Origin of the sequence: Glaesserella parasuis (assembly GCF_017352235.1) — a bacterium.
Classification (GTDB): Bacteria; Pseudomonadota; Gammaproteobacteria; order Enterobacterales; family Pasteurellaceae; genus Glaesserella; species Glaesserella parasuis.
Genome location: NZ_CP071487.1, coordinates 1,822,501 through 1,880,171 on the forward strand (window position 1 = coordinate 1,822,501; position 57,671 = coordinate 1,880,171).

The 57,671-nt window shown below is 39.7% G+C and carries 49 protein-coding genes, 1 rRNA gene and 3 pseudogenes (2 of these 53 only partly in view); 21 read left to right on the forward strand and 32 right to left on the reverse strand.

What is annotated here, in order from left to right; translation table 11 throughout:
- The 3 genes and pseudogenes from J1G47_RS09295 to yhbY form a co-directional block, all read right to left on the reverse strand.
- Window positions 1-758, reverse strand: a 16S ribosomal RNA gene (locus J1G47_RS09295) (it extends 785 nt beyond the left edge of the window).
- A 348-nt stretch (window positions 759-1,106) separates the two neighbouring features.
- Window positions 1,107-2,661, reverse strand: a pseudogene (locus J1G47_RS09300) (SulP family inorganic anion transporter).
- An 82-nt stretch (window positions 2,662-2,743) separates the two neighbouring features.
- The gene (yhbY, locus tag J1G47_RS09305; RefSeq protein WP_010786380.1) at window positions 2,744-3,058 is read right to left on the reverse strand and encodes a ribosome assembly RNA-binding protein YhbY; all 315 of its coding nucleotides are present in this window, start codon (window positions 3,056-3,058) and stop codon (window positions 2,744-2,746) included.
- A gap of 119 nt (window positions 3,059-3,177) precedes the next feature.
- Between yhbY and J1G47_RS09310 the strand changes: the two genes are divergently transcribed.
- Window positions 3,178-3,936: a glycosyltransferase family 2 protein gene (locus J1G47_RS09310; protein WP_010786379.1), complete on the forward strand. Its 759-nt coding sequence runs from the start codon at window positions 3,178-3,180 to the stop codon at window positions 3,934-3,936.
- Between the two features lie 211 nt (window positions 3,937-4,147).
- Here J1G47_RS09310 and trxB read toward each other — a convergent pair whose 3' ends face one another.
- From trxB to mdh, 3 genes are all read right to left on the reverse strand, one after another.
- Complete coding sequence (gene trxB, locus J1G47_RS09315; protein ID WP_010786378.1) at window positions 4,148-5,098, reverse strand: thioredoxin-disulfide reductase; 951 nt, start codon at window positions 5,096-5,098, stop codon at window positions 4,148-4,150.
- A 38-nt stretch (window positions 5,099-5,136) separates the two neighbouring features.
- Window positions 5,137-5,985 carry a co-chaperone YbbN gene (locus J1G47_RS09320; protein ID WP_010786377.1) on the reverse strand — a complete coding sequence of 283 codons (849 nt, stop codon included), beginning with the start codon at window positions 5,983-5,985 and terminating at the stop codon, window positions 5,137-5,139.
- A gap of 88 nt (window positions 5,986-6,073) precedes the next feature.
- Window positions 6,074-7,018, reverse strand: a complete 945-nt coding sequence (gene mdh, locus J1G47_RS09325) for a malate dehydrogenase (RefSeq protein ID WP_075592505.1) — start codon at window positions 7,016-7,018, stop codon at window positions 6,074-6,076.
- A 201-nt stretch (window positions 7,019-7,219) separates the two neighbouring features.
- Between mdh and argR the strand changes: the two genes are divergently transcribed.
- Both argR and J1G47_RS09335 read left to right on the forward strand, forming a co-directional pair.
- Complete coding sequence (gene argR, locus J1G47_RS09330) at window positions 7,220-7,681, forward strand: transcriptional regulator ArgR (RefSeq protein ID WP_005713376.1); 462 nt, start codon at window positions 7,220-7,222, stop codon at window positions 7,679-7,681.
- Window positions 7,681-8,559 carry a TIGR01777 family oxidoreductase gene (locus J1G47_RS09335; RefSeq protein ID WP_075605715.1) on the forward strand — a complete coding sequence of 293 codons (879 nt, stop codon included), beginning with the start codon at window positions 7,681-7,683 and terminating at the stop codon, window positions 8,557-8,559. The genes argR and J1G47_RS09335 overlap by 1 nt, the downstream gene beginning before the upstream one ends.
- Window positions 8,560-8,702: 143 nt before the next feature.
- On the opposite strand, the gene rfbB is transcribed toward J1G47_RS09335, so the two are convergent.
- From rfbB to tkt, 4 genes are all read right to left on the reverse strand, one after another.
- On the reverse strand, window positions 8,703-9,758 hold the full coding sequence (gene rfbB / locus J1G47_RS09340; RefSeq protein ID WP_005713372.1) for a dTDP-glucose 4,6-dehydratase: 1,056 nt from the start codon (window positions 9,756-9,758) through the stop codon (window positions 8,703-8,705).
- Window positions 9,759-9,824: 66 nt separating this feature from the next.
- Window positions 9,825-10,253 carry a pyridoxamine 5'-phosphate oxidase family protein gene (locus tag J1G47_RS09345; RefSeq protein ID WP_010786375.1) on the reverse strand — a complete coding sequence of 143 codons (429 nt, stop codon included), beginning with the start codon at window positions 10,251-10,253 and terminating at the stop codon, window positions 9,825-9,827.
- Window positions 10,254-10,357: 104 nt separating this feature from the next.
- Window positions 10,358-11,398 (reverse strand): glycosyltransferase family 9 protein, encoded by a 1,041-nt coding sequence (locus J1G47_RS09350; protein WP_207326596.1) that lies wholly within the window; start codon window positions 11,396-11,398, stop codon window positions 10,358-10,360.
- Between the two features lie 73 nt (window positions 11,399-11,471).
- The gene (gene tkt / locus J1G47_RS09355; protein WP_207326597.1) at window positions 11,472-13,478 is read right to left on the reverse strand and encodes a transketolase; all 2,007 of its coding nucleotides are present in this window, start codon (window positions 13,476-13,478) and stop codon (window positions 11,472-11,474) included.
- A 396-nt stretch (window positions 13,479-13,874) separates the two neighbouring features.
- On the opposite strand from tkt, the gene J1G47_RS09360 reads away from it, so the two are divergent.
- From J1G47_RS09360 to argG, 5 genes are all read left to right on the forward strand, one after another.
- A complete protein-coding gene (locus J1G47_RS09360) occupies window positions 13,875-14,438 on the forward strand; it encodes a nitroreductase family protein (protein ID WP_207326598.1) in 564 nt (187 codons plus the stop codon).
- 8 nt (window positions 14,439-14,446) lie between these two features.
- Window positions 14,447-15,013 carry an elongation factor P hydroxylase gene (locus tag J1G47_RS09365; protein ID WP_010786371.1) on the forward strand — a complete coding sequence of 189 codons (567 nt, stop codon included), beginning with the start codon at window positions 14,447-14,449 and terminating at the stop codon, window positions 15,011-15,013.
- A gap of 8 nt (window positions 15,014-15,021) precedes the next feature.
- On the forward strand, window positions 15,022-15,789 hold the full coding sequence (gene kdsB, locus J1G47_RS09370; RefSeq protein ID WP_035519795.1) for a 3-deoxy-manno-octulosonate cytidylyltransferase: 768 nt from the start codon (window positions 15,022-15,024) through the stop codon (window positions 15,787-15,789).
- A 160-nt stretch (window positions 15,790-15,949) separates the two neighbouring features.
- On the forward strand, window positions 15,950-16,633 hold the full coding sequence (locus J1G47_RS09375) for a 2,3-diphosphoglycerate-dependent phosphoglycerate mutase (protein WP_005713360.1): 684 nt from the start codon (window positions 15,950-15,952) through the stop codon (window positions 16,631-16,633).
- A gap of 189 nt (window positions 16,634-16,822) precedes the next feature.
- A complete protein-coding gene (argG, locus tag J1G47_RS09380; RefSeq protein ID WP_005713358.1) occupies window positions 16,823-18,154 on the forward strand; it encodes an argininosuccinate synthase in 1,332 nt (443 codons plus the stop codon).
- A gap of 87 nt (window positions 18,155-18,241) precedes the next feature.
- On the opposite strand, the gene J1G47_RS09385 is transcribed toward argG, so the two are convergent.
- The gene (locus J1G47_RS09385; protein ID WP_207326599.1) at window positions 18,242-18,802 is read right to left on the reverse strand and encodes a YtfJ family protein; all 561 of its coding nucleotides are present in this window, start codon (window positions 18,800-18,802) and stop codon (window positions 18,242-18,244) included.
- 205 nt (window positions 18,803-19,007) lie between these two features.
- Between J1G47_RS09385 and yajC the strand changes: the two genes are divergently transcribed.
- From yajC to secF, 3 genes are read left to right on the forward strand one after another with little or no spacing between them, the layout of a single operon-like run.
- Window positions 19,008-19,301, forward strand: a complete 294-nt coding sequence (gene yajC / locus J1G47_RS09390; protein ID WP_005713354.1) for a preprotein translocase subunit YajC — start codon at window positions 19,008-19,010, stop codon at window positions 19,299-19,301.
- A gap of 28 nt (window positions 19,302-19,329) precedes the next feature.
- Entirely contained in the window at window positions 19,330-21,174 is a 1,845-nt protein-coding gene (secD, locus tag J1G47_RS09395; protein WP_075592501.1) for a protein translocase subunit SecD, read from the forward strand.
- A gap of 10 nt (window positions 21,175-21,184) precedes the next feature.
- Window positions 21,185-22,156, forward strand: a complete 972-nt coding sequence (gene secF / locus J1G47_RS09400; RefSeq protein WP_005713350.1) for a protein translocase subunit SecF — start codon at window positions 21,185-21,187, stop codon at window positions 22,154-22,156.
- 32 nt (window positions 22,157-22,188) lie between these two features.
- Here secF and lpxB read toward each other — a convergent pair whose 3' ends face one another.
- The 5 genes and pseudogenes from lpxB to asd form a co-directional block, all read right to left on the reverse strand.
- Entirely contained in the window at window positions 22,189-23,352 is a 1,164-nt protein-coding gene (lpxB, locus tag J1G47_RS09405; RefSeq protein ID WP_005713348.1) for a lipid-A-disaccharide synthase, read from the reverse strand.
- Window positions 23,353-23,431: 79 nt separating this feature from the next.
- A pseudogene (locus J1G47_RS09410) lies at window positions 23,432-23,840 on the reverse strand (transposase); the annotation flags it as partial.
- Window positions 23,841-23,880: 40 nt separating this feature from the next.
- Entirely contained in the window at window positions 23,881-24,258 is a 378-nt protein-coding gene (locus tag J1G47_RS09415; protein WP_010786367.1) for a hypothetical protein, read from the reverse strand.
- On the reverse strand, window positions 24,203-25,483 hold the full coding sequence (locus J1G47_RS09420; protein WP_160415996.1) for an Eco57I restriction-modification methylase domain-containing protein: 1,281 nt from the start codon (window positions 25,481-25,483) through the stop codon (window positions 24,203-24,205). The genes J1G47_RS09415 and J1G47_RS09420 overlap by 56 nt, the downstream gene beginning before the upstream one ends.
- 12 nt (window positions 25,484-25,495) lie before the next feature.
- Window positions 25,496-26,611 carry an aspartate-semialdehyde dehydrogenase gene (gene asd, locus J1G47_RS09425; RefSeq protein ID WP_005714309.1) on the reverse strand — a complete coding sequence of 372 codons (1,116 nt, stop codon included), beginning with the start codon at window positions 26,609-26,611 and terminating at the stop codon, window positions 25,496-25,498.
- A gap of 304 nt (window positions 26,612-26,915) precedes the next feature.
- On the opposite strand from asd, the gene ptsH reads away from it, so the two are divergent.
- From ptsH to miaB, 4 genes are all read left to right on the forward strand, one after another.
- Window positions 26,916-27,173 carry a phosphocarrier protein Hpr gene (gene ptsH / locus J1G47_RS09430; RefSeq protein ID WP_005714308.1) on the forward strand — a complete coding sequence of 86 codons (258 nt, stop codon included), beginning with the start codon at window positions 26,916-26,918 and terminating at the stop codon, window positions 27,171-27,173.
- Between the two features lie 95 nt (window positions 27,174-27,268).
- Window positions 27,269-28,990 (forward strand): phosphoenolpyruvate-protein phosphotransferase PtsI, encoded by a 1,722-nt coding sequence (gene ptsI, locus J1G47_RS09435; protein ID WP_207326600.1) that lies wholly within the window; start codon window positions 27,269-27,271, stop codon window positions 28,988-28,990.
- Between the two features lie 73 nt (window positions 28,991-29,063).
- Complete coding sequence (gene crr, locus J1G47_RS09440) at window positions 29,064-29,567, forward strand: PTS glucose transporter subunit IIA (protein ID WP_005714305.1); 504 nt, start codon at window positions 29,064-29,066, stop codon at window positions 29,565-29,567.
- Window positions 29,568-29,721: 154 nt separating this feature from the next.
- Window positions 29,722-31,149 carry a tRNA (N6-isopentenyl adenosine(37)-C2)-methylthiotransferase MiaB gene (gene miaB / locus J1G47_RS09445; protein WP_021116070.1) on the forward strand — a complete coding sequence of 476 codons (1,428 nt, stop codon included), beginning with the start codon at window positions 29,722-29,724 and terminating at the stop codon, window positions 31,147-31,149.
- Between the two features lie 151 nt (window positions 31,150-31,300).
- Here miaB and J1G47_RS09450 read toward each other — a convergent pair whose 3' ends face one another.
- The 10 genes from J1G47_RS09450 to dapF form a co-directional block, all read right to left on the reverse strand.
- Entirely contained in the window at window positions 31,301-34,426 is a 3,126-nt protein-coding gene (locus J1G47_RS09450; protein WP_207326601.1) for an ESPR-type extended signal peptide-containing protein, read from the reverse strand.
- 843 nt (window positions 34,427-35,269) lie between these two features.
- Complete coding sequence (gene erpA / locus J1G47_RS09455) at window positions 35,270-35,611, reverse strand: iron-sulfur cluster insertion protein ErpA (RefSeq protein ID WP_005711417.1); 342 nt, start codon at window positions 35,609-35,611, stop codon at window positions 35,270-35,272.
- 110 nt (window positions 35,612-35,721) lie between these two features.
- Window positions 35,722-36,897 (reverse strand): Obg family GTPase CgtA, encoded by a 1,176-nt coding sequence (cgtA, locus tag J1G47_RS09460; RefSeq protein ID WP_005711418.1) that lies wholly within the window; start codon window positions 36,895-36,897, stop codon window positions 35,722-35,724.
- A 24-nt stretch (window positions 36,898-36,921) separates the two neighbouring features.
- Window positions 36,922-37,854 carry a DMT family transporter gene (locus J1G47_RS09465; protein WP_207326602.1) on the reverse strand — a complete coding sequence of 311 codons (933 nt, stop codon included), beginning with the start codon at window positions 37,852-37,854 and terminating at the stop codon, window positions 36,922-36,924.
- 1 nt (window position 37,855) lies between these two features.
- Window positions 37,856-38,785: a DMT family transporter gene (locus tag J1G47_RS09470; protein ID WP_207326603.1), complete on the reverse strand. Its 930-nt coding sequence runs from the start codon at window positions 38,783-38,785 to the stop codon at window positions 37,856-37,858.
- Window positions 38,786-38,862: 77 nt separating this feature from the next.
- The gene (rpmA, locus tag J1G47_RS09475) at window positions 38,863-39,120 is read right to left on the reverse strand and encodes a 50S ribosomal protein L27 (protein ID WP_005711421.1); all 258 of its coding nucleotides are present in this window, start codon (window positions 39,118-39,120) and stop codon (window positions 38,863-38,865) included.
- Between the two features lie 20 nt (window positions 39,121-39,140).
- A complete protein-coding gene (gene rplU / locus J1G47_RS09480) occupies window positions 39,141-39,452 on the reverse strand; it encodes a 50S ribosomal protein L21 (RefSeq protein WP_005711422.1) in 312 nt (103 codons plus the stop codon).
- Between the two features lie 197 nt (window positions 39,453-39,649).
- Window positions 39,650-40,801 (reverse strand): N-acetylglucosamine-6-phosphate deacetylase, encoded by a 1,152-nt coding sequence (gene nagA, locus J1G47_RS09485; RefSeq protein ID WP_021109957.1) that lies wholly within the window; start codon window positions 40,799-40,801, stop codon window positions 39,650-39,652.
- 9 nt (window positions 40,802-40,810) lie between these two features.
- Window positions 40,811-41,605 (reverse strand): glucosamine-6-phosphate deaminase, encoded by a 795-nt coding sequence (gene nagB / locus J1G47_RS09490; protein WP_010787210.1) that lies wholly within the window; start codon window positions 41,603-41,605, stop codon window positions 40,811-40,813.
- A gap of 398 nt (window positions 41,606-42,003) precedes the next feature.
- Window positions 42,004-42,828 carry a diaminopimelate epimerase gene (gene dapF, locus J1G47_RS09495; RefSeq protein ID WP_005711427.1) on the reverse strand — a complete coding sequence of 275 codons (825 nt, stop codon included), beginning with the start codon at window positions 42,826-42,828 and terminating at the stop codon, window positions 42,004-42,006.
- 152 nt (window positions 42,829-42,980) lie between these two features.
- Here dapF and J1G47_RS09500 point away from each other — a divergent pair, with 152 nt between their 5' ends.
- Window positions 42,981-44,303, forward strand: a complete 1,323-nt coding sequence (locus J1G47_RS09500; RefSeq protein WP_160405322.1) for an anaerobic C4-dicarboxylate transporter — start codon at window positions 42,981-42,983, stop codon at window positions 44,301-44,303.
- A gap of 261 nt (window positions 44,304-44,564) precedes the next feature.
- Here the strand turns inward: J1G47_RS09500 and panF are convergent, their stop codons facing one another.
- Genes panF through metJ form a run of 3 tightly spaced genes read right to left on the reverse strand, consistent with a single transcriptional unit; the run spans window position 44,565 to window position 46,598 of the window.
- Window positions 44,565-45,995 (reverse strand): sodium/pantothenate symporter, encoded by a 1,431-nt coding sequence (gene panF / locus J1G47_RS09505; protein ID WP_015940056.1) that lies wholly within the window; start codon window positions 45,993-45,995, stop codon window positions 44,565-44,567.
- The gene (locus J1G47_RS09510; RefSeq protein ID WP_021111478.1) at window positions 45,985-46,224 is read right to left on the reverse strand and encodes a YhdT family protein; all 240 of its coding nucleotides are present in this window, start codon (window positions 46,222-46,224) and stop codon (window positions 45,985-45,987) included. The genes panF and J1G47_RS09510 overlap by 11 nt, the downstream gene beginning before the upstream one ends.
- Before the next feature lie 56 nt (window positions 46,225-46,280).
- Window positions 46,281-46,598: a met regulon transcriptional regulator MetJ gene (gene metJ / locus J1G47_RS09515; protein WP_005711435.1), complete on the reverse strand. Its 318-nt coding sequence runs from the start codon at window positions 46,596-46,598 to the stop codon at window positions 46,281-46,283.
- Between the two features lie 334 nt (window positions 46,599-46,932).
- On the opposite strand from metJ, the gene corA reads away from it, so the two are divergent.
- Window positions 46,933-47,898 carry a magnesium/cobalt transporter CorA gene (corA, locus tag J1G47_RS09520; RefSeq protein ID WP_207326604.1) on the forward strand — a complete coding sequence of 322 codons (966 nt, stop codon included), beginning with the start codon at window positions 46,933-46,935 and terminating at the stop codon, window positions 47,896-47,898.
- Window positions 47,899-48,014: 116 nt separating this feature from the next.
- Here the strand turns inward: corA and mfd are convergent, their stop codons facing one another.
- Window positions 48,015-51,464, reverse strand: a complete 3,450-nt coding sequence (gene mfd / locus J1G47_RS09525) for a transcription-repair coupling factor (RefSeq protein WP_207326605.1) — start codon at window positions 51,462-51,464, stop codon at window positions 48,015-48,017.
- Window positions 51,465-51,731: 267 nt separating this feature from the next.
- Here mfd and J1G47_RS09530 point away from each other — a divergent pair, with 267 nt between their 5' ends.
- Window positions 51,732-52,796 carry an MFS transporter gene (locus J1G47_RS09530; RefSeq protein ID WP_160403458.1) on the forward strand — a complete coding sequence of 355 codons (1,065 nt, stop codon included), beginning with the start codon at window positions 51,732-51,734 and terminating at the stop codon, window positions 52,794-52,796.
- Between the two features lie 54 nt (window positions 52,797-52,850).
- Here the strand turns inward: J1G47_RS09530 and thrC are convergent, their stop codons facing one another.
- Window positions 52,851-54,125, reverse strand: coding sequence for a threonine synthase (gene thrC / locus J1G47_RS09535; RefSeq protein WP_005711444.1), 1,275 nt, complete (start codon window positions 54,123-54,125; stop codon window positions 52,851-52,853).
- Between the two features lie 310 nt (window positions 54,126-54,435).
- On the opposite strand from thrC, the pseudogene pgtP reads away from it, so the two are divergent.
- A pseudogene (gene pgtP, locus J1G47_RS09540) lies at window positions 54,436-55,682 on the forward strand (phosphoglycerate transporter protein PgtP); the annotation flags it as partial.
- A 153-nt stretch (window positions 55,683-55,835) separates the two neighbouring features.
- Window positions 55,836-56,465, forward strand: coding sequence for an FKBP-type peptidyl-prolyl cis-trans isomerase (locus tag J1G47_RS09545; protein WP_015940060.1), 630 nt, complete (start codon window positions 55,836-55,838; stop codon window positions 56,463-56,465).
- A gap of 48 nt (window positions 56,466-56,513) precedes the next feature.
- Here J1G47_RS09545 and tpx read toward each other — a convergent pair whose 3' ends face one another.
- The gene (tpx, locus tag J1G47_RS09550; RefSeq protein WP_075605919.1) at window positions 56,514-57,014 is read right to left on the reverse strand and encodes a thiol peroxidase; all 501 of its coding nucleotides are present in this window, start codon (window positions 57,012-57,014) and stop codon (window positions 56,514-56,516) included.
- A 154-nt stretch (window positions 57,015-57,168) separates the two neighbouring features.
- On the opposite strand from tpx, the gene J1G47_RS09555 reads away from it, so the two are divergent.
- Window positions 57,169-57,671: the 5' portion of a 1-acylglycerol-3-phosphate O-acyltransferase gene (locus J1G47_RS09555; RefSeq protein ID WP_021115562.1), read on the forward strand. The gene runs 220 nt beyond the window's last position; the window shows 503 of its 723 coding nt (coding positions 1-503); the start codon lies at window positions 57,169-57,171; the stop codon falls past the right edge of the window.

The window sequence follows — 57,671 nt, forward strand, 5'->3', positions numbered from 1 at the left end:
GCGTCAGTATTTTCCCAAGGGGCTGCCTTCGCCTTCGGTATTCCTCCACATCTCTACGCATTTCACCGCTACACGTGGAATTCTACCCCTCCCTAAAATACTCTAGCCACCCAGTATGAAATGCAATTCCCAAGTTAAGCTCGGGGCTTTCACATCTCACTTAAGTCACCGCCTGCGTGCCCTTTACGCCCAGTCATTCCGATTAACGCTCGCACCCTCCGTATTACCGCGGCTGCTGGCACGGAGTTAGCCGGTGCTTCTTCTGTGACTAACGTCAATGTAATGCTCTATTAAAACATCACCCTTCCTCATCACCGAAAGAACTTTACAACCCGAAGGCCTTCTTCATTCACGCGGCATGGCTGCATCAGGGTTCCCCCCATTGTGCAATATTCCCCACTGCTGCCTCCCGTAGGAGTCTGGACCGTGTCTCAGTTCCAGTGTGGCTGGTCATCCTCTCAGACCAGCTAGAGATCGTCGGCTTGGTAGGCCTTTACCCCACCAACTACCTAATCCCACTTGGGCTCATCTTATGGCAGGTGGCCCGAAAGTCCCACCCTCTAGTCCTTAGACATTACGCGGTATTAGCGACAGTTTCCCGTCGTTATCCCCCTCCATAAGCCAGATCCCCAAGCATTACTCACCCGTCCGCCACTCGTCAGCAAAGAAAGCAAGCTTCCTCCCTGCTACCGTTCGACTTGCATGTGTTAAGCCTGCCGCCAGCGTTCAATCTGAGCCATGATCAAACTCTTCAATTTAAAAAGTTCAATCGCTCAATAAACTGCTTAGCTAAAGTTTACATATTACTTTTAAGTAAAAATGAATTTCTAGTTTAAGCACCTATTAAGACTTCAAAATTAAAAAAATATATTTAAACAAAGTCAATCAACAAGTGCCCACACAGATTGTCTGATAAGTTGTTAAAGAGCAAAAAAGAACGACGCACTGTTAAATTTAACTACTTCACAACAGTGCGTCGTTGTGTGGTGTGCATTATAGAGAAATTCAAATCCAACGCAAGTACTTTTTATAATTTTTACAGAAAAAAACATTAATTGCTCAAAATAAGAACTAAGGTCTATATTTCCTCTATCACTCCTTTATGGCTAAATCCAGCTTCGATGCTCAACTCGAATATGTGTATGCTCTCTCCCTTCCTGATGTTCATAGTCATATTTAAAACCACGCAATTTAACCTGAATATTATTTTCTTGAGCATATACATTGGTAAAGTCCTCAAGTAATTCCAATACATCACTTGCAATATATAAAGCCCGCTTGGCATTAATTGTAACTTTTGAATTAGGTTGAATATTTTTTAAAGTTTTCTTAATCGCTGCCTTATTCAAAAAAGAGACTTTTCCACCTAGCTCAAGTATAATCTTATCCGCATCAGCTAATTCTTCACGGCTCAAGTAATAAGCTCTTTTCATATTTCCATACAGAATGAATAGAATACTAATCACTAAGCCAATCCCTACCCCTTTCAGCAAATCAAGGAAAACAACAGAAACCATTGTTGCAACGAAAGGAATAAATTGATAACTCCCCTTACACCAAAAAGGTTTATAATGCTTAGGATGTGTCAATTTATATCCAATCAATATTAATACTGCCGCTAGCGTTGCAAGGGGAATCTGGTTGAGCACACTTGGAATAGTTAATACACATAAGCAACAAAACACCATGAAATACCGCAGATGTTTTATGAGTCGCTCCTGCATTTGCATTAGCAGAAGAACGCACAATGACCGATGTCATAGGTAAACCTCCTATCGAAGAGGTTAATATATTAGCAAAACCTTGTACTCGTAACTCATGATTATTATCCGTAATTCGACGGCGAACATCTAAACGATCTGCAGCCTCAATTGAAAGTAATGTTTCCACAGAGGCAACTACTGCAATAGTTCCCCCTGTAATCCAGACTATGCTATTATTGAAACCCTCTAAGCTAGGAAAGCGAATTAAGGAACTTACTTCATCTAAAGAGCTTAATACTGGTAGTTGAACTAATTGATTTGTTGGAATTGCAAGCGGGCTGTTGAACCATATGAAAAGCTGGTTAAGTAAAATCCCCACAATAACGGCAACTAAAGCAGAAGGGAGTAATTTGAGTTGACGTAATCGAGGTTGCTGTTCCCAACCAATCATAATAATAAGCGCAACTACTGCAACAACCAAAGACCCTAAATGAACCCGTCCAGTAGAATGAACAATTTCAATTAATGTATCATCACTACCAAGAGCATAAGGTAACTGTTTAAGGATAATAATCACACCGATCCCTGCCAGCATTCCTTCAATCACAGAAATAGGTATATAGTTTGAGATACTCCCAGCTCGAAGAAAACCCAGAAGCAATTGCAGTGCACCAGCAATTACACCAGAACATAAAAATAACTCGAAAGCCCCCAATTCTGTCATCGCTGCTAATACAATCGCTGCTAACCCCGCTGCAGGTCCAGAAACACTAATATGAGAAGAACTTAATGCGCCAACGATGACACTTCCAATAACCCCAGATAAAATCCCCGCTAAAGGTGGCGCTCCTGATGCAAGGGCAATACCTAAGCACAAAGGCAATGCGACAAGAAAAACGACTAATCCTGATGCAAAATTTTGTTTGAGTAACAGGCTTATATTTTGTTCATTATTCATACAACATTCTAAGTATTAACTAATTTCTCTGTCCCTATGAATATATCACTGTGCTTACAAACATCTATTCCTGAAGATTTGATTAAATGCTCCTAGCTATCTTTGGCAAGCTGATTTTCTTCTCTTCACTTTGACGATAAAGCACTAAAATATGCCCAATGGTCTGCACTTGCACCGCTTTGGTTTCACGTACAATCGCATCAATAATCAACTGCTTCATCTCACGATCAGCCCCTGCGATCTTCACTTTAATTAACTCGTGGTGATCTAACGCATTTTCGATCTCGGCTAACACCCCTTCGGTTAAACCATTACCACCAAGCATCACGACTGGACTTAAATGATGGGCAAGCCCCTTTAAAAATTGTTTCTGTTTTGTTGTTAAATTTACTGACATTAAAATTGCCTTTCTATGCTAAAAAAATCGGCGTAGAAAATAGCATATTCAGAATAAATTTTAAAGCTAAAGATATGCTAAAATAGGCGAAACTGACTTAATTTCAAAAAGGATAACCTATGCCAACGATTAGCGTCGCAATGATCGTCAAAAACGAATCGCAAGATCTTGCCCAATGTTTAGAAACTATCAAAGGTTGGGTGGATGAAATCATCATTCTAGACTCTGGAAGTAGCGACAATACCAAAGAAATCGCCTTACAATACGGAGCAAAATTCTATGAAAACACCAATTGGCAAGGCTTCGGTAAACAACGCCAACTCGCTCAACAATATGTCACCAGCGATTACGTCCTCTGGCTGGATGCCGACGAACGTGTCACCCCAGAATTAAAACAGAGCATACAACAAGCGGTAAGTAGTAATGAACCAAACACGGTTTATCAAATCCCCCGTTTAAGTGAAGTTTTTGGCAGGCAAATTCGCCATTCAGGGTGGTATCCTGATTATGTAGTGAGACTTTACCGTACGGATTTTGCTCAATACGGCGATGAACTTGTTCACGAAAAAGTCCATTATCCAAAAGAAGCCAAAGTCGCTAAACTTAAAGGCGATTTATTGCATTTTACTTATAAAGATATTCACCATTATCTAGTAAAATCAGCAAGTTACGCTAAGGCTTGGTCAGAGCAAAGAGCCAAAGCTGGCAAAAAAGCAACTTTATTCCAAGGTGTTACCCACGCTGTCGGCTGTTTTGTAAAAATGTATATTTTAAAAGCAGGTTTTCTTGATGGTAAGCAAGGTTTTTTACTTGCCGTTCTGTCGGCACATTCTACTTTTGTGAAGTATGCTGATTTGTGGAATAAATATCAGAAATAATCAACTGAAGGATTCTACCCACTTTACTTTTCTGCCTCTTAACACATATTCTTATCTTAATAAAATTGAGCACAACAAATAATTGTGACTGAAATATTGCTCCCTACAATGAGGAAAATACTGGGAACAAACGATCTAGATGTAATAGACAAGGTTGCTAATATTTAAAGAAAACAAACATTAGCAACTATTTTGTCTACTATATCAAAAGTTATGAGCAATATTCCAAAAAATGCTCCGCATCAAGCGCTGCCATACAGCCTGTTCCAGCTGAAGTAATCGCTTGGCGGTAGTTATGATCCATCACATCACCAGCGGCGAATACACCTGCAACGCTTGTTGCGGTTGCATTGCCATCTAAACCTGACTTAACCACAATATAACCATTGTTAAGCTCTAGTTGATCTTTAAAAATTTCCGTATTTGGTGAATGCCCGATCGCGACAAATACGCCGTCAAGCGTAATCTGTTCTTCATTACCTGTTTGAGTACATTTTAAACGCACTCCAGTTACGCCCATATTATCGCCTAACACTTCATCTAAAACACTGTGGGTGTGCAAAATCACCTTGCCTTCTTCGACTTTTTTCATCAAGCGGTCAATTAAAATCTTTTCACTGCGAAAAGTATCTCGGCGATGGACTAGATGTACCACAGAGGCTACATTTGAAAGATATAACGCTTCTTCCACAGCCGTATTTCCGCCGCCAATTACTGCTACTGGCTTATTACGATAAAAGAAACCATCACAGGTTGCACAAGCCGAAACGCCTCGACCTTTATAAGCCTCTTCAGAAGGCAAGCCTAAGTATTTCGCTGATGCACCTGTAGCGATAATTAACGCATCACAGGTAAAGGTATTAAAGTCGCCTTTTAAGGTGAATGGGCGTTGTGAAAGATCGACGCTGTTGATATGGTCAAAAATAATTTCAGTGTTGAACTTCTCAGCGTGCTTTTGCATTTTGTTCATCAACTCTGAACCTGTAATATCGCCAAATTCCCCAGGCCAGTTTTCAATCTCTGTAGTTGTAGTGAGCTGTCCGCCCTGTTGCATTCCCGTTACTAATACTGGGTTTAAATTTGCACGAGCCGCATAAACTGCCGCTGTGTAACCAGCAGGGCCAGAACCTAAAATCAATAATTTTGCGTGTTTTGTTGCCATTTTGTTCTCCTAAATATATGAAAAATCACTTACTAAAACTAATACAATAAAGAGTAAAGTTGTCTGCGATATTTAGGAACAAGAGGAGCGACATTCCCCATTGCAGATAAAATAGCGAGAAATTGCTTTTTAATTTCTCCATTACCTGCTGAAAGGTCATGTTTCAACCAATCATATAATAATTCTAGAGCTTCTTCATTCCTACCAACTTGATGTAACTGATTTGCCAATTTTACGGCAATCTCAGGACTTTTAGTCTTAGTATAATCAGCTTGGAGTTGTTGAATTTCTGGGGAATTAGCCGCTTGTTCTAGTAATAGAATTTGATCTTGCAAACCTTGCCAACGGCTATCTCTATCTTGAATTGGAATTTGCATCAAGATTGCTTTAGCTGGTTCAACTTGCTTCATTGTAATATAGGTTTCCGCATAGAGTAACGCAAAATCACTGTTTTTCTTATGCGTCAGTTCCCAAGCATTTTTTAATAACGGTAACGCAAGTTCATACTGTTCTGCTTCTAGAAATTCAAGTGCCTGAGCGAATTGAAGTTCTTCCTCTTTGGGTAAAATGTTGCTTAGACGAACTCGCAATTCTTGTTCATTTATCTCACCCTCAATCACATCAACAGGTTGCCCATTTGCAAAGAAATAACTTGTAGGCACCGCTTGTATGCGAAATTGTGCGGCAATCATTGGGTATTCATCACAGTTGACGATGGCAAGGAGAAATTGTTTTGAATATTCATCGTTTAAACGACGAAAACAAGCCTCCACCTCAAGTGAACGAGGCTCACGGGGAGAAATAAAATGAAAAACGACAGGGACTTCTGCTGCAGCTTTAATAACTTCACTAAAATTAGTGTTATTGACGTTAATAAGATAATCCATATTAGTACACCATAGTAGTATATAAAAAGGCTGAAAACTGAAGTTTCCAGCCCTTGTATCATGGCGTGATTTTACGATAAATTCAAGACTAACCGTTTACAAATTTTTCGCCTAACTCAATATCTGCTTTTAAGGTTGGGATCATCGCTTGAACAGCTGCTTCCTCATAAGCACTTAAAGTACCGATAGGTAACAACTCTTCTACACCATTTAAGCCTAAACAAACTGGTTGTGCGAAGAAACGAGCATACTCACCATTGCCTTCGACATAAGCGTATTCAACAACCTGCTCACCCGTTAAGCCTTTTAACACAGAACGAGCAAAGCGAGCAGCCGCTTGAGCCATAGATAAAGTCGCTGATCCGCCACCTGCTTTAGCTTCCACCACTTCCGTACCAGCATTTTGAATACGTTTGGTTAATGCTGCAACTTCTTCTGCAGTAAAGTCAATTTTATCTTCTTCAAATGCTTGAGAAAGTAGTGGTAGGATGGTTACGCCTGAGTGACCACCAATAACAGGTACTTTTACATCATTGACATCTTTGCCTTTTAATTCAGCCACAAAGGTTTCTGAACGTAATACATCGAGTGATGTCACACCGAATAATTTACGTTTATCGTAAACGCCAGCTTTTTTCAAGACTTCTGCAGCAATAGCTACTGTGGTATTTACTGGGTTAGTAATAATTCCCACACAAGCCGTCGGACAAACCGTTGCGACTTTTTCAATTAAGTTACGCACAATACCTGCATTGATATTGAACAGATCAGAACGATCCATACCTGGTTTACGAGCCACACCTGCAGAAATTAAAACTAAATTTGCACCTTCTAAAGCTGGTGTTGGATCTTCGCCTGCATAGCCAACTACTTTTACAGCCGTTGGAATATGGCTCACATCAACTGCAACACCTGGGGTAACAGGGGCAATATCATAAAGTGCGAGGTTTGTGCCAGCTGGAAGTTGTAACTTTAATAATAAAGCTAATGCTTGACCGATACCGCCTGCTGCGCCTAATACTGCAACTTTCATAAGTTTCTCCTCATAGGTTATGTAAATTTAATAGCGAAAGTGTATGTAAATTCATAGTAACTTTCAAATACCAAAATACAATTTTGAGACTTACCGCAAATTTTCGAGAAAAAAAGTGAGTTTAGATTGATTTCCGTGAATAAATAGGCAACAATTCTGCATATTTACGACTGTAATTGCATAAAAATAAAAGGATAACAAGTGGAAAAACTCGACTCTCTCAACGAAGCTTTTAAATCATTATTACGAGAAGAAAAATTTGGTTCACAAAGCGAAATTGTCACTGCTCTGCAAGAAATGGGATTTGAGCATATCAATCAATCAAAAGTATCCCGAATGTTGAGTAAATTTGGGGCAGTCCGTACCCGAAATACAAAAATGGAAATGGTTTATCACTTACCAGCAGAACTCGGTATTCCAACCACGTCAAGCCCACTAAGAAATTTAGTGATCGATATCGACCATAATGAAAGTTTGATTGTTGTTCGTACAAGTCCTGGTGCCGCACAGTTGATCGCTCGATTACTGGACTCAATGGGAAAAGCAGAAGGCATACTTGGAACTATCGCCGGCGATGATACGATTTTCATTACCCCAACTCGTGATACCTCTATTTCAACATTAATTGCAACCATTACTGAACTTTTTGATAGCTCACTCTAATGAACATACTGATTACCGGCGGAACAGGCTTTATAGGCAAGGCACTTTGTCAGGCTTTAATTAAGCAAGGACATCAGCTAACCGTACTGACTCGCCAAAGGTTACCTAATCAACAAGCGGTAAGTTTTTGCCAAGATCTTACCGCTTTCCAGCATTTAAATACATTCGATGCGGTGATCAATCTTGCTGGCGAGTCGATTTTTGACAAAGCTTGGACTACAGCACAGAAACAAAAATTAATACAAAGTCGTCTTAGTATAACACAACGTTTAGTCGAGCTAATTCAAGCGAGCGATACGCCTCCTCACACCTTTATTTCGGGATCGGCAACGGGTTTTTATGGCAATTTGGCGGAAGGAAAACATTACGATGAACAAACCGCTTGTGGTACAGCTTTTCCTGCTCAGCTCTGTTTTCAATGGGAAAAGACCGCCTTACAAGCTCAGAGTAATAAGACAAGAGTTTGTCTTATCCGCACGGGCATTGTATTAGACAAAACAGGCGGTGCATTACAAAAAATGTTACCGCTTTATCGTTTCGGTTTAGGGGGAAAGCTAGGATCCGGTAAACAGCACTGGGCTTGGATTTCGCTAAATGATGAAATTCGGGCAATTTTATTTCTACTCAATCATTTCGAATGTAGTGGTGCTTTTAATTTGGTGTCGCCGGAGCTACTGACTAATTCTGCGTTCAATCAAAAACTTGCTCGACATTTTAAACGCCCAGCCTTTTTTGCTGTGCCTGAATGGATCTTAAAATGGTTATTAGGTGAACGTTCGCAATTGTTGTTAGATAATCAACCGCTTGTGCCTCACAAATTACAATCTGCAGGGTTTATATTTAAAGATCCACTAATAGATAGGCTTACTTATTTATAACATAAGTATTTGAAAGAAGATAAAATTCAATAACTTTTGTTAAAATAGTAATTAGCAAATTCACTCTACAGCGATAAAATAACCAAAGGTATTCTTAAGTTTAATCATTCAGAATGTTGCTAAGGAATGAATATCTATTTTGTTTAACAAGAATACGAAAAATTATTTTTTCTTATGCTTTTCCACCATTTTTGATTATTTAAATACCACTCTACTGTCTTACGAATTCCACTTTCAAAAGTTTCTTGAGGTTTCCAATCTAATTCTTCGCGAATTTTAGTTGAATCAATAGCATAACGAGTATCATGCCCTAGACGATCCGGTACATAAGAAATTAGATCTTTATATTTCTGTACCCCTTTTGGCTTATGTGGAAGTAGTTCTTCTAATATTTCACAAATAGCATAAACCACCTCCAGATTACTTTTTGTACTATCACCACCAATATTATAACTTTCTCCCACTCTACCTTCTTTAATTACCTTATATAAAGCTCTCACATGATCTTCAACAAATAACCAATCACGAACTTGTAACCCATTACCATAGATTGGTAATTTCTTTCCTTCTATTGCATTCAAGATGATCAATGGAATCAATTTTTCAGGAAAATGAAAGGGACCATAATTATTTGAGCAATTTGTTACGATAGTTGGTACCCCATAAGTACGCCTCCAAGCATGCACTAAATGATCGCTTGCGGCTTTTGATGCCGAATAGGGGTTAGAAGGAGCATAAGGCATGATTTCTGTAAACTGCCTCTCACTTGTTCCTAAATCACCATAAACCTCGTCAGTAGAAATATGATGGAAACGAAATATAGATTTTTTTTCCTCTGGCAAATCATTCCAATATTTACGAGCTACTTCTAATAAAGTATAAGTTCCCCAAATATTAGTCTTAATAAATACTTCCGAATTCTTAATAGAACGATCTACATGGCTTTCTGCAGCTAAATGCATTACTATGTCTGGCTGATATTCATTAAATATCTGCTCTAAGGCTATTTTATCGCAAATATCTATTTGTTTAAATGCATAACGAGAACTATTAGAAATCTCCTCTAATGAGCTTAAATTACCTGCATAAGTTAATTTATCTATATTAATTACTAAGTCTTGAGTATTATTAATAATATACCTAATCATTGCAGATCCAATAAAACCTGCACCACCAGTAATAAGAATTTTTATATTCATACTGTTATGTTCTAATAAATTTATTTCTCAAAAGAATCTATGATGTTGAAAGTATAAAACTATATATTAGAAATATTCTTCCCCATTCCATTCTATTACACTAAATAATCCTAATGAATTATCAATTAATCTAGCATACTCTAATTTTGCTTCCCAAATAGACAATTTATCAATAAGTTCATGTGAATATTCTTTTTTATATAATTCTCTAGCAATATTTTTTTCATCCCCCTCTAATTTTCTTGCTTTACCTGTAAATTGAACACCTTGTAAAGAGGGATGAAAACGCGTTGGTACAAAGATTGTACCAGAAATATTAGGATTCTCTAACATCACTTGACTATGATAAGTCGTTAAACTCGTCACAAAAATTAAACGCAGATTATCTTCATCAAATACATAATAAAATGCATTAGACCAAGGAATATTATTCTTTGCACAACTTATAGTACATAAATATTTTTTCTGGATAAAATTAAAAATTCTTTTTTGCATGTAGCCTCTCTAATTCAAAAGTAGATAGATTGTAACAATAAAAAATACTATATTAATAACATTTAATTACTAGTAATAACTAAAACATATTACTACTTACTATCCTATAATTTTTTATTATCCATGATTTGTCTCATAAACGGCAGAATCTCCGTTAATGCTTTATCCATCGGAATTAAGGTTAAATTTTTTTGCGAAGCCTTATCAGATGGCGGACAAAATGCGATATGTTTATCGGCATCATTTAACGGCTTCCAACGGCGTGGAATGGCAGATAAACGACTTGGGTAAAAACCTACCGTTGTAATATTTAATGCCCCACAAATGTGTAAAGGCCCTGTCGAACCTGCAATAAAGAGATCAGCACAGGCTAACGATTTGGCAAAATCGACTAATCCATCATTTTTATCATAAATCACCACATTCTTATGATTTACTAACTGTTGCAATGCTTTAGCAGTTTCGCTTTCATTAGGCCCTGCGGTTAAAATCACTTGGCAATCAAATTTCGCTAAAATCCCTAAAATTAACTCCGCATATTGATTCAAAGATAAATTCGTCGCAGATCCTCCTGTACTACTATGTACAAAAAGCCATTTTTTATTGCCATCTAACTTTAATAGTTCCATTAATTTGCTTTTTTGCGTACTCAGACAAGCATTATCAAAAGATAAGTAAGGTGTCGTCGGCTCTACCGCTGTAATTTGATTATCTTTCAAAAAATAACGCACTAAGTCTACATTATATTCATACTCTGCTTTTTCAGAACGAGAGCGACGCTGGGTTAAACGGTGATTATATAAAAATTGAAAGAGTTTCGTTGCGGGTGCTAAACGGTAGACAATACGGCTTTTCCAAACCAATTTGGCGTTATACCAATCCGACACAAAACTAATCACTGCATCAAATTGCTCAGATCTTACCGCTTGTAATACACGATCATTTTCAGCTTTATTTTGTTTATCTGAACTATCCAAAATAATACCATCTAAATAAGGGCAGATTTCCGCTAATGGCGCTGTATATTTAGGAACAAGGGCAATAATTTGGCAATTCGGCATTGATTTTTTTAACATCGCAAATGCCGCCCAAGCCAACATAAAATCGCCAATTTTATCGTTACGAATAACAAGAATTTTATTCATTTTCTGATTTCCCAAATAGAAACTAAAAAATAAGGGGATATAAAATCCCCTTATTTTGCCACATTCTATGTAATTACAAAATCTCTTTCGCCTTCGCTACCACGTTATCTACGGTAAAGCCGAAGAGTTTGAATAATTCACTTGCTGGTGCCGACTCTCCGAAGCTATTCATACCAACAATGCGGCCGCCAAAGCCAACATATTTATACCAGAAATCTGAAATACCTGCTTCAATCGCCACACGTTTGGTCACTGAGCTTGGTAATACCGATTCACGATAAGCTTCATCTTGTGCGTCAAACACGTTAGTGCTTGGCATTGAAACCACACGAACTTTATGCCCTTCTGCACTTAATACCTCAGCTGCTTTCATCGCTAATTCAACTTCTGAACCTGTTGCAATTAAGATTAAATCTGGGCAATCGCCTTTTTCACAGCATTGACGTAGGATATAACCACCGCGAGCCACGTTGGCAAGTTGTTCTGGAGTACGTTCCATTTGAGCTAGGTTTTGACGAGTGAAAATTAATGCACTTGGGCCATCTTTACGTTCAACAGCCGCTTTCCACGCTACCGCAGATTCCACTTGGTCACACGGTCGCCACGTTTGAAGATTTGGAATTAAACGTAATGCCGCAGTTTGTTCAACTGGTTGGTGAGTTGGGCCATCTTCACCTAAGCCGATAGAGTCGTGGGTGTAAACAAATAATGAACGTTGTTTCATTAATGCCGCCATACGCACCGCATTGTGTGCATATTCCATAAACATTAAGAAGGTTGCACCGTATGGAATAAAGCCACCGTGTAAAGCAATACCGTTCATAATCGCTGACATGCCAAACTCACGCACACCGTAGTTGATATAGTTGCCATCAACATTGTAATCTGCACGGATTGGTTTTGAGCCAGACCATAAAGTTAAGTTTGAACTTGCTAAGTCTGCCGAGCCGCCTAAAAATTCAGGAAGAATGTGTGCATAGGCTTCAATCGCATTTTGCGACGCTTTACGGCTTGCAATATTTGCTGGGTTTGCTTGTAATTTTTCAATGAATGCTTGTGATTCTGCCGCCCAATTTGCTGGTAATTCACCTGCAACACGGCGTTTAAATTCAGTGGCAAGCTCTGGGTAAGCGGTTGCATAAGCTGCAAATTTTGCATTCCACTCTTTCTCTGCGAGCAAGCCTTTTGCTTTTGCGTCCCATTCTGCATAGATTTCAGCTGGAATAACAAAAGGTGCGTGTTCCCATTTTAAGTATTCACGCGCAGCCGCAATTTCTGCATCACCTAATGGCGCACCGTGACAATCGTGCGAGTTACATTTGTTTGGTGAGCCATAACCGATAATGGTTTTACAGATAATTAAGGTTGGGCGATCTTTTTCTGCTTTCGCATTTTCAATTGCAAATTTAATTTGTTCCGCATTGTGTCCATCAACATTGCGGATAACTTGCCAACCGTAAGACTCAAAACGCATTGCAGTATCGTCAGAGAACCAGCCATCAACGTGACCATCAATCGAAATATTGTTGTCATCGTAGAAAGCAATTAATTTTCCTAAGCCTAAAGTTCCTGCTAATGAGCAAGCCTCGTGTGAGATCCCCTCCATTAAACAGCCGTCACCTAAGAACGCATAGGTGTAGTGGTTTACAATCTCGTGACCTTCACGGTTAAACTGTGCCGCTAAGGTTTTTTCCGCAATCGCCATACCTACTGCATTAGTAATCCCTTGACCTAACGGACCTGTTGTGGTTTCAACGCCTGGTGCATAGCCATATTCTGGGTGGCCTGGTGTTTTAGAGTGTAATTGACGAAACTGTTTTAAATCTTCAATTGAAAGATCGTAGCCTGTTAAATGTAAAAGGCTATAAATCAACATTGAGCCGTGTCCGTTAGAAAGTATGAAGCGGTCACGGTTTGCCCAAGCTGGATTGGTTGGGTTGTGTGATAAAAAATCACGCCATAACACTTCCGCAACATCCGCCATACCCATTGGCGCACCAGGGTGACCTGAATTTGCTTTTTGCACTGCGTCCATACTTAAAAAACGGATAGCATTTGCAAGTTCTCTACGTTCTGCCATTTTCGACTCCTAAAATTAATCAATATAAAAATGAATAGTGTTTAGACGACTAATCGATGATTAAAATCACCCTATATCATCACCTGAAAAACTTGATAAGTTTACACTATTTTTAGAATAACTTGCGGAAAATCTCACATAAAAAATGTGATCAAGATCAAATAATGAAAATTGGATCTTAAGCAAACGTTTACGATATTTGAAGCTCAATATGAAGCTATACAATAATGTGCTCAAACTGCTAGTGTACAGCAAACAATTTTAGGATCGCTAAATCTAAAAAATTATTTTTAAATAAATAGCCAATCCTCCTTTTTCCCTGCAATCAACAAAACAAAGCGAAACTTAACAAAATATGCTACCCTTTAACCCATTTTTTATCACGAGAAATACTCAATGGAAACGTTAGATTTACTACAACGTCGCCGTTCAAGTAAAAAATTTGGTCAAGATGTACCAAATGCAGAACAACTAGAAAATATGTTTAAAGCGGCAGTTAGAGCACCAGATCACGGGCGTTTAAAGCCCTATCATTTCGTAGTGATTGAGCCAACGGCAATGGAAATTTTCCGTCGTTGCCTGTTAGAAACCGCTCAAGAACTTGAAATGGGTGATGAAGGTGTTACAAAAGCAGAAAAATTAGCTAAACGCGCACCAATGGTTATCGGGATTATCGCTAAAATAGCAAAAGATTTACCCAAAGTACCCGCTTGGGAACAAATGGTTACAGCAGGCTGTGCAACCTATGCAATGCAACTTGCAGCCAACGTTCAAGGCTTTGAAACTTGCTGGATTACCAATAAGTGGATTAAAGGACAGGCTTTACGCCAGGCCTTTGGTTGTCAAGCTGACGATGAAATTGTCGCATTACTGCTGGTTGGCTCGCCACTTGAGGGGGATAGCATTACCACCGCTAGCCAAACAGAAGAAATTACTGATTTTGTAAGTTACATCAAATAGGATTTACAATGAACCAAAACGATCACGATTATGAAGATCTTATTCGTATCTTTGACGCTTGCTTTGCAGAAAGTTACAACACTCGTTTAGAGCGGGGCGGAGATTATCCGATTTATCTCCCCGCTTTTATTGATGAAGGTAACGTAGCGAGTGAACGCCCTTATAATGTTATTTTATTTGCTCACGGCTACTACAGCAGTGCATTACACGAAATTGCTCACTGGTTAGTTGCAGGAACAGAACGCCGTAAATTAGAAGATTTTGGTTACTGGTATGAACCCGATGGACGCTCTGCTGAACGCCAAAGAGAATTTGAACAAGTCGAAGTAAAACCGCAAGCGATTGAATGGGTGTTAGCTACGGCAGCAAATTTCCGTTATTTTGCCAGTGTTGATAACTTAACGGGCGATGCTGGCGATAATTCTGCTTTCAAACAAGCCGTTTATGAACAAGTTAAAATCTATGCAGAAAAAGGCTTACCAAAACGTGCAGAACAACTTCGCCAAGCCTTGTGTGAATTTTATGGCACGCCAAATCATATTGATTTAGCGAAATTTGATCTTAGTCGCATTTAGGAGATTTTATGAGTTTTACCGTCATTATCCCCGCTCGTTATTCCTCTACACGTTTACCGCGTAAGCCCCTGTTAGATATTGCAGGTAAACCGATGATCCAACACGTTTGGGAAAAGGCACAACAATCTGGAGCCACTCGTGTAATCGTCGCGACCGATCACCCCGAAATCGAACAGGTTGTTACAAGGTTTGGAGGAGAAGTATGCTTGACGTCAGATAAACATAATTCTGGCACAGAACGTTTAGCCGAAGTGATTGAAAAAATGGCGATTGCAGATGATGAAATTATCGTGAATATTCAAGGCGATGAACCACTTATTCCGCCTTTGATTGTGGCACAAGTGGCTGAAAATTTAGATAAACATCAAGTCAATATGGCAACCCTTGCGGTTAAATTGACAACACGAGAAGAGCTATTTAATCCCAATGTGGTTAAAACATTAACGGATAAAAACGGAATGGCACTCTATTTCTCTCGTGCAACAATCCCTTTTGGACGTGATTATTTCCCTCAATGTGATGATGCTTTTGTTCAACAACAAAACTATCTTCGTCATATCGGGATCTATGCCTACCATGCAGGTTTTGTTAAGCAATATGTTGCGTGGCAACCAACGGCATTAGAACAGCTAGAGTCGCTAGAGCAACTTAGAGCATTATGGTATGGCGAGAAAATTCATCTCGACTTAGCGAAAGAAGCCCCTCAAGTTGGGGTAGATACGGCGGAGGATTTGGAGCGGGTGAGACAGATTTTAAATACCCTATGCTCGCAATAAGCAAATAGTAGCATTCTTACCAACATAGGAATAAATTATTACATCTTATTTTTTGTCATAGATCATTTTTATCTTCAAATTAATTGTGTTTAACTTTAAAAAAAAAGTATTTTTTGTTATAAATAGACATTAAATCAATTTATTTTATATAGGAGAACTTATGGAATTAGTATTTATTCGTCACGGTTTCAGTGAGTGGAACGCTAAAAACTTATTTACAGGTTGGCGTGATGTAAACTTAACAGAGCGTGGTATTGAAGAAGCAAAAGCGGCAGGTAAAAAATTACTTGATGCAGGTTATGAATTTGATATCGCATTCACTTCTGTTTTAACCCGTGCGATCAAAACCTGTAACATCGTGTTAGAAGAATCTAACCAACTTTGGATTCCACAAGTGAAAAACTGGCGTTTAAACGAGCGTCACTATGGCGCATTACAAGGCTTAGACAAAAAAGCAACCGCAGAACAGTATGGTGACGAGCAAGTTCATATTTGGCGTCGTTCTTATGATATTTCTCCGCCAGATTTAGATCCACAAGATCCAAATTCAGCACATAACGACCGTCGTTATGCACATCTTCCAAAAGATGTTGTGCCAAATGCAGAGAACCTAAAAATCACCCTAGAGCGTGTTTTACCATTCTGGGAAGACCAAATCGCACCGGCATTGTTATCTGGTAAACGTGTTCTTGTGACTGCTCACGGTAACTCTCTCCGTGCGTTGGCAAAACATATCATCGGTATTTCTGATGAAGAAATTATGGATTTTGAAATCCCAACAGGTCAGCCGTTAGTGTTGAAACTTGATGACAAATTAAACTTTGTTGAGAAATTCTATTTATAATTTAAATAGTTAATATAATGCATTTTACAGGCGGTAAGATAATACATCTTACCGTTTTTTTGTGACCTATAAATTCTTTTTCTTTGAATAGATTGTGTTTCATTTTTGCGTTAGAATATCGAACTTTGAACGCAAGCGGTAAGATTGCGAGAATTTTTTAATTTCATTCAAAAAATATTAGGAAGTTTTATGTCAGCAACAATTTTAGAAACGCTTCCACTTGGTCAAAAAGTGGGAATTGCATTTTCGGGCGGATTAGATACCAGTGCCGCATTACTTTGGATGCGTCAAAAAGGTGCCGTGCCTTATGCTTATACCGCAAATTTAGGGCAACCAGATGAAGATGATTACAATGCTATCCCTAGAAAAGCAATGGAATACGGTGCGGAGAATGCTCGTTTAATTGATTGTCGCCAGCAATTAGCTCACGAAGGTATTGCAGCAATTCAATGTGGTGCATTCCATATTTCGACAGGTGGCGTGCCTTATTTTAATACCACTCCGCTTGGTCGTGCTGTAACAGGGACAATGCTTGTTGCTGCAATGAAAGAAGATGATGTTAATATTTGGGGAGATGGCTCGACCTTTAAAGGCAATGATATTGAACGTTTTTACCGTTATGGTTTATTAACTAATCCCAAACTCAAAATCTATAAGCCGTGGTTAGATCAGACTTTTATTGACGAACTTGGTGGCCGTTTAGAAATGTCACAATTCTTAATTACAAATGGCTTTGACTATAAAATGTCCGTTGAAAAAGCATATTCAACTGACTCTAATATGCTAGGGGCAACTCACGAAGCTAAAGACCTTGAGTTACTTAGCACAGGCATTAAAATCGTTAAACCTATTATGGGCGTAGCATTTTGGGACGAAACGGTTGAAATCAAGCCTGAAGTCGTTTCTGTGACCTTTGAAGAAGGTGTGCCTGTTGCATTAAATGGTAAACGTATCGAAGATGCAGTAGAGCTTATTCTTGAAGCAAACCGCATTGGTGGTCGTCACGGTTTAGGAATGTCAGACCAAATCGAAAACCGTATTATCGAAGCAAAATCTCGTGGTATCTATGAAGCACCAGGAATGGCGTTATTACATATTGCCTATGAGCGTTTAGTAACAGGTATTCACAACGAAGATACGATTGAACAGTACCGTATCAATGGGTTACGTTTAGGTCGCTTGCTCTATCAAGGTCGCTGGTTCGATCCGCAAGCCTTAATGTTGCGTGAAACAGCACAACGTTGGGTGGCGAAAGCGATTACGGGCACAGTGACTTTAGAATTACGTCGTGGCAATGATTACTCAATTCTGAATACCGAATCACCAAACTTAACCTATGAACCAGAACGTTTAAGTATGGAAAAAGTAGAAGATGCACCGTTTACCCCAGCAGATCGTATCGGTCAATTAACAATGCGTAATTTAGACATTGTGGATACGCGTGGTAAATTAGGTATTTATACACAGGCAGGTTTGCTTTCTGTTCAGAATAATGTGATCCCACAATTGGATACAAAATAAATCGTAAAATAATTGAAATAACAAATCGCTTGTAGTGTAACACTAGAAGCGATTTGCACCATTTTTCTCCATTTGTGGAATTATCTATCACTGGGAAATTAATCTGTTCACTAATTCAATAATTTGTTGGTTTTGAGTATCAGATAATTTCCCCTCAGCAACAAACTGAACTTTACCGTTTTTATCCAATACCGCAATAAAGCTCTCTTTCTCTTTCAGTTTCCACGCATTTTTTACACTACTTGTTTGATCAAGAATGATTTGAGAGTGAGGGTTTTCCAATTTACCGTTTTCTGCACTATTTTTGACAAATGCTCCCGTTGCAACAATCGCATCGTCTGCATTAATAATGGTTGTGGTTTGGTATTTACTGCGATCAAACCCTGCATTTTTAATTGCGTCCATTAATGGTTGATTTTTCTCTTTTACACTACTTCTGCCAGCAAGGTGGTGAACTACTCTCACCTTTCCAGCTAGGCTTGAAGATTGCCATTGGCGATAATCGACTTTTTTACCATTGGCAATTAATTCGCCATCTTGTTGCACGGTAACACTTGGTAACGTTTGGTTTAATTGTACATTATGGGCGAAAGCAACATTTGTAAGAAATAGGCAAGATACTGCCGCTTGTAATACGATTTTTTTCATCTTTTTTCCTTGTTAAGATTGAATTTCAATGATTTGGCACAATACTTTGTGAGATTATCCTAAAACTTAACAGAAACAAAGCCGATCAGCAGATTTGTCTGAATTTCCACTCGTTAAACGGTAGATTTTATGTTATTTTAGTGAGTGATTATCTCAATGTTGAGATGAAGTCTAAATTTAGTTAATAATTTTAAAGGAGCTTTATATGCAACAAGGCGGCGGAATGGAAATGATCTTTATTTTGGTTGTTTTCGGTCTTATCTTCTATTTTATGATTTATCGTCCACAAGCAAAACGTCAAAAACAACAACGTGAATTATTAGCAGGTTTATCAAAAGGTGATGAAGTGCTAACAAGCGGTGGGTTAATCGGTAAAATTACTAAAGTAACTGCAGATAATGATAATGTTGTGATCGCATTGAACGATACTACCGAAGTAACTATCAAACGTGATTTCGTAGTTGCAGTGTTACCAAAAGGTTCACTCAAATCTCTTTAATTTTTTCCTTTAAGAAAGGGGACTTATCGTGTTAAACCGTTTCCCTCTTTGGAAGAACCTAATGGTGATCCTTGTGGTCGCCATTGGCATTTTATACGCCCTTCCAAATTTATATGGTGAAGACCCTTCGGTACAGGTTTCCGGTACTAGAGGGCAACAAGCTTCAGATGAAACGCTGACGCAAGTTCAATCAGCACTCGCTTCATTAAATATTACGCCTAAGGCGATGAACCTTGAAAATGGTTCGATTTTAGTGCGTTTAAATAAGGACGAGGAACAGCTTCCAGCTAAGGAAAAAATCGCTGAAGTCTTAGGCAATAATTATTCTGTCGCTTTAAACCTTGCGCCTGCAACGCCAGAATGGCTAACTTCAATCGGTGGTGAGCCGATGAAGCGTGGTTTGGATTTGCGTGGCGGTGTTCGCTTCTTAATGGAAGTGGATATGAATACGGCATTGGCGAAACAGCAAGATCAGCTACAAGATACCTTGCGTAACGATTTTCGTAAGGAAAAATGGCAATACAAAGCGGTTAAAAAAGCAGAAAATTTTGCAACAGATGTAGAATTTAATGATACCGATACTGCAGATAAAGCAGTTCGTTATATTCGCCGTACTAATCCTAATTTAGAAGCAACTTATATTTCTCCAACCGTTGTGCGTTTTGCTCAATCTGCTCAGGGGTTAGCAACTTCTCGTGATTTAGCTATCGAACAAAACTTGTCGATTTTGCGTAAGCGTGTGGAAGAACTTGGTGTGTCTGAGCCGACTATTCAACGTCAAGGGGCAGATCGTATTGTTGTTGAACTTCCAGGGGTGCAAGATACCGCTCGTGCGAAAGAGATTTTAGGGGCAACTGCAACTCTTGAATTTCGTTTAGTCAATGGTAATGCTAACTTAGAGTCTGCGGCTCGTGGTATTGTTCCTGCGGATTCGGAGATTAAATATAGTCGTGATGGTATGCCGACGGTGCTATATCACAAAACCATTTTAGGTGGTGAGCATATTATTAATGCAACTTCGGGCAAAGATGAACGTGGTTTGCCTAATGTTAGTATTAATCTTGATGCACAAGGCGGGGATTTGATGTCAAATGCGACAAAATCTGCTGTAGGTAAGCCGATGGCAACCCTTTATAGTGAGTTTAAAGATTCAGGTCGCCGTGATGCAAACGGGAAAGTGATTCTTGAAAAACACGAAGAAGTGATTAACGTTGCAACCATTAACTCTCGTTTAGGTAGCTCATTCCAAATTACAGGTATTAACAGTGCGGCTGAAGCACAAAACCTTGCTGTATTACTACGTTCTGGAGCTTTGATCGCACCGATTGTGATTGTTGAAGAACGAACTATCGGGGCTTCATTAGGTGCAGATAACGTTGCTCAAGGTATGGACGCAAGCATGTTAGGTTTAGGTCTAACGATCTTATTCTGCGTGGTGTACTACAAAGTCTTCGGCCTATTTGCGACAGCTGCTTTATTAGCTAACTTAGTTTTAACCATCGGGTTGATGTCATTAATCGGAGCTACATTAACAATGCCTGGTATTGCAGGGATTGTGTTAGCTGTAGGTATGTCAATTGATGCTAACGTATTGATTTATGAACGGATTAAAGAAGAAATTCGTAATGGTCGTTCTATTCAGCAGGCAATTCACGAAGGCTATAATGGTGCATTCACCAGTATCTTCGACTCTAACTTAACCACAATATTAGTCGCGATTATTCTTTATTCAGTAGGAACAGGTCCAGTCAAAGGCTTCGCTGTGACTCTTGCATTAGGGGTAATGATCTCAATGTTCACCGCAATTACAGGGACGCGTATGTTAGTGAACCTTGTTTACGGTGGTAAACGTGTGAAAAAACTTTGGATCTAAGGGGAATTAAATGACTGTTCAAACAACAGAAAAAGAAGTAGAAATTAAACTACCTTATAAATTAGTTCCCTTTATGAAATACCGCTACATTGCGTATGTATTTTCATTGATCATTACGGCACTTTGTGTGTTTACCATTGTGACTAAAGGGTTTAACTGGGGATTGGATTTTACTGGCGGTACAGTAATTGAAACCAACTTTTCACAGCCTGCAGATTTGGCAAAGGTTCGTGAAGTATTAACAGAAAATGGTTATACCAGTGCTTTAGTTCAAACCTTTGGTGGACAAAAAGATGTAATGATCCGCCTACCTGCTTCGGCTGGCGATATATCTTTGGGGAATACGGTAATGGATTTAATTCACCAAAAATTAGATCCAGAAGCTAAAATTCAAAGTATTGAGTTCGTTGGTCCAAATGTCGGTGAAGAATTAACCCAAGGGGCGATTTACGGCACATTAGCAACCCTTGCAATGTTGCTGATTTACGTTGGCCTTCGCTTTGAATGGCGTTTAGCAACAGGGGGGATTTTAGCCTTGTTCCACGACGTAATGGTGACTATTGGTCTTTTCTCATTCTTACAGATTGAAATTGATCTTACTTTCGTGGCTGCGATTTTATCCGTTGTTGGTTATTCTTTAAACGACAGTATCGTGGTATTTGACCGTGTTCGTGAAAATTTCCCTAAAATTCGCCGAGCAAATTCAGTCGAAATTGTGGATATTTCACTTAGCCAAACATTATCAAGAACATTGATGACCTCTGTTACAACGCTATTTGTGGTATTTTCACTTTATCTATTAGGTGGACCAACATTACATAGCTTCTCACTGGCATTATTGATCGGTATTGCTTTCGGTACTTACTCGTCCATTTATGTGGCAGTAGGTGTTGCTCTTGAATTGGGCTTGAAACGTGAGCATATGATTCAGCCTGTGGTAGAGAAAGAAGGGGCAGATCAAAAATCACTCGTAGATTATTGATGTTATATAAAACGGGCAAAAATTGCCCGTTTTTACTCTCTATTCAAAACATCAACCACAGCTTGTGCAGCTTGAGCATCAGCATCACATTGAATATATTGATGTAATTCCATAAAACGTTGTTTCAACGCATTCTTCTTCGCCACATCTTCGGGCATCTGAGATAGATAGAGGCTAAGGTGTTTCGCTAAATTTTCAGGGGAACAATCCGCTTGAATAAGCTCTGGGACAAGCGGTTCGTTTGCAAGTAAATTTGGCAGAGAGATATAATCGGTTTTTACCAATCTTTTTGCTAACCAATAGGTTAAAGGCTTCATTTTATAACCTACAACCATCGGCGATTTACACAACATCGCTTCAAGAGCAGCAGTGCCAGATGCTAATAATGTTGCTTCGGCAACCATCATCGCAGCACGAGCATTGCCTGCTAAGGTTATCACCTCTAATTCTGGAGCAACTTGTGCTTTGATCGCTTCAAATTGTTCACGACGTTTTTCATTAACCAACGGCACTAAAAACTGAACATCAGGGTATTGAGCTTTAAGTAATTGTGCCGTTTTTAAAAATGGTTCAGACAGGAAATTCACTTCACTTCCACGACTTCCAACCAAAATCGCCACATAATGTTGGTTTTCATCTAATTGCAACAAACGGCAAGCCTCTTGTCGATTAGGTTGCAACGCAATCGCATCAGCCATTGTGTGACCGATAAAACGACAAGGGACATTAAAACGGTCGTAAAAGGCTTTTTCAAAAGGTAAAAAGGCTAAAACAAGATCGGTTGCACTAGCAATTTTATGTACACGATTTTGTCGCCACGCCCACACTGACGGACTAACATAGTGAATGGTTTTAATACCTTGGGCTTTCAGCTTTTCTTCTACACCAAGATTAAAATCAGGGGCATCAATCCCGATAAAAATATCAGGTTTTAATGCAAGCATTGTGTCAATGACTTGTTTACGTCTTTTAAGTAAACGAGGAAGATGTCTCACTACCTCAGCAAGCCCCATCACCGCCAGTTCTTCCATATCAAACAGGGTTTCACACCCTTCTTTTAACATTTTCTCACCAGCAACGCCGATAAAACGAGCATTTGGATAATGTACTTTGAGTGCTTTAATCAATCCGGCACCTAAAATATCGCCTGAAATTTCACCAGCGACAATAGCTATAAGGGGGGATGATGTTGTCATAAATAGTCCATAAATAGTTAAAGATGCTTGTATTATATGAGAATTTACTAGGTTAACCTATGTTTTTTGGTATATAGGTTTGATACGCCATATTTTCATCACATATAATATTACCACCTTGTATCACGAATTGGTGGTTTAATGCTAAAATTGTTTTGGCATTTTCAGTATAGTTCATTGCCACAATAGTTCCATTTAAACCCCACAATCATCATTGAAAGCTCGTTGATTGAGACTGATAATACAACGCTTAGTCTGCCTGAACTTTGGGAATTTTCGCCATTGTTTATCGGCTTTTTGTTACTATTTATAGCGATTTTTGGCGAAGTTAGTGTTGCACAATTAAAATTAACCTAGGCACCATCTGCGAGGATTTCACCTTGTAATGGGCTTAAATCACGAGTTTTGAATGGCACTTCACGTAATTTATGGCAAAGGACAAAATCGGTCTTATAGTTCACATTCAAATGGCGGCTCATTGAAATCGCTTAAACACCTCCAAACTTTATATAAATTTAAAATGTGAATTTAGTTTTTAGCCACTTTGTAAACTGAATTTTTGAATTCAGAGTTTCTAAAATAAAAAGTGTTTTTACTGGTTCTTTTCTCAGGTTCAATGAAGTAAACCTCAGCAGGCGTAAACTCAACACCACTCCTAGCTTTATAATCTGAAGTTCCAGAAATTAACTTTAGCTTCCTTAAAATTGTATAATCTCTTTCAGGGAGTAAAGTAAATCCCGTTCTATTTTCGCTTAATTGATAAGCCATTCCATCTTTAATTTGAAAGAAATCTTTTACTTTTTCAAATGTATGAAATCTATTTACTTCTGTGATTTTCACATTGGATTTTTTATAGAATAAATTTATAGGTATCCCATTTGAGTAATCTACAGAATTTTTTTTCATAAAAATATGTCATAAACTTTTCGGTAGTTACAATAAAAGGGTTTCCGGCATTAGACCAATCATCTATTTCACTTAAATACATTCGACTACCATCAGATAAATAAAAATTTCTGAAACCAGCATAAGAATCTTGAGTCATAATTGTTTTTGGCATTAAGAATGCTAGTAAGCCTTTATTAGTTAGCCATTTATCTGATGTAACATTTGCAATTAAAGCACATAAATTAAGTGATATAGCTCCCATATAACTTTGACCTGAGAATAATTTTCTATCAATACACAAACTCTTGATCTTTTCAGCGTAATTTTGGGGTAAAAATTCCCATTTTACCCAAGGTGGGTTACCTAAAATTAGATCCATCTCTTTAACTCTTGCAATTAGCATAAAGTTTGATGTAATTCTAATCCAAATACCGTCCCATTCATTTTTATGTAATTCAACCAATTTACTTGACAATATTTTTATACTTTGTTTGATCTTGTTATTGATAGAGTCTTTATCTATATTTTCAATAATTTGATGGTATAATAATTTAGGGTCTTCAGCTTCTACTGTTGTTTGTAAACGATACATTCTTTCAAAAAAAGAACTACTTTCAACAAAATTACAAGGAAAAATAATATTAAAATCCCCTTGTTTTGTTTCTACGGTATATGTATAACAAGCTATATTATCGAGTTCAATTTTTTGTGGTATATTAGCTGAATCACCAAGATAGACAGGGATTTCTATTTTTTGTTCGTCAATTAATGGTCTTATAGCCAAAAAATAACTAACTCTTGCAGTTAAAACTGATAGTGGGTTTAAATCAATACCATATACACTTGATAGTATTCTTAATAATAACTCTTGTTTTTCTTTTATAGTTAAACTATATAATTCGTGTTTATCTAGTATCGATTTTATTAATGATATTAAAAATACCCCACTTCCACAACATGGATCTATAGCTTTCCAAGATTCTTTGTTTAGTTTCTCAAGTGAACGAGATACAACATGATCAGCCATCCAAGATGGAGTGAAATATTCTCCTAAACTATGCCTAATTTCATTAGGCATTATTTCCATATATAAATCTTTAAAAATATCTATCGTCTGAAATTCATAACTAAAATTTGAACTTGAATAAAACTCTAACTCTTTAATTATATTTTTTATACTATTATATATTTTTGGGTTCCATTGGTTTTTATCTGAATACCAAGAATAGAAGTCACCTTCCATTAGATGAAAAGATTATTTAACTAACTGCACTAAAATACGACGAACAGGCTCTGCCGCACCCCATAATAATTGGTCACCAACGGTAAATGCCGCTAAGTACTCTGGCCCCATTGCTAGTTTGCGTAAACGACCCACTGGAACAGTTAATGTACCAGTCACTTTCGCTGGTGTTAATTCACGCAACGTCGTTTCACGATCATTTGGAATGACTTTCACCCATTCATTGTGAGCTGCAATGATTTGTTCAATTTCTGCTAATGGTAAATCTTTTTTGAGTTTGATGGTGAACGCTTGGCTGTGGCAGCGTAATGCACCGATACGCACACATAAACCATCAACTGGGATTGGATTTGCACTTAAACCTAAAATTTTGTTGGTTTCTGCGTAACCTTTCCACTCTTCTTTGGTTTGTCCTGTTTCTGGGAGTAATTTATCAATCCAAGGAATTAAGCTACCTGCAAGCGGTGCACCAAAGTTTGCCGTTGGGAAATCTTCTGAACGCATTTCTGCAGTCACTTTACGCTCGATCTCTAAAATAGATGAAGCTGGATCTGCAAGCTCTGCTTTTACTGCATCTTCTAACTCGCCCATTTGTACCAGTAACTCACGCATATTCTTCGCACCTGCACCGGAAGCCGCTTGGTAAGTTGCCACAGACACCCATTCCACGAGATCTTTCTCAAATAAACCACCGATTGCCATTAACATTAAGCTCACAGTACAGTTTCCGCCCACAAAGGTTTTAATGCCTTTTTGTAAACCTTCGGTAATAACGTGTTGGTTTACTGGGTCTAACACAATGATCGCATCATCTTGCATACGCAGTGCAGAAGCGGCATCGATCCAATAACCATTCCAACCTGTTGCTTTTAATTTTGGATAGACTTCGTTGGTGTAATCGCCGCCTTGACAGGTCACGATAATGTCTAATTTTTGTAATTCTGCAATATCAAAAGCGTCTTTTAATGTACCAGCCTCTTTGCCTGCAAAAACAGGGGCTTTTTGACCCGCTTGTGATGTGGTAAAGAAAACAGGGTTAATGTTCGCAAAGTCGTTCTCTTGAACCATACGATCCATTAGAACCGACCCCACCATACCACGCCATCCGATAAAACCTACATTTTGCATTTTATGCTCCTAAAAAGTTGAAGTTGTGTTTGAATTGAAAGTATGGATAAATACAAGATTTTAAGGGTAATTGCAATCAATAATTCTATAAAAAAGAAAATAAAACACATAATTCATAAAATACGCAAACGATTTTATAAATTGATTAAAATACACACTAATAATTGACATTTATCATTTATTTAATCTCTTTTATCGTGTTTTTATACCGATTTTGTAGTAAAGTAATCCCGTGACTTACTTTGGAGGCTCTTCCCTAAAAAGTCCTCCATTTATTATTTGATATACAACAGAGGAACCAACAATGTACTCAAAAGATGTAACAATCACTTGCCCGAATGGCTTACATACACGCCCCGCGGCTGAATTTGTAAAAGCAGCAAAAGGCTTCGCTTCAGATATTACTGTCACATCTAATGGTAAAAGTGCCAGTGCAAAAAGTTTATTTAAACTTCAGACCCTAGGTCTTGCGCAAGGAACTATCATCACTCTTTCTGCTGAAGGCGAAGACGAACAGAAAGCTGTAGATTTCTTAGTAGATTTAATCCCTACTTTAGAATAGTTGTCCTTTTGATATTGATGACTTTACCATTTTATTCAATGGTAAAGTCTTTCGTGCTATTTAGCATCTACTAAATTCTAGCCGAGGATTAATTTATGATCACAGGTATTGCCGCTTCCCCAGGTATTGTATTTGGTAAAGCCTTAGTTCTGAAAGAAGAACCTATTGTTCTTAACACACATAAAATTACACCCACTCAAATTGAATCTGAAAAAAGTAAATTTTTTACTGGACGTGAAAAAGCAGCAGCACAACTTACAGCAATTAAAGAAAAAGCAAGACGCACGTTAGGCCAAGAAAAAGAAGCAATCTTTGAAGGTCATTTAATGATCTTAGAAGATGAAGAATTAGAAGAAGAAATTCTAGGCTACATCGAAGAAAATCTTGTAACTGCCGATGTTGCCGCAAGTAAAATCATTGACATGCAGGCTTCAATGCTTGCGGAAATTGATGATGAATACCTAAAAGAGCGCACTGGTGATATTCGTGATATTGGTAACCGCTTGATCCGTAATATTTTAGGTATGAATATTGTTGATCTTGGTGATATCCAAGAGGAAGCTATCCTTGTTGCTTACGATCTCACTCCATCTGAAACTGCACAATTAAACTTAGATAAAGTGCTTGGCTTTGTTACTGATATTGGCGGTCGCACATCTCATACTTCTATTATGGCTCGTTCGTTAGAGCTTCCCGCTGTTGTAGGTACAAACAACATTACTTCATTAGTCAATACAGGTGACATTTTAATTCTTGATGCCATTAACAATGAAGTTTACATCAATCCTTCTGCAGAACAACTTGAAAAAGCAAAAGCATTACAAACCAAAATTGCAGAAGAAAAAGCTGAACTAGCTAAATTAAAAGATTTACCAGCGGAAACCTTAGACGGACACCGCATTGAAGTAGTTGGAAACATCGGGACTATCCGTGATGTTGATGGCGTATTGCGTAACGGTGGCGAAGGCGTTGGTTTATATCGTACTGAATTCTTATTTATGGATCGTAACCAGTTACCTGGTGAAGAAGAACAGTTCCAAGCCTATAAAGAAATTGTTGAAGCAATGAATGGTAAGCTCGTGGTGCTTCGTACAATGGACATCGGCGGTGATAAAGAGCTACCATACTTAGAATTACCAAAAGAGATGAACCCATTCTTGGGCTGGCGCGCAGTTCGTATTGGCTTAGTACGTCGTGAAATTTTAGATACTCAATTGCGTGCTGTATTAAGAGCTTCTGCATTTGGTAAACTTGCGGTAATGTTCCCAATGATTATTTCTGTGGAAGAGATCCGTGAATTAAAAGACATTATTGCAGAGCTTAAAGCTCAGCTTCGTGCAGAAGGCAAAGCTTTTGATGAAAATCTTCAAATTGGCGTAATGGTCGAAACACCATCAGCAGCTGTAAATGCTCGTCACCTTGCAAAAGAAGTAGATTTCTTCAGTATCGGTACTAACGATTTAACGCAATATACCTTAGCGGTAGATCGTGGTAATGAAATTATCGCTCACCTATACAACCCATTAACCCCATCTGTCTTGAACTTAATCAAACAAGTAATTGACGCTTCACACGCAGAAGGCAAATGGACTGGAATGTGTGGTGAATTGGCTGGCGATGTCAAAGCGACTGCCTTATTACTCGGCATGGGCTTAGATGAATTTAGTATGAGTGCAATTTCAGTACCTCATGTGAAAAAACTTGTTCGCAGTATCAACTATGCTGATGCCAAAGCTCTTGCAGATAAAGCACTTGCACAACCAACAGCAGCAGATATTGAACGTTTAGTTGATGAGTTTTACCAAAACCTTAACTAAAATTGAATACAAACACAAAATTCTCGTATAAAATATGCGAGAATTTTGTTCATTTAATAATGGAGATTAAATTATGGGATTTTTTGACAAACTATTCGGCGGCAAAAAAGAAGCTGTTGCGAAGGAAGTGAAAATCTATGCACCGCTTTCAGGTGAAATTGTAAATATTGAAGATGTTCCAGATGTTGTGTTTTCGGAAAAGATCGTAGGTGATGGCATTGCTATTCGCCCTACTGGTGATATGATTGTTGCCCCAGTAAACGGTACGATTGGTAAAATCTTTGAAACTAATCACGCATTCTCTATTGAGTCAGAAGATGGTGTTGAGCTTTTTGTTCACTTCGGTATTGATACCGTCGAGTTAAAAGGCGAAGGTTTCACACGTCTTGCAGAAGAAAATCAAGAGGTTAAAGTTGGTGATCCTATCATCAAATTTGATCTTGAATTACTTCAATCTAAAGCAAAATCAGTATTAACACCTGTTGTAATTTCAAATATGGATGAAGTAACAAATCTTCAAAAATTGTCTGGAGAAGTTGTGGCAGGTGAAAGTACTGTTTTAGTTTTAACAAAATAGTTACACTACTTGAATAAAAACCACGAGTTTTGGTCGTGGTTTTCTTTTTTATAGCGATGATATATACAAACATGTAAAATAAGGTACACCCTGTTCCAAAGGATAAACAACTCTACTTTTATTTTTTACTTACTGATTTATCTATTATTTGAAAATGGCAAAATTACATATTACCACTTGGGGTTGCCAAATGAACGAGTATGACTCATCAAAAATGGCAGACCTTTTAAATAGCACACACGGTTTAGAATTAACCGAAAATCCTGAAGAAGCAGATATATTACTGCTTAACACCTGTTCTATCCGTGAAAAAGCACAAGAAAAAGTGTTCTCTCAACTTGGTCGCTGGAAAAACTGGAAAAAAGATAAACCTGATTTAATTATCGGTGTGGGTGGTTGCGTAGCTTCACAAGAAGGTGAACATATTCGTGAACGTGCCCCTTTCGTCGATATTGTTTTCGGGCCTCAAACCTTACACCGCCTGCCTGAAATGATTAACCAAATTCGTGGCGGAAAAAGTTCAGTGGTGGATATTAGTTTCCCTGAAATTGAGAAATTTGACCGCTTACCTGAGCCTCGTGCTGAAGGCCCAACTGCATTTGTGTCCATTATGGAAGGTTGCAATAAGTATTGCTCATTCTGTGTCGTACCTTATACACGAGGTGAAGAAGTTAGCCGTCCTGTCGATGATGTGTTATTTGAAATTGCTCAACTGGCTGAACAAGGTGTGCGTGAAGTGAATTTGCTTGGTCAAAATGTGAACGCTTATCGTGGTGAAACCTTTGACGGCGGTATCTGTTCTTTTGCGGAATTACTACGTTTAGTTGCTTCGATTGATGGCATTGACCGTGTTCGTTATACCACAAGCCACCCTATTGAATTTACAGACGACATCATTGAGGTATATAAAGATACCCCTGAGCTAGTGAGCTTCTTACACTTACCTATCCAAAGTGGTTCAGACCGTGTTTTAACAATGATGAAACGTAACCATACGGCGTTGGAGTATAAAGCCATTATCCGTAAATTGCGTGAGGCTCGCCCTGATATTCAAATCAGCTCTGACTTTATTGTTGGCTTCCCAGGTGAAACGGCTCAAGATTTTGAACAAACAATGAAAATCATTGAGCAGGTCAATTTCGATATGAGCTTCAGCTTTATCTATTCTGCTCGTCCAGGTACGCCAGCTGCGGATCTGCCTGATGATGTGACGGAAGATGAGAAAAAAGAGCGTTTATACCGCTTACAACAACGTATCAACAACCAAGCAATGCAATTTAGCCGTGCAATGTTAGGTACGGAACAACGCATTTTAGTTGAAGGCCCATCTAAGAAAGACATTATGGAATTAACCGGACGTACTGAAAGCAACCGTATTGTCAATTTCCAAGGTACACCTAATATGATCGGCAAATTTGTGGATGTTAAAATTACTGATGTTTATACCAACTCATTGCGTGGTGAAGTGGTGAGAACCGAAGATCAGATGGGTTTACGTGTTATTGAATCCGCTCAAAGTGTGATTAATCGTACTCGCAAAGAAGATGATCTTGGGGTTGGGAAATTTGTGGTGAATTTGTGAGCACTCTATATTAGTAGGCATAGTAGACAAAAGAGTTGGTAATAATTAGGGAAAATAATTAAAACCAACACTTTTGTCTACTATGCCAAACAATGCCATTGTTAAAATAACAATGGCATTGAGCATGAAATTCTAATTTATAGGTGCTAGATTACCACACAAAACCTACCCCTCCTCCAATCATAGTATCCCGCTGAGTATTACTGCTAACAGACGCTCGAATAAGCCATTTGCCATTATCAGAAATTCTGGAATAACCTATAGCATAGGCAGATTGCCCGCGATATTGTGCATTAGAAACAGAAATAGCACTTTTACCTGGTAAAGAAATTTGTGGCAAATTAGCCATCGCCCCAGCAGAAGCAATACCCGCTCTTGCATTAACATCAACACGACCAATATCTCTTGATAATTGATTAAATCCTGTATTCACAGAAGAAACCACTTTGTTGAGCTGACGCACATTCACAATATCGCCCTCAGCACTACCATCTCCAACGTTGGTAATTCTGGCGCCATTCATATTTACAACTGGATTTCCTTTCTGATCTTTACCTAAAGATACTTTCGTATCGCCATTACTAATTGAAGTAATGTCGCTTAAATCTCCAGACACGCTCACATTGTAAATATTCTGACCATTTGCCCCCGTTTTTGAAGTCACTTTCACATTTTTACCCGCTTCAACTTCAGTTCTCGCCGCTGCTGCCTTAGTATTTAACTGGCTCACATTTACCGCATCAGTATCTGCTGTACCAGCCGCCACATTGGTAATTTTCGCATCATTAACATTAACTGTTTTATCTGTAGAACCTGCAGACAAGGTAATCTTAGCCCCATTCGCCTGGGTGGCGTCGTTACCATTGGCAATCGAGGTAATGCCTTTTAATTCCGAATTTCCAGTTGGACCCGCAGGGTCTTGTGATCCCGTTGGACCCGTAGGTCCTTGTGGTCCTGCTGGACCCGTATCACCTTTGTCACCCTTAGCCCCTGCTGGACCCGCAGGACCTTGTGGTCCCGCTGGACCCGCAGGGCCAGTTTCACCTTTCTGACCTGTATCACCTTTTGGACCCGCTGGACCCGCAGGTCCTGGTTCGCCTTTATCCCCCTTAGGTCCCTGAGCACCCGTTGTTCCCTGCGGTCCTCGTGGTCCTACTGGACCCACTGGACCAGCTTCGCCTTTAGGACCTGTATCTCCTTTTTCTCCTTTAGGACCCTGTTCACCCCTAGCCCCTGCTGGACCAGCAGGGCCAGTTGCACCCGCAGGACCTTGAGGGCCCATTGGTCCTGCTTCACCACGGTCACCCCTATCACCTTTTGCTCCTGCCTCTCCTTTTGGACCTGCAGGACCAGGTGCACCTCGTGGTCCAGTTGGACCTACTGGACCCGCAGGACCTACTGGACCTTGAGCACCTGCTGGACCCGCTGGACCCGCAGAGCCAGTTTCTCCTCTATCGCCTTTTGGACCTTTTTCGCCACGATCTCCTTTTTCACCTTTCTTGATAATGTCATGCATACCATCCGTATAAGTAATTTTCAAACCACCATCTGCTAGGCTTTCAGTCTTTGTAATTAACTTACCAATTATTGTAGAAATCGTAATATTTCCGCCCGTTTGTTCTAATTTAATATTATTTCCGGCGGTAAAGGTTACAGTCTCACCCATTTTGATAAGATGTGGTGTAGAAGGAGTAGCTTGACCACCCGCTCCCTGATCGATCTTCAGTTTCCAGCCTGCACTATTTACAGCAGTGACTACAGCATCAACAGTTGCAAATCCTGCCGTCCCTACTGACAATATGCCACCATTTGTAGAGCCAAACGTACCTGAATTAACTGCCAAAGAGTTGAATTTGGTATCAACATAACTTGTGCTAGCGGCTTCATCAATTTTTTGTTTAATTTGCTCGGTTAATTTAACCGTAATCGTATCGCCGCTAGCCTCGGAAATAAGACCATTTTCGCCTTTTACGTTGAGCGTACCTTCCCATAAACCAACTTTTGGTGTATCTCCTTTTTTAGTATTACCATCAATCTTCATGGTCAAGGATTGAAGCTGCGCCACGTTTACTGCATCAGTTAATTCTTTACCTGCTGCAACGTTGACGATTTGGCGTTTGATTCTATCATTACCCACAGAAACTGCACCGATAGTAATGCTATTATCAACACTTTGTGTTGATTTTAAACCATTCTTAACAGTACTTTCTCCTGTTGTTACAGAATAGGATTGTCTCGCTCCATCTACACCCCCAGCCGTGTCTGCTCTCGAACCATAACCTAACGCCACACCGCCACCAACAAGAACAATTGAATTGTTACCAAGTGCGGTTGCTCTATTGTGTTGGCCGGTATTTGCCTGTTCACCCACAGCGACAGAACCTGTGCCACCTGCAGTAGCTTGATAGCCTAAAGATGCCGAACGACTGCCCGCTACAGAACTGCCACCGACAGCCACACCATAGTCGCCATTTGAAGCACTTTTCGCACCGATTGCTACACCTTCTATATGGGTTGCTTTTGAGACTGGACCGACTACAACTGATCCATTTCCATCTGCGATTGATTTTCCACCAATTGCAATGGCAGCATTTCCTTTTGCCGTGGTGGTAGAAAATCCTGCTACAGTGCCATATTCAGTCGTATTTAAATCATCGCCACCGATTGATATGGAGCCATACCCCTCCGCTTTGGTATTTGCCCCGACAGTAAGAGATTGTGCCCCAGTTGCACTAGCCAATGCACCTATTGCAACTGTTTGTCCATTTAACGCATTGGCTCCTTTGCCTAAGGCGATAGATTGATTGTCTTTAGAAATACTCGAATGACCTATAGCAAGGCCAGAATCTCCATGTACAACAGAATGTGCACCAACCACAACAGAGCCCTCTTTTTTTGCTTCTGAGTTATAACCTATCGCAATAGTAGTCCTATTTTCAGCTTTTGAGTTCTGGCCAATACCAATAGCACCATACCCAACCCTACTACCTTGACCAATACCAATAGAACCAGCGTCACCTCCTAGAGACCCTAGACTAGAACCATCTTGAAGATATGCAGCTAAACCTACTGGACTAAAAAATATACCTAGTAATACTAGACTTAAAAGACTTAATTTAAATTTATCTTGCTGTTTATCTAAAAAATAATCTGAGGTGCATACTTGAGCTCTTTTATCCGTGTAAGCGGATGTTTTGGTATGAGACTTTACTAACTCAGACACAACCACCCAAGCCTGTTGAGCATGACTCCAAATAACTCTAAATATTTTATTCATAATAACCTTCTCTACTGTTTTTCCTAATAAAAAATCATAAACCTTTATTTACATTTTCAGGATGCACAAATGCCCCCATCGCCCTCGCTTTCGCTCGGGCACTTCCCCCGCAAGCGGGGGAAGTTAACTCCTTGACAAACCATATATTAGATGGATTGAATATTGTAGGGTGGGTTTTAACCCACCAATAAAATCAATATGTTACGGCTACATGGTGGGTCAAGACCCACCCTACAAGCTGTTTTTCCTAATAAAAAATCATAAACCTTTATTTACATTTTCAGGATGTACAAATGCCCCCGCACGCTATTGTAAAAAAAAAAAAACAAGAGTTACACAAAACTAAGAATAAAATAACAAGAATTTTTCAACTTTTATCAATAAAAGCTAGAAATAATAGGCGGAAATCTAATGAAAGCGGTGATTTAGATAGGATATTTTGCATAGTAGACAATGTTGGTAAAAAGTGGGCTAAAGCCTTATAGTACAAGGCTTTAAGCTCACTTTTGAAGAATATACTCATTTAAATATAGAAAAAACAACAAATAGGTTGGAAGGGTTATTTAAAGAACTGAAACAGAAATTATCGGTTCATAGCGGATTAACGAAAAAGCATAAGATTATGTTTATAAAGGATTTTTTGAATAAAAAGAGTTGGTAATAATTAGGGGGAATAATTAAAACCAATACTTTTGTCTACTATGCCGTTAATTGTTATCCACACAACTTTGTGAATACCGAATTATCTGTGGGAAAGGGTTATATTTTTTGCTAACTAGATGACGCTACTGTTAAGACACTGCCACTTTAGTTAAGGGAATTAATAATTGGAAGGAATAATACTCAAATGCTAAATGAGGCCCCACATCCACAAGTAGAACTTGCATTTGGATTTTGCACAACAAAACGTGAGCCTTCCAACCCTTCAACATAGTCTATAGTAGCTCCAATTAGATATTGGAGACTCATTGGATCGATAACTAAAGCTACATCTAAATTTTCAATGGTTAAATCGCCCTCATTAAGTTTATCATCAAAAGTAAACCCATACTGAAACCCACTACAGCCGCCACCTGTAATATAAACACGTAGACGGAGCTCTGGGTTTTCCTCGCCTTCAATCAAGAATTTAACTTTTTTTGCAGCAGCATCTGTAAAAATAAGAGGCACTAAGATATCACTCATTATTTGTCCTAAATCAAAACTTGTAACCACCTATATTATCTAACAATTATGAATTAAGGGCAATGGGATGGTATCCCATCCCTTAATTTAAAATATTCCAGCAATTAAAGTTAGGGTTTATAAATAAACTCTACCCCTTCATCATCTTCTTCTGTCCAACCGTCATCATCTAAGTCGTCCCAATCATCTTCGGTAATCGGGTTTTGCATTGCTTGTTGATGATAGTCGTCCCATTTGAATGCGACTTCTTCTTTTGCTTTTTCCTCTTCTTCAACACGCGGATTTGCTTCGATAAAGTCCATAATATCACGGGTTAAAGCGGATACATTTTGCCCTGTTGCGGCAGAAATCAAGTAGTAATCACCTTCCCAACCGATCTCTTCTACAATCGCTTCGGCTCTTTCTCTCGCCTCTTCTTCGCCAATGGTGTCGATTTTGTTAAACACCAGCCATTGCGGTTTATCTGCTAATTTTTCGCTGTATTGATAGAGTTCTGACTCAATAATAGAGATATTTTGTGCAGGATCACTCTCATCAATCGGCATAATGTCGACAAGGTGAATGAGTACTCGGCAACGCTCTAAGTGTTTTAAGAAGCGGATCCCCAAGCCTGCACCTTCCGCCGCACCTTCAATCAATCCTGGAATATCTGCCACCACAAAGCTACGATCCGCACCAACTCGTGCTACTCCTAAACTTGGTACAAGGGTTGTGAATGGGTAATCTGCGACTTTCGGTTTTGCTGCTGATACTGCACGAATAAAGGTGGATTTTCCTGCGTTCGGTAAACCTAACATTCCCACATCTGCAAGTAACATCAATTCTAACTGTAAATCACGTTTTTCCCCTGGTGTGCCGTTGGTTTTCTGGCGTGGTGCACGATTGACTGACGACTTAAAGCGAGTATTCCCCAAACCGTGATAGCCACCTTTTGCCACCAACATTTTCATACCGTGTTTGGTTAAATCGCCAATCACTTCTTGGGTATCGTTGTCAATCGCACGGGTGCCAACGGGTACACGCAAGGTGATGTCGTTACCACGATGTCCTGTACAACCCGCACTGCGACCATTCTCGCCACGACCTGCGGCAAAGCGTTTTTCAAAACGGTAGTCGATAAGCGTGTTTAGGTTCTCATCGGCAATTAAATAGACATCACCACCATCACCACCATCACCGCCATCAGGACCACCTTTTGGAATAAATTTCTCACGGCGGAAGCTGACACAGCCGTTACCGCCATCGCCTGCTTCCACTCGGATCAGGGCTTCGTCAATAAATTTCATATCTTCTCCTATTTCCCATACAAACTAGGGAAATGCTGATTTTATTTTAACTAATTTATGTCCGACCGCCGATAAAATCGTGCCAGACACCACAATAAATGCGCCGATATAACTCAATAAATTCATATCAGGGCTTGCAAAGGTATCGGGAAATGCCCAATGTCCAATGCTTGAAAAAACCATCGTAAAAATCGGGACTAAAATCGTGACTACACTTACTTTTGATGCGTCCCAGTGATTTAATGCTTCGGCATATGCCCCATAGCCAATCAAGGTATTTAAACAACAGAAAATGAAACAACCCAATAAAAACGGATCAAATTCATCTATGTTTATCTGGCTGGCAAATGGTGTGAGTAGCAATGCACAGCCCGTATAAATAATCAGCAAAATCTGCTGTGAGCTAAATTTTGCCAACATTATTTTTTGGGCTATCGCATAAACCACCCAAACAATTGCTGCTCCTGCACCGACAAGCAACCCAAAAGCATAAGTGCCTAACTGGAAAATTTCCTCAAAACGCTCATTAAAAAAGGCGATTAAACCAATAATGAGCAATAGCAAGCCGATTTGCTGATGTCGCCCAAATTGTTCTTTAAAAATCACCACACCACATAAAATCATCGTAAACGGCGCCAATTGCCACAATACTTGGCTAGTTGTCGGTGAAATAAAGTTTAAACTATAGCTAAACAAGAAAAAGTTCAGCGATAAGCCTACCACGCCTAACCAGATTAACCAAAGAAAACGTGGAGTGAAAGCGGTCAGTTTTGGCAATTTTTTTGTAAAGCCTAAAATGAGTAACAAACCGATTGCTGCCACAATAAAACGAGCCCATACGAGCGTTTGAGCATTCACAACACTCAACACTTTTTGTGCTGCAATCGGCACAGAACCCCACATCATTGCAGTAAGCAAGGCTAATGAAAATCCAAGTAATGGACGTTGTAGTTTCATATTAAATCCGTTTATGTCGATAAAAAAGTTTATGCCCAGCCGCTGAAAGCATTGCTCCACATACCACGACAACTGCCCCTAAATGCGTTAAGTGATTAAAATCAGGTTCAGCAAAATGTTCAGGGCTTAAATAAAATGCCAACTGCGAAAATAAAATTGTACAGATCGGGATAAGTGGCATCATTACGCTCACTTTAGTCACCTCCCAACGATTTAATGCTTCGGCATAACTGCCATAAGCAATTACCGTGTTTAAACAGCAAAAGATCAGGCACGCTAGTGCAAAGCCACTGAGATTATTGACTTGTGAAAGATCCGCTAAAGGCGTGAAAACAAGGCTACAACCACAATAAATAAACAGTAAAATTTGCTGTGAACTAAACCGATCTAGCATCATCTTTTGAGCAATGCTGTAACAGATCCAAATCAGACTAGCACTGACTGCACAGATCATTCCCCAAGCATATTCATTCATCTGTGCAAGATCGTCAAAACGATCGTTGAAAAATAACCCCAAACCAATCAGCACGATAACAAAGCCGATTTTCTGATGTAAACCGAAGCTCTCTTTAAACAAATAGACACCGATAAACGCCATAATCAAAGATGAAAAAGGGCTAATTACTTGACTTGCCGCAGGTGGAATATGATTTAACGCTAAATTAAACAAATAAAAATTGCAGGATAAACCAAATACACCGAGTAGTAACAGATAGCAATGACGACGAGTAAAAGCGGTCACTTTCGGCAATTTTTTTGCAAAGAACAAAATCAAAAACAACCCTATCATTGCAGTAATAAACCGAAACCAGACGATCGTTTGAGCGTCCATAAATTTCAAAATTTGCTGCAAGGCTATTGGCAACATACCCCACATCATTACGGCAGTTAGGGCAAAGAGAAAACCGAGTAAAGGTTGTGATTTTGACATAAATTTTTTTGTTTCAATGGTAATAAAAAACCCCGCTAATTGATTAGCGGGGCATTTTAATCTTATTCTTTTGAAGATTATTCAGCAATAATGCTTACATATTTGCGATTTTTCTCGCCTTTCACTTCAAATTTTACTTTACCGTCAGCAGTTGCGAATAAAGTGTGGTCTTTACCCATACCTACATTGCTACCTGCGTGGAATTTTGTACCACGCTGACGAACGATGATGCTACCTGCTAATACAGATTCGCCACCGAAACGTTTAACACCAAGGCGTTTAGCTTCAGAGTCACGACCGTTACGAGTTGAACCACCAGCTTTTTTAGTTGCCATCTACTTGATCTCCTCTGAAATTATGCTTGAATCCCAGTGATTTTCACTTCTGTGAACCACTGACGATGACCTTGTTGTTTACGGCTGTGTTTACGACGACGGAATTTAACGATGCGAACTTTTTCGCCACGACCGTGTGCAACCACTTCTGCCACTACTTTACCGCCAGCAACAACTGGGGTACCGATTTTAACATCTTCACCATTAACGACCATTAACACTGAGTCGAACTCAACTTTTTCACCTGTCGCTACTTCAAGTTTTTCTAAACGAACAACTTGACCTTCGCTCACTCGGTGTTGTTTGCCGCCACTTTGGAAAACTGCGTACATATTTACTCCGCTAATATGTGCCTATCGCTATGCGTTTGGCACTCTCAAATTCATATAAAATAGGTGGACAATTCTACGCAAAAACTCAAATGAGAGCAAGCAAGAAATTGAGAAAAATTTGAAATTCTTCAAAAACAAACAAAAAAGATCGTTTAGAGAAGGATCTTTAAACGATCTTTTTAAGCTCACTCAACACATTAGAGCTGAGCCCACTTCCAATTTCCATTCACCGCTGTACCTAATACCTCAAACTGATGATTAAACGCAGTTAAATTGGCAATTTTGCCAGCTTCAATGGATCCTAACTTATCTTCAACATGAATAGCACGAGCTGGATATAATGTACACATACGGATCACTTCATCTAACGGAAGATCAGTATGTTGCATCATATTACGGATCGACTCGATCATTGTAATCGCCGCACCGCCAAGACTGCCACACTCATCGACACATTTACCGTCTTTGTACCAAACTTTCTTACCTACAAAGATAAAATATTCCATATCAGTTGTACCAGCTGGGGCAACCGCATCGGTTACAATCACCAATTTATCGCCTTTCACTTTCTTCGCAATACGCACATTACTCCAATCAACGTGCAAACCATCGACAATGATACCAGCGTAAATATCGCTATCCAACACTGCACCAACTACTCCACCATCGCGCCCAGAGCTGATCGGCGACATAGCATTATGCAAATGGGTAGCAAAGCCAATGCCTTGCTCAATACGTCGTTTTGCTTCGGCAAAGGTCGCATTTGAGTGTCCGATAGACACAATAATCCCAGCTTCAACAAATTTCTGAATATGATCTGCCGTTGGGTTGTCTGCTGCGAGTGTTAATTTCGTAATGACATCACCGTTTTTGCAAAGAAAATCCAACATCTCACCGCTTATTTCACGGATATATTCAGGGCGATGAACCCCTTTTTTCGCCACACTTAAATAAGGTCCTTCTAAATGCAAACCGAGTGCTTGGTTTTTATATTTAGCCAAATAGTCACGCATTACTTGCACCGCTTGTTTCATTCCTTCGTCAGGCGAAGTAATAAAGGTTGGCAAATAACTTGTTGTACCTGATTTCAGGTTAGTTTCTTGCATAATTTCAAGGGTTTTAACACTAATATCTTCATTAAATGTTACACCGCCACAACCGTTTAACTGCAGATCAATAAAACCAGCAGAAAGATTTGCGCCCTCTAAATCAATCTGATGAACCCCATCTGCAACTTGACTTTGATGAACCACAGCCTCAATCTGCTCACCATTGACGATCACAGCATGCTGATATAGCACATCACTTCCCGTATAAATCACACAATTTGTTAGTGCATAACGCCCCATCTTTTCCTCCTAGCGAGCTATATTTTGCTCTAATTGCTTGAAATACTTAACGGTTTTAACTTTCAATTCTTGTGTTGCAGGTTCATCACAAACCACGACTGCACGACGATGTAATTGTAACGCACTGATCGTCCACAAATGATTTACCGCCCCCTCAACACAGGCTTGCAAGGCAAGGGCTTTATTATAACCCGTGACTAAAATTAATACTTCCTCTGCGTCCATCAAAGTACCAACCCCCACTGTTAAAGCAAATTTTGGTACTTTATTGACATCATTATCAAAGAAACGAGAGTTCGCAATCAACGTATCTTCGGTCAAAGTCTTGATGCGAGTGCGAGAACTTAACGATGAAGCAGGTTCATTAAAAGCAATATGCCCATCAACACCCACCCCCCCCATAAAGAGATGAATTTTGCCATAAGAGCGAATTTTTGCTTCATAACGTTCACATTCAGCGTCCACATCTTCCGCCATTCCATTTAGGATATTCACATTTTCTACTGGAATATCAATATGGTTAAAGAAGTTATGAAACATAAAATAGTGGTAACTCTCTTTGTGCTCTGGCGGTAAGCCAACGTACTCGTCCATATTGAAGGTGACAACGTGTTTAAAACTCACTTCACCTGCTTGATACAGCTTAATTAATTCTTTATAAGTTTGAAGTGGCGTTCCCCCTGTTGGCAAGCCAAGTACAAAAGGCTTTTCTGCAGTAGGTTGGAAAGCATTGATTTTATCTACAATATAACGAGCAGCCCAACGGCTCACTTGTTCAGCACAATCCAAAGGCACTAAACGCATAAATCCTCCTAGAAAAAGTCAAATTTGAAATAAAACTTCATTGACGATCATTATAAAGAAAGATTTGCTTCATTTGTAGAAAATTTACTTAAAATTTGAACAAGATCATAATTTATCATGAAAAAGCCCTTGCTCAGATACAATCAATATTTTTAAGTTCCTACAAAGTATTCCAGTAATACTCCAATAGGATGAATAGAATATTGCGGGTTATTCATCCAAAAGTAATTATCTTTATTCTGAAATAGTAAACTAAAACCAAGCTAGATAATCTCAAGAAGATTGGGACTATAGTTCATAAAAGCATAACGATAGTGTAGTTTATGCCTGTAGTACCAGAATATATATTTGGATCTTAAACTACTCCGTTTATTCCAGTATATCTCATATTCTATAACTTATGACTTCACAGCCCCATCATAAATATGTTCTGCATCACCTGTCATATAAAGCGGTGAACCCACACCTTGCCATTCGATATGCAAGGTTCCACCCGGAAGATCTACTTGAACACGGCTATCCAATAAGCCTTGCATAATCCCAACCGCAACAGCCCCACAAGCACCGCTACCACAGGCTTGTGTTTCGCCTGCACCACGCTCAAACACTCTTAGTTTGATATGATTTCGATTGATGACTTGCATAAAACCGATATTGGCACGCTCTGGGAAACGTTCGTGGCGTTCAAGTAAAGCCCCCAATTCATTGACATTGGCGGTTTGAATATTTTCAACCTGTAACACACAGTGCGGATTACCCATTGAAACGACACCACATAACACCGTTTGAATATCCGTGCGTAAAATATAATTTTTTTCAAACTTATTTGCGGTAAAAGGAATTTGTGCAGGTTCCCAAATCGGTTCCCCCATATTTACGCGAACTTGACCATCGTCTTGTAAGCTTAAAACCATCTTCCCTTTTGCGGTACTCACACCAATGTCCTGCTTGTTGGTTAAGCCTTTTAAGGTAACAAAACGAGCGAAACATCTTGCTCCATTTCCACACTGAGAGACTTCACTGCCATCAGCATTAAAAATACGGTAGTGGAAATCCAGTTCCGGATCATAGGGTGGTTCGACCAGTAGTAGCTGATCAAAACCTACACCACGATGGCGATCTGCCCATTTACGAATGAGTTCTTCCGTTAAATAGACATTCTGCGTTACTCCATCAATCACCATAAAGTCATTGCCAAGTCCGTGCATTTTTGAAAATTGCATAATTTTTCCTATGATTAGAAATTTTTATTGATCTAGATTATAACGATTATAAATTTTTATGCTATATTGCACGCCTTTTGTATAAAGGGCGAACAATCGCCAATTCTTCCTCAGTATGAGGGCTTTTTCGTTAAATTACAATGGAGCAAATTATGTCTGCTATGTTTCTTATTGAATTTGCCGTTGTATTACTCTGTATTTTAATCGGTGCTCGCCTTGGCGGTATCGGTTTAGGGGTAATGGGCGGTTTAGGTTTGGCAATCCTCTCTTTTGGATTTGGCTTAAAACCTGCAGGTCTTCCAATCGACGTTATGTTTATGATTATGGCTGTCGTTTCTGCAGCGGCTGCAATGCAAGCGGCTGGCGGTTTAGACTATATGATCAAAATCGCAACAAACATTTTACGTCGTAATCCAAAACACATCACTTTCATCGCACCAGCGGTAACTTGGACATTTACTTTCTTAGCTGGTACAGGTCACGTTGCTTACTCTGTATTGCCTGTGATTGCAGAAGTTAGTCGCCATAACGGTATCCGTCCTGAACGTCCACTTTCAATGGCTGTTATTGCATCACAATTTGCTATTGTAGCAAGCCCGATTGCTGCCGCGGTAGTGTCTGTTGCTGCAATGATCGAACCACAAGGTTATAGCATTGGTGACATTTTATTAGTGACCATTCCAGGCACGATTTTAGGTCTTTTCTGTGCGTGTTTATTCGTAAATAAAATGGGTAAAGAGTTAAAAGACGACCCTAATTATCAACGTTTATTACAAGATCCTGAGTATGTGGCAAGAAATCACGCAGATACAAACCCAGCAGAGATCCAAATTAGCCCAACGGCTAAAACCTCTGTAAGTTTATTCTTATTTGGTGCATTACTTGTTGTGTTTATGGGTACATTCAAAGAGTTACGCCCAGTATTCGACGGCAAAGCAATGGGAATGGCTCACACTATCGAAATCGTGATGCTTACTGTTGCAGCATTAATTATGCTTATCTGCAAACCAAATGGTAATGCGATTACACAAGGTTCTGTATTCCACGCAGGTATGCGTGCGGTTATCGCAATCTTCGGTATTGCTTGGATGGGTGATACTTTAATGGACGCTCATATGACCGAAGTTAAAGATATGGTGAAAGGCTTAGTGGAAACTGCACCATGGGCATTTGCGTTCGCATTGTTCGTACTTTCTGTATTAGTAAACAGCCAAGGTGCAACAGTAGCAACTCTATTCCCTTTAGGTGTAGCGTTAGGTATCCCAGCACCAATCTTAATCGGGGTATTCGTTGCAGTAAACGGTTACTTCTTTGTTCCTAACTACGGTCCAATCATTGCATCTATTGACTTTGATACCACAGGAACTACTCGCATTGGTAAATACATTTTCAACCACAGCTTTATGATCCCAGGCTTATTAAGCATGGCATTTAGCTTAGTGTTTGGCTTAGTATTAGCGAATGTTTTACTCTAGTAGAACTTCAATTTGATCTACACCAAAAGCTAGACTTTTTAATAGAAGGGCTGAGTGCTATATTTAATAGCGCTGAGTCCTTTTATCCTTATTTGAAGATACATATCAGACATTTCTGGTTTAATCTCAATACCTTTATCTGTCTAAGCGTTACTTATAAAAATGGCTCATAGAATAAAAATAGCTTAAAGTCTTTATTATAAGACTTTAAGCTATATGAAAAGGCATTTCTCGTTAAAAAGTATTATTAGCTAATAATTTCTAGTCCTTTTTTAATGTTACACACCGATTTCCCACTAAAAAAGCAATAAGTCCAATTACTAATGCTGGCACGATGGCGTGAAAGCTAAATATTTTGATAGATAGGCTTGTCATTAACACATAACTTGATAAACCTGCAATCATTGAACAAATAGCCCCTGTTGCATTCGCTTTTTTCCAGAATAGTCCCAATACAATTACCCATAAGAATGTCGCTTCTAACCCTCCCAGAGAGAGTAAGTTTAACCAAATGAGCATTTCAGGTGGGTTAATGGCTGCGATCACCAATAAAACGCTGATCACTAGGGTAGTGATTGTCGAGAAACGTTTAATTTTTTCTTCATTTTCAACCGCTTGTGGCTTAATTGCGAGATAGAGATCTTTAATCAGGGTTGAAGAAGATTGAATAAGCATTGAGTCGATTGAGGACATAATGGCTGCCATTGGTGCAGCTAAGAAAATGCCTGCAACAACAGGCGGAAGTACTTGTAACATCAAGGTTGGGATAACTTGATCGGCAACTTTTAGATCGGGAATCACCGCTCGTCCCAACGCACCTGCTAAATGCATACCGAACATCAGTACAGCGACAACGACAGTGCCAATAATCAAAGCTCGATGTAAAGCCTTGCTATCTTTATATGCCATACTCCGCACTGCAAAATGTGGCAATCCAATTAACCCAAAGCAGACTAATACCCAGAAAGATGTCATAAAGGTGAAGTCCAGTGGGCGTTCATCAATACCATAAGGAGCGGTCAGTTGAGGGTTGATATTTTCTAACTGGGTAATTGCAGCCTCAACGCCCCCCGTTGCATAAATTACACCGCCAAGCAGTAACAATGTGCCTACAACCATCACTAAGCCTTGAATCGTATCGGTCAAAACGACGGCACGAAAGCCCCCGATAAAGGTATAAATACCAACAGTGACCGCAAAAATAATGATCGCGGTGCCATAGGAAATGCCAAGCGTAGTTTCAAGCAAACGTCCAGCACCGATAAACTGTACGGTCATCATTGCAAAGAAAGAGAGCAATAGAGCAAAGCTAGCAATCCACACCACAAAGCGATTTTGATAACGTGCTAGTAGTAAATCGTTGATCGTTAAACTTTTGGTTTGGAGAGCCAAAATGGCAATTCGTTTGCCAACAATCCCTAATGAGAGAAAAACGGCTGGCACTTGAATCATTGCCAATAATACCCAGCCCAAGCCATATTTGTATGCCGCACCTGGCCCGCCAATAAAGCTACTTGCCCCAACATAAGTGGCTGCTGTCGTCATTGCCAAAACAAAACCAGACATTGAGCGTCCACCGACGTAATATTCTGATAAAAAGCTACCGCTTGTACGTTGGCGATAGGCATAATAGGCTACGCCAAATACGAAAATGAGATAGGCGATTAAAGGTAACAACAACTCAAGATTCATCTTTTCCCCCTAAATCAATATCTTGATAAATCCATTTTACTACTGAGCTGATCAATAATGTTAATACGATTGGAAGATAGACACAACTTAATTCAAACCAGAGGGGAAAGCCTAAAAAACCTCGCCCTGCAGGTGAAAAATAAGCAAAACCGACCCAACCCATAACATAAAATAGCGTCAGATATAATGCCCAACGCACTTCACGATCTATTTGTTTAGACACCTTCATAGTCCTCCTATTTTTTAGCTAAAATAAAACCTCGCAGTTGAGAGGTTTGAAATCATTTAATATTGCCACTTATCTGGATCTATTCCTAGCTCTCGCATTTTCAGTTTTGCTTCCTCAGGAATTTCATTGCTACGTTCTTTCATTAAATCATCGTCGGTTGGCAATGGCTGACCTGTAAAGGCGTGTAAAAACGCTTCACAAAGCAATTCACTGTTTGTGGCGTGGCGTAAATTACGAATTTGACGGCGAGTGCGTTCGTTAGTCAAAATTTCCAATACTTTAATCGGAATAGATACCGTAATTTTCTTTACTTGTTCACTTTTTTTACCGTGTTCAGCATAAGGGCTGATATATTCACCGTTCCAATCTGCCATTGTCTGTTCCTAAATATAAAAGTTGGCGTGCATTTTAATCAAAACTTTATGTTATCGCAATCTTGAATAATAGCGCCTGTTCAGATGTAAGGCATTGTTCTCCATCTAAAAATAATGTCATTTTCCTTGACGGCTCAATTCTAAATCTGTACCATTCGCCCGTTTTTTTCACTTTGAGGATACACATTTTGGACAGTCACAGTCGATACTTATCAGTTTTTTAACCCACCTCGTCCAAAACCTCTTTGCCGATGAGCGTCGGTAATTCTTATCAGTATCTTATATTTTGTTCCTTTTTGTTCATCGCCTCATATCCAATTTTTAGGAGTATGAAATGATCAGAGCTTTTTCGTTAAATAACGATCGCCTAGTCAGTGTAGATGAAAATATTCAAAATCAATTTAATGAAGCTATTTGGATCGATTTGATTGATCCTACAGATGAAGAACGTGGTGTTTTAGAAACGCGATTAGATCAGACCCTTGCGGAAGAACACGAATTGGAAGACTTAGAGGCTTCTGCACGTTTTTTTGAAGATGAAGATGGCTTACATTTACACTCATTCTTCTACTGCTTAGATGATGACGACTATGCCGATATTGCTACTGTTGGTTTTACTATTCGGGACGGACGTTTATTTACATTGCGTGAACGGGATCTACCCGCTTTCCGTTTGTATCGTATGCGTTCTCGCCGAGCAAAATTGATAGATGGCAATGCTTACGAGCTTCTACTTGACCTATTTGAAACTAAGATTGAGCAGTTGGCAGATGTTATTGAGAATATCTATGCAGATTTAGAAAAATTAAGCCGTGTGGTTCTCAGTACTCACGAGGGAGAAAATAAGAGAGAGCATAATTTTGATGATGCCCTTGCTGAATTAACGGAACTTGAAGACGCCAGCTCCAAAGTTCGTTTATGCTTGATGGATACACAGCGAGCATTGAGTTTCTTATTGCGTAAAACCCGTTTGCCAAATAATCAGCTTGAACAAGCTCGTGATATTATGCGAGATATTGAATCACTTCAACCGCATAACGAATCTCTCTTCCAAAAGGTAAACTTTTTAATGCAAGCGGCAATGGGTTTTATCAATATTGAGCAGAACCGTATTATGAAATTTTTCTCGGTAGTGTCAGTGATGTTCCTTCCTGCTACATTGGTTGCTTCTACCTACGGAATGAACTTTGAATTTATGCCAGAATTAAAATTTCAATATGGTTATCCGATGGCTATCGGTTTGATGATTTGTACGGCTGCGACACCATATCTTTATTTTAAACGCAAAGGGTGGCTATAGATATTTAATTTCGTCCTTTAAGCCTAAATCAAAAAAGTGATGTTCGCTGCATTAATTAGTTCAACTTCAATGATTGTCACCAGATAATAGCCACGCATAACGTGGCTATTTTGCTTTTAACGTATTTTCTCAATCAACTCCGCCACAAACGCCAAGCGATCTTCCGCCCGTTCCATTGGCTTGGTAAAGCGGAACTTCAACGGTCCGTCAAATTTATAGACATTTTTATCCGCTTGGATCAGCTTTAAGAACTTCATCGGATCAGGCGTTGCTGTTGGTTTGAACTCAAGATAACCGCCGTTGATCCCTGCATCGACTTTTTTCAACTGTAACCCTTTTGCTAAATGGCGTAACTGAGTAATTTGGAACAGATTTTTCGTGGCTTCCGGCAGTAAACCGAAGCGGTCAATCAGCTCAATTTTCAGATCTTTTAAGGCTTCATCACTCTCTGCGCTAGCAATCCGTTTATAGAACGACAAACGCATATTCACATCGGGCAGATAATCATCAGGCAGTAACGCAGGCACTCGCAATTCAATATCCACTTGCTGTTGGGTGATTTCGTCTAAGGTCGGTTCACGACCTTCTTGCAAGGCTTTGACCGCATTTTCAAGAAGTTCCATATAGAGGGAGAAACCTAAGCTCTCAATCTGCCCGCTCTGTTCGCTCCCTAACAATTCCCCTGCCCCACGAATTTCAAGATCGTGGGTCGCCAGTACAAAGCCAGCCCCAAGATTATCAATGCTACTCATCGCTTCTAACCGCTGTTGTGCATCTTTGGTCAGTGTTTTTGGCGGTGGGGTTAGCATATAGGCATAGGCTTGGTGGTGCGAACGTCCGACACGCCCACGCAGTTGGTGTAGCTGTGCCAAGCCGAATTTATCCGCTCGCTCAATAATAATGGTATTGGCGGTCGGTACATCAATCCCTGTTTCAATAATGGTTGAGCAAACCAACAGATTAAAACGTTGGTGGTAGAAATCAGACATTACCCGTTCCAACTCACGCTCTCGCATCTGCCCGTGTCCGATCACAATGCGAGCTTCCGGCACCAGTTCGGCAAGCTGTTGTGCAGTATTTTCAATAGTCGCCACATCGTTATGCAAATAATATACTTGTCCGCCACGCAGAATTTCACGCAAAATCGCTTCTTTGATCACCGTATCATCGCTTTGTCGCACAAAGGTTTTGATCGACAAACGGCGAGCCGGCGGACTAGCGATAATCGACAGATCTCGCATTCCGTTCAACGCCATATTGAGCGTTCTTGGAATTGGCGTTGCTGTGAGGGTGAGAATATCAATGTTGGCTCGTAGTTGCTTAATTCGCTCTTTTTGACGCACGCCGAAACGGTGTTCTTCGTCAATCACCAGTAAGCCAAGATCCTTGAACTGCACATCTTCTTGCAATAATTTATGTGTGCCGACCAAAATATCGACCTTGCCGTCCGCCACTTTTGCCAAAATCTCTTTCTGCGCTTTGGCGGTTTTGAAACGGGAAAGCACTTCGACATTGATCGGATAATTAGCAAAACGATCTTTAAAATTCTCAAAATGTTGCTGTGCCAACAAGGTAGTCGGAGCAAGGATCGCCACTTGTTTATGGTTCATTACCGCCAAGAAGGTCGCTCGCATTGCCACTTCGGTTTTACCAAATCCGACATCGCCACACACAAGGCGATCCATTGCTTTCGGCAAGCACATATCGCTAATCACCGCATTGATCGCCGTTTTCTGATCTTCGGTTTCTTCAAACGGGAACGTGTTGCTAAATTGCACGAACGCATCACGATCGTACTCGAACGCAAAGCCTTTTTGTGCTTCACGTTTCGCATAGACATCAAGCAACTCCGCCGCCACATCACGAATTTTCTCCGCCGCTTTTTGACGGGTTTTCGCCCACGCTTCCGATCCCAGTTTATGTAACGGGGCATTTTCGTCTGTGCCACCGATATAACGGCTAATTAAATGGAGCGAAGCCACAGGCACATAAAGTTTGGCATCGTTGGCATAATGCAACACAAGGTATTCCGCCTTAATACCGCCAGCATCAAGGGTAGTTAAACCGCCATAACGCCCGACTCCATTTTCCAAATGCACCACCGCTTGCCCGATTTTCAGCTCGGCAAGGTTGCGGATCAAGGTGTCAGGATTAACGGTTTTACGGCTTTTCTCTTGTCGGCGACTTTGCTGTACTTTCTCGCCTAACAGATCCGTTTCGCAAATTATCGCCAGTTTTTGACCGCTTGTTTCAATAATAAACCCTTGATCAAGCGGTGAGATTAACAAAGAAATTTGCGAATTAATCTCAGCCAGTTGCTTCACTTGCTTTGGCTTGATATTTAGCGGTGCAAGTAGCTCAAGCAAGGTTTCCCGTCTGCCTTCCGTTTCCACCGAAAAGAGAATTTGCCCCTTGAATATTTGTTGAAACTGTAAAAAAGAGGCAAAAGGTTCTTTTTGGTTGGATTGCACCGCAATATCAGGCAACGGCTCAAGGTTGGCGTTCTGCTTAGCCGCCGAACTGCGAACTTTCTCGTTGGTTAAAGTTAAACGTGGATAGCCTTTTAGCTGTTGGTTAATCTGATCGATATTGAACCAAAGCTGTTCAGGTGGAAGTAGCGGTCGCATCGGATCGACACGGCGACTTTCATAGCGTCTTGCGGTATCTTGTTGAAATTGCTCGGCTTTTTGCTGAATATCGGCAAAGGTAATAAACAATGTCTGTTCAGGCAGATAGTCAAACAAGCTCGCCATTTGCTCAAAAAAGAGCGGTTGCCAGTATTCAATCCCTGCATTCAAAATGCCTTTGCTCACCTGCTGATAAATATGCTCAGGTTCACGGCGGATTTCACCAAATTGTTCACGGAATTTGCCACGAAAATACTCGATCCCGTTGCTATCTGTCGGGAACTCGTGGGCTGGCAATAAATTGATTGCATCAATCTGCTCAATGGTACGTTGATTATCCACATCAAAGGTGCGGATCGTGTCGATTTCATCATCAAAAAAGTCCAAACGATAAGGCGAATTAGCCCCCATCGGATAGAGATCGAGCAATGCCCCACGCACCGCATATTCTCCATATTCCAGCACCTGCTCCACCGCTCGATAACCGGCATTTTCCAGCTGTAAACGCAATTTCTCAATCGAAAAACGGTCGCCTTTTTTAATCAACAGTACATTGTTTGCCAAATAACTCGGTGGGCAGACTTTTTGTAATAAGGTATTGATTGGCAATAGAAAAATCTGCTTCTGCCCTTGTTGTAACTGAAATAATGCAGATAAACGGGCGGAAATAATATCTTGATGAGGTGAAAAATTGTCGTAAGTCAAGGTTTCCCAGTCAGGAAAAAGCTGAACAGGCAGTTTCGTGAAGCTCGGCAAACTTTTTTCCAACCGCAACGCTGTGCGAGTATCAGGTGTCACCACCACCGTCAAGCCTTGAAATTGCTGGCTTGTCTGCACAATCGCAAGGGTATCGGAATGCCCGATTAAGTTACCTAAAGTTTGATGATCTTGATGTGTACTGTCCGCTTTCGGCAGACGAAATTGAAGTTCAAATGACATACAAGCGGTTTGATTTATCCGAAATATTGCAAATGGGAGGATTGTACTCGCTATGGGGACGAGTTGCAAAAGATTGAAGGGAATAGGAGCGCTTGTATTATGTGAGTGAATCTTAAAATGCTTACCAATAATGATGATCTCTGTATCATAGAGAATAATTAAAGCACGATATGAATAATAGTTCTTTATATAAAAAATCAACATTGTAAAATATATTCATAACATAGGATTAGCTACATATTCAGATAGCCGTTTATAGATATTCAAATGTCTTTAGAAAAATTATTACTCACTCGTCGTTTTATTTCGACCCTTGCTTATTTTTCAATGCAAACGGTCTTTTTTATCTACCTGCAACAAAAAGGCTTATCTAACGCTCAGATCGCATTTTCATTGTCGGTACTGTTTTTTTGTAGCCAAGCCCTTGCGATTTTTGCAGGGGTATTAGGCGACCGCTATGGTTTAGCGAAAATGATGTTAGTCGGCTGTATGCTCGATGTGATCGCCTATGTTTTCTTCTTGTCAGCGGAAAGCTACACGGTGTTATTAATGGCGACAATGTGCTTTGGTATGGGAAGTTGTCTGTTTGCAACGAATGCAAGGGCGTGCTTACTTACATTGGCTGGCGATGAATATGCGGCGAAAACTCGCTTACAAGGTAAATTCTTACGGGTCACCAGTATGTCGTCAATGGCAGCCCCGTTGCTCGCTATTCCCTTTATCAAATATGAACATATCAATGCGTTAATCTGGTGCTGTTTTCTCTTGGAAGCAGTGTTATTTGTGTTTATGGCAAAGCCGTTCTACCAAATGGAAAATGTGAACAATTTAGTGAAATTTCGTTGGGGGCAAATTCGGGAAATCATCACCAAAGAGTTTATTTTTGTTCACTTAATGCTGTTTGTACCGTTAAGTGTCGCAATGTCGTTTTTTGTGATTTTCCCTTATCTGTTTGACAATAAACTCAATGCCCCGGAGCAGATCCCGATTGCGTTATTTATCAATGGGTTGATGACCGTTGCCCTACAATCGTATTTCTCCAAGCATATCAATTTAACCCGTAAGCAACTTATTTTCGTTAGCCCGATTTTAGTCGTCGGTATGGTTGTGCCTTGGTTTATCACCTTACATTATGCTTCGTTGGTTTCTGCCTATCTCTATCTGGTGATTTTTACCTTGCTTGAAGTGTATGCATTAACGGCAATGGCGAATTTATTAGTGAAATTTGATAACGGTAAAAATCGTGGATTTATCTTCGGATCGTCCCGCTTGATCCAGTCGATTTTGACGATGATGGTGATGAATTTAATTCCTGTGTTGTTTTTGGTATAAAAATAAGCGGTAAGATAATGTATTTCGCCTTCATCTTACCGCTTATAGGGAATGCTATTTTAAAAGATACTCTCTTAACTTCGCAAAATCTGCCGCCATTGTATCCGACAACAGTTCCATTTTGTTATGTTTGTCTAACGCTTCAGGCAACGGCAGTTCAATATCTAAAATACGTTCTACGCTCTCTTTAAATTTCGCAGGGTGTGCGGTGCAAAGGAAAATACCTGTTTCGCCTACTTGTAGCTGATCTTTCAATACTTGGTAAGCAATCGCACCGTGTGGCTCACATAAATAGCCTTCCGCATATTGTGCTTTTAATGCTTCTTCGGTTTCTGCATCATTTAAGGCATCTGAACCTAACTCGCTCAAGCTCCAACCATTACGTTTAAACAGCTCTTCAACACGTGGCCAGTTGTTCGGACGGCTAACATCCATTGCATTTGATAATGTCGCAACCGTTGCATTCGGTTCCCATTTGCCCGATTTAAGATAACGTGGCACAGTGTCGTTCGCATTCGTTGAAGCGATAAAACGCTTAATCGGTAAGCCTAAGGTTTTGGCAATTAAGCCTGCAGTTAAGTTACCAAAGTTACCGCTTGGTACAGAAACCACCACATCGCTACGTTTCTCTTTCGGCAATTGAGCCACCGCTTCAAAGTAGTAACAAACTTGAGCGAGTAAACGACTGATATTGATAGAGTTTGCTGAGTTTAAGCCGATAGCTTGACGAAGTTCCGCATCATCAAAGGCTTGTTTAACTAACGCTTGGCAAGCATCAAAGTCAGATTCAATCGCCACGGTACGAATGTTACCGCCTAAGGTACAGAATAATTTTTCTTGTAATGGACTGATTTTACCTTTCGGATAAAGAATAACCACATTGATATTTTCTAAACCGTAGAAAGCGTGAGCCACTGCCGCACCTGTGTCACCTGATGTTGCTGTTAAAATCGTAATTTTGCCATCGCCACGCACCGCACTTAATGCCTGTGCCATAAAGCGACCGCCAAAGTCTTTAAAAGCAAGGGTTGGACCGTGGAATAACTCTAACGCATAAATATCATTATTCACTTTTGCTAGTGGTGCAGGGAAAGTAAACGCATTTTTCACCATTGCATTTAAGGTTTCTTGTGGCAATTCATCGCCAATCAATGCTGATAAAATCTTTTGGCTACGCTCAACCAGCGGTAATGCTAATAAAGCGTCAATGTCGTCAAATTTAGGTAACACTTCAGGGAAAAATAAGCCCTGATCTTTGCCTAACCCTTGGCGAACGCCTTGGGCAAAATTCACTTGTTCTTCAGGGTGTTTGATGTTGTATAGGTTCATTAATGTTGTCCTTTATTATGAGTAATCGGAAATGGAATGATTGTATCCGTTCACTTCGGTTAGTCAATCACAAGCGGTCGGATTTAGGCGATTTTTTGCAAAAGGTGAGATTAAAATTCAATTTATGTAAACGATTGCGTCTTTTAACCTGTTGTTTTTATATACAAATTCACTAAATAAATGAGATTTACATCACAAAATTTACAAAATACATTTGCAATGTAAAGTCTTTCAGATAAATAATCACATCCGAACATAAAATGTTTGAAATCGAATTTTTCAAAATCACAAAAGTTACAAAGGAGCTTGTATGTTTTCTTTTCTAAAGGCATCTGCACCTGCACCGAGAATTGAAAGTTCTCGTACAGACGCAGAATATCGCAAATTACGTTGGCAAGTATTTGCTGGTGTATTTATTGGCTATGCAGCTTACTATTTGATTCGTAAGAACTTTTCTTTAGCCATTCCTTATTTAATCGAAGAATATGGATTTAGCAAAGCGGATCTTGGTACGGTCGCAGTGGCATTATCTCTGGCTTATGGATTTAGTAAATTCATTATGGGAAATGTTTCAGATCGCTCAAATCCAAAATATTTCATCACCATTGGTTTATTCGGATCAGCAATCATCCGCTTGATTTTTGGTTTAGTACTGGGCGTACTTTCTTCAATTCCATTAATGATCTTACTTGCGGCCTTAAATGGTTGGTTCCAAGGTATGGGTTATCCACCAGGTGCTAAAACGATGACCAACTGATTCTCTCGTTCTGAACGTGGTGCTTGGTGGAGTTGGTGGAACGTGTCACACAACTTAGGTGGTGGTTTGATTGGTCCACTAGCGATTTTGGGGTTATCTATCTTCGGTGTATGGCAATCCTTGTTCTATTTACTGGCACTGATTGCAATTGTACTTGCCTTTGTGGTGCTTTACTTAATGCGTGATACGCCAGAATCACAAGGCTTACCGCCTGTTGATGAATGGAAAGGAGAGAAAGTATTAGAAAAAGTGGAATAAGACATACCCTTTCTTCTAAAGACATTTTCTACAAATATATCATCAACAATAAATTCCTATGGGCGATTGCGAACGTATTTGTTTACTTCATTCGCTACGGGATTATTGACTGGGCGCCAACCTACCTAAAAGAAGTTAAACACTTTACCGTAGACAAACAAAGCTGGGCATACTTCCTTTATGAATATGCAGGTATCTTCGGTATGCTTGCAAGCGGTTACTTAAGTGATAAAGTTTTCAAAGGTCACCGTGCGCCGCCAATGTTATTATTCCTCGTTGGTGTATTAATTGCTATCGTGGTTTACTGGAAAAAACCAGCAGGCAATCCGTTAGTTGATAACATCTGCTTAGTGGCGATTGGTTTCTTAATTTACGGTCCGGTAATGATGATCGGCTTACAAGCGGCAGATTTAGTACCACGTGTTGCAACAGGTACAGCAACAGGTTTAACAGGTTTATTCAGTTACTTACTTGGTTCTGCAAGTGCAGGTTGGGTAATGGGTAAATTAGTGGACGTTTACGGTTGGGACGGTGGTTTCTTTTGCCAAAATCCGACCGCTTGTACTTGTAATTTGCCAATCTGGCTCTATATTACAGCAGTCATTATTTTAATGAATGTAGGGGCGAGGTTTATCCTCGCCCGAATTTATATAAACACATTAACGGGGGATCCCCTCTACACATAAGGAAAAATTATGTCTTTAAATTTAGAACAAGTGAAATTAGAAAGCGTTGAAGCAAAAGGTGGTTATGGTATCGGTTTACAAATCGGTCAGCAATTATTAGGCAGTGGTTTAGATGTTGAACCAGAAGCGGTGGTAAAAGGGATTTTTGATGTGTTAAATCAAAACCCACCTGCATTAGATTTGAATGAAGTAACCAAAGCGTTACAAGAGTTATCTCAACGTGCCGAAGCAGAACAAGCAAAAGCTTTTGAAGCGTTAGCGGCAGAGGGTAAAGCGTTCTTAGAAGAGAATAAAAAACACCCAGCTGTGAAAGAAACAGAAAGTGGTTTGCAGTATGAAGTGTTAGTGGAAGGTACAGGTAAAGTGCCTGCGAAAACAGATAAAGTACGTGTTCACTATACGGGTTCATTAATCGACGGTACGGTATTCGACAGCTCAGTGAAACGTGGTACACCAGCAGAGTTCCCAGTCACCGGCGTGATTGCAGGTTGGGTTGAAGCATTACAGATGATGCCTGTGGGTTCAAAATGGCGTTTAACCATTCCACATAACCTTGCTTACGGTGAGCGTGGCGCAGGTGCGTCAATTCCGCCATTTAGCACGTTAATTTTTGAAGTGGAATTATTAGATATTGTTTAAGTGATAAAGGACGTCATGCTGGCGTCCTTTATCATTCAATGAATCGTCTTATTTCAACACTGCCAACGCCGCTGCATAGTCAGGCTCTTGTTTGATTTCAGGGACTAATTCACCGTGTAGCACTTTATTGTTTTCATCTAATACAATCACTGCACGAGCAGTTAAACCTGCTAATGGGCCTGTTGCAATATCTACGCCTACCGCTTGATGGAAGGCTTTGTTGCGGAATGTTGAAAGTGTTTGGGCATTTGCAATTCCCTCAGCACCACAGAAACGTGCTTGGGCGAAAGGAAGATCAGCAGAAATGCAAAGTACCACTGTGTTTGCGAGTTCGGCGGCTTCTTTATTGAAAACACGCACGGAAGTTGCACAAATACCTGTATCAATACTTGGGAAGATGTTAAGAACTTTGCGTTTTCCTGCGAAGTCGGAAAGTGATACGTTTTCTAAGCCATTGCTCACTAATGTAAAATCTGCCACGAAACTGTCCGCTTGTGGAAATTGTCCTGCAACTTCAATTGGGTTGCCTGCTAATGTAATTTGGGTCATAACTGCTCCTTAATGGTTGAAAAAACCTGTTCAATATAACGATTTCTTGTGTAAATTGAAATGAATTTTAACGATAGTTTTTGGTTATCTTTTTGGCAAATAGCAATATCTCGGCTATACTTCCGTTGGTATTTTTTTTCAAAGGTTTTTGACTATGTTAAAACTATTTCGCATTGTTGCAGTTGCTTCCCTTGCAATGTTAATCAGTGTTATTGGTACTCTTTATGCGTTAATTCGTTTACGCCACCCTGATAGTGTTAGCGTTGTGGCTAAAATGTTTGGTTCTCTTCATCAATTGCTTGGCGTTAAATTAATTACACGAAATAGAGCTGCGTTTGATCAACCTGCTATCTATATCGGTAATCATCAAAATAATTATGATATGGTGACGATTGCGGCGATGGTGCCTCCTCGTACGGTAAGCATTGGTAAGCGTAGCCTTATTTGGATACCTTTTTTTGGTTTGATTTATTGGGCGACGGGGAATATTTTTATTCATCGTGAAAAACGTAGTAGTGCCATCAATACGATGAATAAAGTAGGTGAAATTATTCGTGATAAACAGCTCTCAGTATGGATGTTCCCTGAAGGTTCGCGTAGTCGTGGACGTGGGTTGCTTCCTTTTAAAACGGGAGCATTTCATACGGCGATTGCAGC

What these genes read in the sequence shown, in the direction of transcription:
- J1G47_RS09345 (WP_010786375.1), bottom strand. Translation starts at nt 10,253, where the DNA reads ATGCAAAAAAGAATTTTTAATTTTATCCAGAAAAAATATTTATGTACT.
- panF (WP_015940056.1), bottom strand. Translation starts at nt 45,995, where the DNA reads ATGAATCTTGAGTTGTTGTTACCTTTAATCGCCTATCTCATTTTCGTA.
- asd (WP_005714309.1), bottom strand. Translation starts at nt 26,611, where the DNA reads ATGCAAAATGTAGGTTTTATCGGATGGCGTGGTATGGTGGGGTCGGTT.
- ptsI (WP_207326600.1), top strand. Translation starts at nt 27,269, where the DNA reads ATGATCACAGGTATTGCCGCTTCCCCAGGTATTGTATTTGGTAAAGCC.
- J1G47_RS09320 (WP_010786377.1), bottom strand. Translation starts at nt 5,985, where the DNA reads ATGGATTATCTTATTAACGTCAATAACACTAATTTTAGTGAAGTTATT.
- metJ (WP_005711435.1), bottom strand. Translation starts at nt 46,598, where the DNA reads ATGGCAGATTGGAACGGTGAATATATCAGCCCTTATGCTGAACACGGT.
- J1G47_RS09350 (WP_207326596.1), bottom strand. Translation starts at nt 11,398, where the DNA reads ATGAATAAAATTCTTGTTATTCGTAACGATAAAATTGGCGATTTTATG.
- J1G47_RS09420 (WP_160415996.1), bottom strand. Translation starts at nt 25,483, where the DNA reads ATGGAAGGTGACTTCTATTCTTGGTATTCAGATAAAAACCAATGGAAC.
- J1G47_RS09415 (WP_010786367.1), bottom strand. Translation starts at nt 24,258, where the DNA reads ATGAAAAAAAATTCTGTAGATTACTCAAATGGGATACCTATAAATTTA.
- corA (WP_207326604.1), top strand. Translation starts at nt 46,933, where the DNA reads ATGATCAGAGCTTTTTCGTTAAATAACGATCGCCTAGTCAGTGTAGAT.
- tkt (WP_207326597.1), bottom strand. Translation starts at nt 13,478, where the DNA reads ATGGCAGAACGTAGAGAACTTGCAAATGCTATCCGTTTTTTAAGTATG.
- J1G47_RS09360 (WP_207326598.1), top strand. Translation starts at nt 13,875, where the DNA reads ATGGAAACGTTAGATTTACTACAACGTCGCCGTTCAAGTAAAAAATTT.
- J1G47_RS09365 (WP_010786371.1), top strand. Translation starts at nt 14,447, where the DNA reads ATGAACCAAAACGATCACGATTATGAAGATCTTATTCGTATCTTTGAC.
- kdsB (WP_035519795.1), top strand. Translation starts at nt 15,022, where the DNA reads ATGAGTTTTACCGTCATTATCCCCGCTCGTTATTCCTCTACACGTTTA.
- mfd (WP_207326605.1), bottom strand. Translation starts at nt 51,464, where the DNA reads ATGTCATTTGAACTTCAATTTCGTCTGCCGAAAGCGGACAGTACACAT.
- crr (WP_005714305.1), top strand. Translation starts at nt 29,064, where the DNA reads ATGGGATTTTTTGACAAACTATTCGGCGGCAAAAAAGAAGCTGTTGCG.
- lpxB (WP_005713348.1), bottom strand. Translation starts at nt 23,352, where the DNA reads ATGACAACATCATCCCCCCTTATAGCTATTGTCGCTGGTGAAATTTCA.
- rpmA (WP_005711421.1), bottom strand. Translation starts at nt 39,120, where the DNA reads ATGGCAACTAAAAAAGCTGGTGGTTCAACTCGTAACGGTCGTGACTCT.
- nagA (WP_021109957.1), bottom strand. Translation starts at nt 40,801, where the DNA reads ATGGGGCGTTATGCACTAACAAATTGTGTGATTTATACGGGAAGTGAT.
- miaB (WP_021116070.1), top strand. Translation starts at nt 29,722, where the DNA reads ATGGCAAAATTACATATTACCACTTGGGGTTGCCAAATGAACGAGTAT.
- yhbY (WP_010786380.1), bottom strand. Translation starts at nt 3,058, where the DNA reads ATGTCAGTAAATTTAACAACAAAACAGAAACAATTTTTAAAGGGGCTT.
- dapF (WP_005711427.1), bottom strand. Translation starts at nt 42,828, where the DNA reads ATGCAATTTTCAAAAATGCACGGACTTGGCAATGACTTTATGGTGATT.
- yajC (WP_005713354.1), top strand. Translation starts at nt 19,008, where the DNA reads ATGCAACAAGGCGGCGGAATGGAAATGATCTTTATTTTGGTTGTTTTC.
- J1G47_RS09545 (WP_015940060.1), top strand. Translation starts at nt 55,836, where the DNA reads ATGTCTTTAAATTTAGAACAAGTGAAATTAGAAAGCGTTGAAGCAAAA.
- J1G47_RS09470 (WP_207326603.1), bottom strand. Translation starts at nt 38,785, where the DNA reads ATGTCAAAATCACAACCTTTACTCGGTTTTCTCTTTGCCCTAACTGCC.
- J1G47_RS09335 (WP_075605715.1), top strand. Translation starts at nt 7,681, where the DNA reads ATGAACATACTGATTACCGGCGGAACAGGCTTTATAGGCAAGGCACTT.
- J1G47_RS09310 (WP_010786379.1), top strand. Translation starts at nt 3,178, where the DNA reads ATGCCAACGATTAGCGTCGCAATGATCGTCAAAAACGAATCGCAAGAT.
- thrC (WP_005711444.1), bottom strand. Translation starts at nt 54,125, where the DNA reads ATGAACCTATACAACATCAAACACCCTGAAGAACAAGTGAATTTTGCC.
- J1G47_RS09375 (WP_005713360.1), top strand. Translation starts at nt 15,950, where the DNA reads ATGGAATTAGTATTTATTCGTCACGGTTTCAGTGAGTGGAACGCTAAA.
- J1G47_RS09450 (WP_207326601.1), bottom strand. Translation starts at nt 34,426, where the DNA reads ATGAATAAAATATTTAGAGTTATTTGGAGTCATGCTCAACAGGCTTGG.
- J1G47_RS09510 (WP_021111478.1), bottom strand. Translation starts at nt 46,224, where the DNA reads ATGAAGGTGTCTAAACAAATAGATCGTGAAGTGCGTTGGGCATTATAT.
- erpA (WP_005711417.1), bottom strand. Translation starts at nt 35,611, where the DNA reads ATGAGTGATATCTTAGTGCCTCTTATTTTTACAGATGCTGCTGCAAAA.
- secF (WP_005713350.1), top strand. Translation starts at nt 21,185, where the DNA reads ATGACTGTTCAAACAACAGAAAAAGAAGTAGAAATTAAACTACCTTAT.
- ptsH (WP_005714308.1), top strand. Translation starts at nt 26,916, where the DNA reads ATGTACTCAAAAGATGTAACAATCACTTGCCCGAATGGCTTACATACA.
- rplU (WP_005711422.1), bottom strand. Translation starts at nt 39,452, where the DNA reads ATGTACGCAGTTTTCCAAAGTGGCGGCAAACAACACCGAGTGAGCGAA.
- J1G47_RS09500 (WP_160405322.1), top strand. Translation starts at nt 42,981, where the DNA reads ATGTCTGCTATGTTTCTTATTGAATTTGCCGTTGTATTACTCTGTATT.
- argG (WP_005713358.1), top strand. Translation starts at nt 16,823, where the DNA reads ATGTCAGCAACAATTTTAGAAACGCTTCCACTTGGTCAAAAAGTGGGA.
- trxB (WP_010786378.1), bottom strand. Translation starts at nt 5,098, where the DNA reads ATGGCAACAAAACACGCAAAATTATTGATTTTAGGTTCTGGCCCTGCT.
- J1G47_RS09530 (WP_160403458.1), top strand. Translation starts at nt 51,732, where the DNA reads ATGTCTTTAGAAAAATTATTACTCACTCGTCGTTTTATTTCGACCCTT.
- J1G47_RS09385 (WP_207326599.1), bottom strand. Translation starts at nt 18,802, where the DNA reads ATGAAAAAAATCGTATTACAAGCGGCAGTATCTTGCCTATTTCTTACA.
- nagB (WP_010787210.1), bottom strand. Translation starts at nt 41,605, where the DNA reads ATGCGTTTAGTGCCTTTGGATTGTGCTGAACAAGTGAGCCGTTGGGCT.
- J1G47_RS09465 (WP_207326602.1), bottom strand. Translation starts at nt 37,854, where the DNA reads ATGAAACTACAACGTCCATTACTTGGATTTTCATTAGCCTTGCTTACT.
- tpx (WP_075605919.1), bottom strand. Translation starts at nt 57,014, where the DNA reads ATGACCCAAATTACATTAGCAGGCAACCCAATTGAAGTTGCAGGACAA.
- rfbB (WP_005713372.1), bottom strand. Translation starts at nt 9,758, where the DNA reads ATGAATATAAAAATTCTTATTACTGGTGGTGCAGGTTTTATTGGATCT.
- mdh (WP_075592505.1), bottom strand. Translation starts at nt 7,018, where the DNA reads ATGAAAGTTGCAGTATTAGGCGCAGCAGGCGGTATCGGTCAAGCATTA.
- cgtA (WP_005711418.1), bottom strand. Translation starts at nt 36,897, where the DNA reads ATGAAATTTATTGACGAAGCCCTGATCCGAGTGGAAGCAGGCGATGGC.